The sequence below is a fragment of the Flavobacterium erciyesense genome (assembly GCF_018069925.1).
Lineage (GTDB): Bacteria > Bacteroidota > Bacteroidia > Flavobacteriales > Flavobacteriaceae > Flavobacterium > Flavobacterium erciyesense.
On sequence record NZ_JAGPXB010000003.1, the window covers coordinates 115,343 to 173,013 of the forward strand.

Consider the following 57,671-nt stretch of genomic DNA (forward strand, 5'->3'; position numbering starts at 1 on the left):
TTGAGTCGGCTAAGATTCGTTTAGACCGAGTAACAAGTGATTTTAATCGCTATGAAAATCTATATAAAAGTCATTCGATTACCAAACAACAATACGAACAAGCGCTTGCTGCTAAATTAGAAGCTGAAAATCAAATCAAAATTCTGAAACAACAAGAACGAGCTACTGCGTTTCAAAAATCAGTAATCATTGCCAAATCAAAAGTTTCAAGCAAGCAAACCGAAGTAGCGGCCGCTAACATTAAAAAAGCGCAAGCTCAACTAGATGCTGCAAAATTAAACTTAACCTACACGGCAGTAACTGCTGCAATTGACGGGCAAGTATCTAAAATTGATATTCAACCAGGGCAATTGGTACAACCGGGACAATCATTATTTTACATCATCAATAACCAAGAAGCTTGGGTAATTGCCAATTTTAAAGAAACGCAATTGAACAAAATGGTAAAAGGTCAAAAGGTAACCGTAAAAGTAGATGCGTATCCTGGCTATTTATTTCAAGGTACCATCACTTCATTTTCACCTGCAACAGGATCTCGCTTTTCATTACTACCACCAGATAACGCAACAGGGAATTTTGTAAAAACCATTCAACGTTTGCCAGTAAAAATAAGTCTGGACGCATCAAACGATCCTGAAAAAATAAAATTGCTTCGACCAGGAATGAATGTGGATGTAGATGTACATTTGAAATAAAAGCAAACTTATCAGTAAAAATACTTTCAACTAAAGCAATCTGGATTTCCAATTATAGACAAAATGGTGCAAACAGGAGAAGACGACTTAGTAGAATATGGCTTTAGACGAGTCATAATTACCATCACTGCAGTATTATGTGCAATGCTTGAAATTGTGGACACTACAATTGTCAACGTAGCATTAAACAATATGCGTGGAAGTTTAGGCGCCTCTTTAACTGATGTGGCTTGGGTCATAACAGCCTATGCCATTGCTAACGTTATCGTAATCCCGATGACAAGTTGGTTGTCACAACAATTTGGACGTCGCAACTATTTTGCTGTTTCTATTGTCATTTTTACAGCTGCTTCATTTCTTTGCGGAAATGCTACTAATATTTGGGAACTAGTAGCTTTTCGTTTCATTCAAGGATTAGGTGGAGGTGCTTTATTAGTAACTGCCCAAACTATTATTACCGAAAGTTATCCGGTCGCTAAACGAGGTATGGCGCAAGCTATCTATGGCATGGGCGTAATTGTAGGACCTACATTAGGGCCACCCTTGGGAGGTTATATTGTAGATCATTTTTCATGGCCTTACATTTTTTACATCAATATTCCAATTGGAATTATTGCTACTTTACTTACCTTATCATTTGTAAAAAGTCCAAAATACGGTACAAAACTTAAAGCCAGCCAAGTAGATTGGTGGGGAATTGTTTTATTATCAGCTTTTATTGGTTCGTTGCAATACGTTTTAGAACACGGACAGCAGGACGATTGGTTTAATAACTTAACCATTGTAATATTAACTGTTGTGACTGTTTTTGGTTTCATTTTATTTATTTGGAGAGAGCTTACTTATGAGCATCCAATAGTAAACCTACGCGTTTTAAAAGACACCAACTTGCGAGTTGGAACAATTATGTGTTTTATACTCGGTTTTGGCTTGTATGGTTCTACTTTTATTATTCCGATCTACACACAATCGGTTTTGGGTTGGAGTGCATTAGATGCTGGTTTACTCCTTATTCCTAGTTCAATAACTACCGGAATCATGATGCCATTTATTGGTAAAATGATACAGCGCGGAATTCCGCAAGCCTACATGGTTGCTGCTGGATTTTTTATATTTTTCTTATTTACTTTTTGGATGCAGCAAGTAATAACCCCCGACAGTTCCGAAGCACACTTGTACTGGCCTTTAATTTTGAGAGGAGTTGGATTAGGATTACTTTTTGTACCAATTACGACTTTATCATTATCTACTTTAAAAGGAAAAAGTATTGGCGAGGGAGCAGCTTTTACAGGAATGATGCGCCAGTTAGGTGGGTCGTTCGGAATTGCAATTATTACTACTTTCTTGGCAAGATTCAATCAAGAACACCGCGTAAACTTAGTATCACACCTCAATAAATCATCTTTTGAAGTACAACAAACGGTAAAAGAATTACAAATGGGATTCATGTCTAAAGGTTTCTCTGCCAATGAATCTCTAGCAAAAGCTTACAAAGCATTAGAATTCAAAGTAATGCTTCAAAGCAGCGTACTTTCTTATATGGATGTCTTTTTATATCTAGGTGGACTATTTTTACTTTGCATCCCTTTTATTTTATTGATTAAAAAAGGAAAAAACAAAATAAATCCTGCTGATGCAATGCACTAGCAGGATCTTTTACTTTTTATTTGCTTTTAAATTATCTGGTAAAAATTAGATTGTTTCCTTTAGACAAGTTGGCATCAAATTGATAGCCATCATAATTGAATCCTTTTAAATCTTCTAAAGTTTCGGCATTAGTATCAATGATGTAGCGCACCATCATACCTCTCGCTTTTTTGGCAAAAAAACTAATGATTTTTAGTTTCCCATTTTTATAATCTTTAAACTCAGGTGTAATTACCGGGACTTTTAGCGCTTTTACATCTACTGCCGAAAAATATTCTGTGCTTGCCAAATTAACAAAAAGCTCATCATCAGCTAACTCTTTGTTCAAAGCTTTAGTTATAGTTGGTTTCCAAAACTCATATAAATTTTTACTTTCGCCAACCGCCATTTTAGTACCCATTTCTAAACGATAGGCCTGAATCAAATCTAAAGGTTTAAGCAAACCATACAAACCCGACAAAATGCGTAAACGTTCTTGTAACAAATCAATTTTTTCGGGCGCAAGTTCGTAGGCATTCAATCCCGCATAAACATCACCGTCAAAAGTATAAACCGCAGGACGTGCATTTTCAGCGTTAAAAGGAGTTTTCCATTGTTGGTTACGCTGCCAATTCAAATCTGCTAATTTTTCAGAAATACTCATCAAACTAGACAAACCTGTTGGATTAATTTGTTTTAAAACTTGCTGCACTTTTTTTGATTCTTTCAAAAATAAAGCTTCAGAAAATTGAGTGGTTGGCAAAGCTTTTTCGAATTCTAATGATTTGGCTGGAGAGATGACAATTTTCATATGCTAGTAGGTACTACTTTTTTATATTTTGATTCAAAAGTAATGATTGCAAAATAAAATCCAATGCTAAGTAGATTGATTTGTCGAATACCGTTATAGAAATTGAAAATTACCATTTCTTTACCTTATTTTTGAAAATCAAACATCACATTTATGGATTTGCTTATCATTGAAACTGCTACACTAGATCATCTCGAACAATTACAAAAATTGAGTATTACTACTTTTACCGAAACCTTTGCAGAAGTAAATACAGCTAAAAATTTGCAAAAATACTTGGATAAAAGTTTTAATAAAGAGCAACTCACTGCAGAACTAAACGATAAAAACTCACATTTTTTTATTGCCTTTTTAAATGAAATTCCAGTAGGTTACGCCAAAATAAATGTAAACACAGCACAAACAGAACAACATAACTTAGCCGCCATGGAATTGCATCGAATTTATGTGCTACAAGAATTTCACGGCAAAAAAGTAGCTCAAAAATTATTTGAAAAAGTATTACAAATTGCACAAGAAAAAGAGGTTCAGCAATTGTGGTTAGGTGTTTGGGAAGAAAATAAGCGAGCCTTACAATTTTATAAAAACAGTGGCTTTACAGTTTTCGACCGACATGATTTTTGGATGGGCGATGACAAACAAACTGATTTACTATTACATCGTAAACCTTAAAAAAGTTAAAAATCAATTTTATTACACCTACTTCCACTAGCAACAAAACACTTATTTACGCTATTTTTGTAGTGAGCAAGACATATAAAAAATGAAACAAGATATTATAATAGTTGGCGCAGGTTTGGCCGGATTAGCCGCGGCTGTACACTTGCACCGTCAAGGACGAAAAGTACTTTTATTAGAAGCTTCAGACAGACCAGGTGGACGATTAAAAACAGACCTACACGAAGGATTTTTATTAGACAGAGGATTTCAAGTTCTACTTACTGCCTATCCAGAATCAAAAACTTTACTGGATTACAAAGCTTTACGATTAAAAAAAATGTTACCCGGCGCAACCGTACTTTATGAAAAAGGACAATTCGAAATAGCTGACCCTATGCGACGCCCTTCTGCTGCTTGGGCAACTCTCATAGCTCCTGTTGGTACCATAAAAGATAAATTAAATACCCTGTGGCTAAAGAATCACTTGCAGAAATTAACTATTGACCAAATATTTAGTCAACCTGAAAATACAACCGCTGCACAATTAAAAGAATATGGCTTTAGCGACAAAATGATTGAACGTTTTTACCGTCCATTTATGTCTGGTATTTTTTTAGAAAATCAGTTAACTACTTCACGACGCATGTTCGATTTTGTAATGAAAATGTTTTCAGATGGTGATGTTGCCGTACCTGAATTAGGAATGGAAGAAATCCCGAAACAATTGGTTACCCTGTTACCACAAGGCAGTATTCAATGCAATACAGAAGTCGTAAGTCTTGATCAAAACAAAATTACAACCGCAGATGGCACTGTTTATGAAGCCAATCAAATTCTTTTAGCTACAAATGCCAATAAGTTCTTATCAGGAATCGTTCCTGAAACAAAAACTACTGCGCACCAAGTAACTTGTGTATATTTCGAAACACGTCTGCCACCATCACAAAAAGCGGTAGTGATTTTGAACGCGGCTCAAAATAAAAAATGGGTTAATAATTTAACAGTAATGAGTGCCGTTTCGGCTGCTTATGCCCCTAAAGGTAAAGCACTAATATCCGTTTCGTATAACGGAATTCCAGATGTTGACGATGCAACACTAGCTGAAAATATGAAAGAAGAAATATCTCATTGGTATGGTGCTGATGCAGCATCTTGGAAAATGCTAAAAGCCTACCGAATTAGCTATGCTTTACCTACGCAAGAGCAGGTAACCAATGAGAAAGATTTGGCCTCTTTTAAAATTTCAGATTCGTTATTTATTTGCGGCGATCATCTTTTAAACGGCTCCATAAATGCAGCGCTACAATCTGGCCGATTTGCAGCTGAAGCAATGCAACGATAAATAAAAAACCATCAAAACAATTGTTACTTACAATTGTCTTGATGGTTTTATTTTAACTTCTACTAAATTATTCGAGAACCTGATATAGAGGATCTTCAAGAATATTTACATCAATAACTGCGGCTGCATTTTCTAATAATCGCACACAATCAGGGCTTAGATGTTGCAAACGGACTGTTTTATTTTGGGCAGCGTATAGCATTGTCACTTTATGTACGGCATCAATCGCACTCATATCGCTAATTTTACTGTCTTTAAAATTAATGATTACTTCTACAGGATCATTTAACACGTCGAATTTTTCAATAAAAGCAACAGTCGATCCAAAAAATAAAGGCCCATAAAGTTCGTAATGCTTCACTCCTTTTACATCTGTATATTTTTTAGCACGAATTCTTTTTGCGCTTTCCCATGCAAAAACTAAAGCTGAAATAATAACACCTATCAAAACAGCCAAAGCTAAATTGTGTAACACAATAGTAATTACTGCCACTACAATACCAACAAAAATATCTTGTTTCGGCATTTTATTAATAATCTTGAAACTCGACCATTCAAAAGTTCCTATGGCTACCATTATCATCACACCCACAAGTGCTGCCATAGGTAAAAGTTCAATTACTGGTGCACCAACCAACACAAATAATAAGATGGTTAAAGATGCAATGATTCCTGACAACCGCGTCCTAGAACCCGCATTTAAATTAACCAATGTTTGAGCAATCATAGGACAACCTCCCATTCCAAAGAAAAAACCGTTTAAGATATTAGCACTTCCTTGCGCAATACTCTCTCTATTTCCATCACCCTTGGTTTGAGTGATTTCATCAACTAAATTTAGAGTAAGTAAACCTTCTGTTAAACCAACAGCTGCCATAATTAAAGCATAAGGGAATACGATTTGCAAGGTATCAAAGGTAAAAGGGATATTCGGAATATGAAAAGGTGGCAAACCTCCGCTTACTGCAGCAATATCGCCCACCGTCTTGGTATCAATTTCACCAAAATAAACAATCACAAAAACTATCGAAATGGCAACTAAAGAAGATGGAATGGCTTTCGATATTTTAGGAAAAAGTAAAACTATAGCAATAGTAAGTCCTACTAATCCGAGCATTATCCATAAAGGTGATCCTTGTAACCATTGCGTAGCTGGTGCTAAACCAGTTTTGAACTGATTAAGTTGCGACATAAAAATTATAACTGCAAGTCCGTTTACAAAACCAAACATAACTGGCTGAGGCACTAATCGGATAAATTTACCCCATTTAAAAATACCCACTGCAATTTGCATAACACCAGCAAGTGCTACTGCCGCAAATACATATTCTATTCCATGCGATTGCATCAAAGCAATAAGAACAATTACTGTTGCTCCTGCTCCACCAGAAACCATTCCGGGTCTACCTCCAAAAATTGCGGTAACTAACCCCATAATAAAAGCAGCATAAAGTCCTGACAAAGGCGAAAAACCTGCCAAAATAGCAAAAGATAACGATTCAGGAATCATGGTCATGGCAACTGTAAAACCGGCAAGCAGTTCAGTTTTATAATTTACTTTTTGTGAAAAATCAAAAAGATTAAATTGTTGTTTCATAAAAATTGTGCAATAAATAAATGTTTGGGGGAAATTGTCACTGACTTTTTAAACCTCGTGAAGTTCGTATTCTGAAATCAGTAAATTGATAAATTAGGTCCAAATTGACATTAATTGGTAAAAGTGCAAAGGTGAAACTTTTTAAAGGAATACCAAAACTACCGCAGAAATTGTTTAACTTTGCGCCAGTTTACCATTTTTTTACTGCTAGTACTGCAAAAAATTAAGTTTCGAGTCTAAAAAAACGAAAACAAAAAATGCTTTCAACAGCGTGCGAGCAATTTCTTTGGTAAAACTACTTGACACTATTACCATCACCTATGAGAATATTACCAACACTATTGTTGTTCTTAACTGTAACAGCCGGCTACTCGCAATCCGTAAGTGAGTATTTTGAAAAAATAAGAGACAACGAAGCAGAACTGACTGCTTTTTTCTCTCAAATGCCAAAAGGTGGCGACTTACACCATCATTTTTCAGGTTCTATTTACGCAGAACCTTTACTGCAGCATGCAATCCAAACAGACTTTTACCTAAATACCGAAAGCATGGACGTACGCAAGGAAAAAGAATCTATGGGAAGTTGGAAATTATTTTCCGAACTCAAAGCCAACGGTACTTTAGAGTTTTACAAGCAAAAAATCATGCAGAAATGGTCTATCAAAGACTATAATTATGTTGATTATCCTTCTGATAAGTTATTTTTCGAATCCTTCATGAAATTTGAACCAGCCATTAAAGGTAATTTCGGACAGGGATTATTGGAGTTGAAAAAAAGAGCAATTTCTGAAAACGTGAGCTACATTGAAACGCAACTCTCAACCATTCCAAACACTATGAATACCGATGATTTAGTTACTTTTAACGCTAAACTTCGTGAGTATGCTCTAGCTAAAAATGAGAAAGAAGTATTGAAAACTTTAGACGTGATGTATAAAAGCATACTTCAAAAAAATGCTAACAATTATGCTAAAGAATTCAACAATAATTTTGTTACCAAGTTACACAACGATCTAAAAATTGATGATGCCCAATTTACAATGCGTTATCAAAATTTTGTGCTGCGTTTTATGGAACCTGTTGATTTGTTTAAAAATTTGGTCATCGCATTCATCTCTGCCAATGATAGTGATTTGATGGCCGGTGTCAATATTGTATCACCAGAAGACGGCGAAACTTCGATGAAAGATTATTGGTTGCACATGATGATGTTTAAATTTTGTAACTCGAAATACCCGAATGTAAAATATACCATGCACGCTGGTGAACTTACTTTAGGACTGGTTCAACCTGAAGAACTTACTTGGCATATTGGCGCAGCAGTACATACCGCTGGCGCACATAGAATTGGCCACGGTGTAGGCATGCCTTACGAGAAAGATTCATACGAGTTGCTACGCTACATGGTACAAAAAAATATTCCTATTGAGATTAATTTAGTGAGTAATGAATTTATTTTGAAGGTCAAAGAAAATCGTCATCCACTTTCCTTGTATAAAAAATTTGGAGTTCCAATTGTAATTAGCACCGATGATGCAGGAATTTTACGAACTAATATGACCGAACAATATGTACTTTTAGCAAAAAGATATAAAGATATTTCGTATCAAGACATTAAACAATTTGTGTACAATAGCATCAAATTTAGCTTTATAAAATCAGCTTCAGTTAGAGCACAATTACTGGCAGATTTAGAAATGCGATTTACTACTTTTGAAAAAGAATTCACGAAGCAATAAAACAAAAAAAAATCTGCTCGAAAGCAGATTTTTTTTGTGCCGTTTAAAGCTATGAAGGATTTAAAATAAGATCAATTCTCTTTATTGCATCAGCATAATGATATTTTGTTTCCGTATTTACAGCTGCAGCTTTGGCAATATTAAGTGTTGCTTTTAAAGCAACCAACTCACCACGTACTAAAGCACGAACATCTGATTGCGCTACATTATAATATTCTGAAGGACGACCGCCTTTTATTTCTTCTTTCATCAAGAAAGCCATACGCTCAATATAGGCTCTTTGTAAATTTCTTCTGTAAATAGTTACATTAGTTAATGCTGAAGCTTCTTTCCAGATTCCTTTGCGCATATCACTTAATAAATCTAACGCTTTGTAATTATTATTCCCTTGAATTTCGGCATCTAATAAACGCCCTAAACGATCAAAACTCATCACATTGTTTAAGTGGCGTACCTGTAAACTTCTGAAACGCTCTGTATAACCAGCGTAATCAATATTGCGCAAAGTACTCACATTAACTAACCAAGTTGGCGATGCAAAAGCATTTGCTTGCAACCATTGCATGGCCTCTTGCTGCTGCGCTTTTGAAACCACTTCATAAATCATCCCTTTCTGGTTTGGTTTTTTCGTCGCTTCAAAAACACCTCCTACATTTGTCACTACGTGTCCTACATAACGTCCCCAAACATCGAGCATTTCTTTATACAATTCGTCTAAATCATCGTAGTTATTGGTTTTATCGCTTGTCCACTCGTGTAAATGTGCAGCAACGTATTGCAAATTTTTCAGTCCGTATGTACTTGCTTTCATAGAACTGTTTCCAATATCTTCGGTTTGCGAAGTAGGATCAAAACTACTGCTTTGTTTTCCGAACTTATAAATAGGATTGTCCGCTTTTTCCATAATCCACTTGTCTAAAGTTGGTACTTCAGCTTCTGGCGAAGATGCATTTGGAATATAACGGTAACCCCAGTTGGTTGCATAATGATCATAAGGTCCCATTTGACGGATGAATCGAACATTTTTATCACCTGGTTGTGCGATGTAGTTAAAACGCGCATAATCCATCAAACTCGCTGCAATTCCGTTTTTTTGTGTGAATTCACCATTACGGTATGATTCTGTATCGTAAGCACAACTCGCTCCCATATTGTGCGGAAATCCTAGTGCATGTCCTACTTCATGTGCGATTACCATGCGCATCATATCGCCCATTTCCTCATCACTTGTTTGCAAAGTTCGCGCGGTTGGATTAGCCGCTCCGGTTTCTAATAAATAACGGTTTCTGTATGAACGCAAATGGTTGTGGTACCAAATAACATCACTTTCGATAATTTCGCCTGTTCTTGGGTCAGATACACTTGGTCCTACTGCATTTCGAGTAGTACTTGCTACATAACGAATTACAGAGTAGCGTATGTCCTCTGGACTAAAATCAGGGTCTTCTTCTTTTGTAGGTGGATCTTTAGCAATAATTGCATTTTTAAATCCGGCTGTTTCAAAAGGCTTTTGCCAATCTTCAATACCTTGCTTGATGTATTTGCGCAATTTTTCTGGAGTTGCAGGATCAAGATAATACACAATTGGTTTTACTGGTTCAACCAGTTCTCCTTTTGCGTAAGCGACAGGATCTTTTGGCTCTAAACGCCATCTGCGAATATAAGTTTTCACATCCGACTTCAATTCGTTACTTCCATAATCAATTTGATCTATTGTAAACCAACCCACGCGAGGATCTGCCAAACGAGGCTGCATAGGCTTTTCTGGTAACAAAATCATCGATTGATTCATTTGAATACTGATAGTTTCCGCATCACCTTGTACTGGTGGTTTGGCTGCATTGTAACTAAAGTCCTGAATGACTTCAATATTCATCGGGAAACTTTTCATGGTATTGATAAAACTACGTGATTCATCCAATCCACGTACTTTATAAGTCTCACGCATATCGGCCGATAATCCGCTGATTGCTTTAACATCAGTACCATAAAACTTGCTTACGTCAATTACTGTATTAGCCGAATCCTTACTAAAAGCCACAATATCAAATGCGAATAAAGTTGGCTCATAATTGTTTGCTTTTACTGAAATGCTAATAGGCAAACTGTCATTCGCCACGGCATTAAATGATTTAATTTTGATGACAATTTTATCTTGAAAACGTTGCCAAACAATCAATTGCTCATTGGTTTCTGAACCTGCATTGACATAACCACCTCCCAAATTAGCAGGTAGTTTTGATAATCTACTTACCAAAAGCATGTCTTTGTTCAAGAGGGTATTCGGGATTTCAAAAAAATATTTTTTATCTACTTTGTGCACAGTAAACAAACCAGCATCGCTAATCGCATCTTTGGTGATCACTTTACTGTAATCCTTAATAGCCGATTCTGGTTTTTTCTCTGGCATTGGAGCTACAGCAACAGCATTTTTGTCTTTTTTCTTTTTTGACTGCGCATATGCAGCAGGTGGCGCAAGGGCAAGCGCAGCAATCGCTGATAAAATGAAAACTTTCTTCATTTATTGGTTATTTTTTGGTTAATCAATATCAAAAATAACGGGAAGCATCCTAAAAATGAATAGTATTCAGTGGTTTAACTTTTAATTAACAACGGTTGATTTATTGGATTTTGTACCCGATTAGAATCAGTTAATTTGAAGTAATTACTTTTCCAAAAAAGCATAAAAAAACCCAAAGCTAATGTTGCTTTGGGTTTTGTATGAGTTTCAATTGAATTATGCTTCACTTTCATCATCAGTTTGGTGCGACTTTGAGTAGCCTCGCCATTTTTCGATACAATTTACAAAATCTTCAGGCAATTCAGTATCAAAACGCATCATTTCTCCTGTTGTAGGATGAATAAAACCGAGCGTTTTGGCATGCAATGCTTGCCTAGGCAATGCCTTAAAACAGTTTTCAATAAATTGCTTGTACTTTGTAAAAGTGGTTCCTTTTAAAATTAAATGGCCACCGTAACGCTCGTCATTAAACAAAGGATGTCCAATATGTTTCATATGCGCTCTAATTTGGTGCGTACGTCCTGTTTCTAACTGACAAGAAACAAGCGTTACATAACCAAATCGTTCTAAAACTTTGTAATGTGTAATCGCAGGTTTACCAATTTCTGGATCAGCAAATACTGCCATTTGCATACGGTCTTTCAAGTGTCTGGCTAAGTTTCCTTCTATCGTTCCCGCATCATCAGCAACGTTACCCCAAACTAGGGCAATATACTCGCGCTCAGATGTTTTTGCTTCAAATTGTTTAGCCAAGTGTGTCATAGCCGCCTCAGTTTTGGCAACCACTAATAAACCCGAAGTATCCTTGTCAATACGATGTACCAAACCAGGACGTTCGCTACTATTCATTGGTAAATTATCAAAATGATAAGCCAAGGCATGAACCAAAGTTCCTGTGTAATTACCATGACCAGGATGCACCACCATTCCCGGCAATTTATTGATTAACAATAAAGTATCATCTTCATAAACAATATCAAGCGGAATGTTTTCCGGAATGATATGGTTTTCATACGGCGGGTGCGAAAGCATCACACGCACCACATCAAAAGGCTTAACTTTATAATTGGATTTTACGATAGCATCATTCACAAAAATATTTCCCTCTGCTGCTGCCGTTTGTATTTTGTTGCGAGTCGCATTTTGAATAAGGCTCATCAAGTATTTATCAATTCGCAAAGTGGCTTGGCCTTTAGGAACTTCAAACCTGAAATGTTCAAATAACTCGTCTTCTAAATCTAGTGTTTCTATATTATTGTTCATCAACTGGTATTTCTTCTTCTAGTGGTACGGCCAAAGTATCAGCAGCACTCTCTTCTTCTTCATAGCTCATTTTCCCATCACCAAGTACTAAATCAATCTTACTGGATTTTAAAACACGATCTCCTGCCTTTAAATTACGTCCTTTGTAACGCATTTCTAGCACCATATCTTTACCTAAATTGGGTACATAGGTAATATTTCCTTCTTCAAGACCAAGCGCTTTTAGGGTTGGCACAGCCTCACGATAGGTTTTGTTTACCAAATCAGGAATACGAACTGATGAGTATCCGGCAGTATTTATTTTAATATAAATCTTACGCCCCACTTTTACCTTAGTTCCTGGCAAAGGATCTTGTTCTACCACACTAAACTGCGGAAAATCACTTCTAAAATCCACACTATCCAATAAAACATAGTCTAAATCTAGCTCGTCTAATTTTTCTTCTACCTGCTCCTCTGTCAATTTACTCAAATTAGGAACCGAAATTTCATTGCCATGATCGGTTGTAAACGTGAGCCAATGCATGAAAAAATAACCCAAAGCAGCAATAATAGCTAATGCAACAAAGACTTGTCCAAAGAAAACGCGACTAGTAAGATACTTCCGTAAACTCATAAATTTATTTTTATATGCCACAAAGATAAACCTATTTCGTTTCAAAAAAAATGATAATTTTGTTTAATCGTTTTTAGCACAAACTACTCCTTTTTTTAGGAGCTTTTTCCCGCTATTCGCTTGTATCTTTGCTTTTTTTTAGCAAAAAAACCAAAGGATACCGCTGCTATCGGGGCTAATTCAAAACAGTAGTAAATAGGCTATTTGGTGCTTAAAAGAACTCAATTAAAACAGTAAAAAATGAAAAACATTGCCATCATCATGGGCGGGTATTCCAGCGAATACAAAATATCTTTAATCAGCGGCAATGTCGTGTACCAATACTTAGACAAAACCAAATACAACGGCTTTCGTATTCACATCTTTAAAGAAAAATGGGTTTATGTTGATGCACAAGATCAAGAATTTCCAATCGATAAAAATGATTTTTCGGTTACTGTTGCTGGACAAAAAATCAGTTTCGATTGTGTATTTAACGCTATTCACGGCACACCAGGCGAAGATGGTTTAATGCAAGCTTACTTCGAATTATTGCAAATTCCGCAAACGGCCTGCGATTATTACCAAGCAGCGCTCACCTTCAATAAAAGAGACTTACTTTCAGTTTTAAAACCCTACGGGATCAAAACAGCGACTTCTTATTACTTAAACAAAGGCGATATAGTTGATACAACCGCCATTGTAAACAAAGTAGGATTGCCTTGTTTTGTAAAACCAAATAAAGCAGGTTCAAGTTTCGGAATCTCAAAAGTAAAAACAGAAGCCGAGTTGCCAACTGCAATTGAAACGGCTTACAAAGAAGATAACGAAATTATAATTGAGAGTTTTCTTGACGGAACAGAAGTTTCTGTTGGAGTAATCAATTACCAAGGCGCCATTACAGTTTTACCAATTACTGAAATTGTTTCCGAAAATGATTTCTTTGATTATGAAGCAAAATACTTAGGCAAATCGCAAGAAATTACTCCTGCACGAATCTCTGACGAAATGACTCAAAAAGTGGGAGCTATTGCCAAACGAGCCTACGAAGTACTTAAAATGAAAGGTTTCTCCCGTAGCGAATTTATTATTGTTGATGGCGAGCCACACATGCTCGAAATGAACACTATTCCGGGTTTAACCACCGAAAGTTTAATTCCGCAACAGGCCAAAGCGGCAGGAATTGAGCTAAAAGACTTGTTTACCAACGCCATCGAATTGGCATTAGCCTAACCCTCTACCATGAGAAAAGCCATATTTCCGGGTTCGTTTGACCCAATTACACTTGGTCATGAAGACATCATTAAACGCAGCTTGCCTCTTTTTGATGAAATCGTGATCGCCATTGGCGTTAATGCCGAAAAAAAATACATGTTCTCCTTAGAAGATAGAAAACGATTTATCGAAGAAACTTTTCAACACGAACCTAAAATTTCAGTGATCACCTATGAAGGATTGACTACTGACTTGTGCCGAAAACTCAATGCTGATTTTATTCTGAGAGGTCTGCGTAACCCAGCGGATTTCGAATTTGAAAAAGCAATCGCACACACCAATAGACGCCTCGCCAAGATTGAAACCGTATTTTTATTAACAGCTGCCAAAACATCTTACATTAGCTCAAGCATTGTTCGCGATGTCATTCGCAACAACGGACAGTACGAAATGCTAGTTCCTGATGCGGTTCGAGTAACCAAATAATTTTATTTTAAAAAGCGAATTTTCGCAACAAAAACAACAACAAAAACAATGAGCATCGAAAGAGAATTAATGAAACGAAGTGGCGGAAAGTGTGAACTATCAGGCGTTACCGAAGACCTACAAGTATACACCCTCACTCCTACACGCCGTGGCGGACTCGATGAAAACGTACTAATCTCGAAAAACTTAATTGCACAAATCGAGCAAGCAGAAACTATGGATCCTAATTCATGGCGATGCTTAAACGATAGTATGTGGAGCGAACACGAAGCAGTTCAAGTACTATCATGGCGTATGTTAAGCCGTTTGGGAAATCAAGAATTGCTAGAGCAAATGTACCTTGACGAAGATACGTTGGCTTGGGCACAAGCAACAGGCGAAGGTCAAGAGGATGAAAATAAAATAGTGCATCGCGATAGCAATGGTGTAGTTTTACAAACAGGCGATTCAGTAGTGTTGATCAAAGACCTAAAAGTAAAAGGTTCTAGTATGGTTGCCAAGCAAGGTACAGCAGTGCGTAACATCAGATTAGATCATGAAAACGCAGAATATATCGAAGGACGCGTTGATGGACAAACCATAGTTATCATTACACAATACGTGAAGAAAACATAATTGGTAGTTTGCAGTCGCGGTCTTAGAGTGCAGTAGTTAACGTGGAGAAATCAGTTTGCAGTCGCAGTCTCAGAGTGGAGTAATTAACGTAGATAAATCAGTTTGCAGTTCCAGTCTTAGAGAAGAGTTAGCAGTCAGTTACCCTAAAAAAAAGAAATGAAGAAAATATTAGCAATTTTATTATTTACAATTTCAGTTTGTAGCGCACAGAAAACTGAAAAAACTATTGTTACAATTCCCAATGCTCCAGGAATAGTTTATGAAATTGGAAATGGAGAAATATTTGAAAGTGCTGTTAAAATTAAAAATGCTAAAAATAAAGAAGAAGGAATTGACGCCGAAAATAAATATTTGGAATATAAATATGGATTAATGAATGTAGGTTGGAAACCATTTGGAAGCGAATTTTACGAAGTCAAAAGAAAAACCTACAACTTAATTCATATTGAAATATTGAAAAAGGACGCAAATGCAGAAAGTGAAATGACGACCGTTTATTTCGAAATAACAGAATGCTTAAAAGAAAAATAACCGAACTGCTAACACTTGCTACAAGCGATTTGGGTATTTGGTATAATTTGAAAATGGTCTTGTATTTGGGATGTTTTGGTAAATCCTAAGAATGAACTTAATTTAGTCCCAAACTGCGTGTAGAGAGATAACATTTACACCAAATAGTCTCCATTTGCTAAATTTTCAAACCACAAAGACATACTTAAAAAACTACCGTAAAGCTAAAAACCGTTGCTAATAAATTAAACTTACTAGCAACGGTTTTTCTATGAAAGCTAATATTGCAACTGCAAACAGAAACTGCTGACTGTAACTGCAAACTGCGACTGAATACTGCGACTAAGTACTAAAAACTTACTCCTCCTCTTTCTTAATCACTTTTCGGGCTACTTCAATTTTAAACTTTTTACCCTTCATTTTTTCGTCTTTGATAGCATGCAACAAATCTTTTACTTTGTTGAATTTTACAGCTGCAAACGAGATAAAATCTTTTACTTCGATAAGTCCTAAATCACCTTTTTCGAGTTTTCCTTTTTGCGAAAAGAAACCAACAATATCAATTTTATTCAACTTGTTTTTCTTTCCACCACTAATATAAATGGTTTGAAACTGCGGTGGTTTTGGTAAAGCTTTGGCTTGATTTACTACCAAAACTTCCATCGAATAATCAAGATAATCCAATTTTTTTTCACTTTCGTGCGCTACAATATAGGCAGTACCCGAGGCTTGCATACGTGCTGTACGCCCGTTTCTGTGTGTAAACTCGTCTTCCTTAGCAGGCAAATGATAATGAATAACGTGTTTCATTTCAGGAATATCAAGTCCGCGTGCGGCTAAATCAGTCGCAATTAAATAACTCATACTACCATTTCTAAACTGTATCAAGGCGCGCTCCCGCTCCTCTTGATCCATTCCGCCATGATAGTACGTAGCGTAAATTCCCTTTTCATTTAAAGTATCGCTAATTCGTTCTGCTGCATCGCGATGGTTGCAAAATACAATTGCAGCTTCTGACTTCAAAAAGCAAATCAGTTGAAACAAGGTATTGATTTTATCTTTTTCTTTAGATAAAACCAATTTCATTGACAAGTTAGAAACCGCCTCTTCTTCGGGAATAAAATCTAAAACCACAGGATTAACAACGCGAGTGTATTTTGGAATCTCAATATCTGAAGTAGCCGAAACAAGAACTCTTTTGTTAACCTTGGTCAGTTGCCCAATGATATAGGACATTTGCTCATGAAAACCCAATTGAAGCGATTTATCAAATTCATCCAGAACAATAGTTTGAATTTTATCCAAACGAAAAGTACCACGATCAATATGATCAGCGATTCTGCCCGGAGTTCCAATTAAAACTGCAGGTGGATTGCTTAAATTTTTTATTTCGGTTTCAATAGAGTGCCCGCCATAACAAGTATTAACTTTGTATGAGGTACCCATTTTTTTCCAAACTTGCTCAATTTGAAGACCTAATTCGCGAGAAGGAACCAAAATCAAACATTGAACCGATAAAATTTCAGCTTGCAAAAGTTCAAAAACAGGAAGTAAAAATGCGAGTGTTTTACCCGAACCTGTTGGCGAAAGCAGCAAAGTATTGTTTTCGTTCAAAATGGTATCGTGTGCAACTTCTTGCATTTCATTCCAACTTGTAATGCCTAAATTAGAAAGTATCGTGGTAGCGGATTGCTTTGTATTCATATTTTAAATTTGTGCAAAGATAATTTTAAAAAACGACTAAACTCATGAGCTGCTATTTGTTTTTACAAAACCACTTGACAACAATTATACATTATCATTTCTTCGTTAGAGCAAACGGTAGCTACTTTTTTAAAGAACTTTGCTGAGAATTCTGTAAAAAAAGTTACTTTTGATAGACTATTTTTAAACTAAAATCATGAAAAACCTTCCTATTTATCTCTTATTTCTAATAGTATTCAGTTGGGGTCAAGCCCAAAATAAATACGCAACAGTTTTTGAAAAAGGAAACGGAAACCAGTCTGCAACCTACGCCGAAACTATTGCTTATTACCAATTATTGGCACAAGATTTTCCTACCATTGAAATACAAGAAATGGGTTTAACGGATAGCGGATTACCTTTGCACATCGTCATTTTTAATCCTGAAAAAAACTTCAATTTTGAAGAAATCAAAAAAAGTAAAGCTGTTATCTTAATCAATAATGGCATACATGCAGGAGAGCCAGACGGAATTGATGCCAGCATGCAATTGTACCGCGACTTAGCAACAGGTAAAGTAAAAGCACCAAAAAATACGGTATTAGTTTGTATACCCGTGTACAACATTGGCGGCGCATTAAACAGAAACTCCAGCACAAGAGCCAACCAGGATGGTCCCGAAGAATATGGCTTTCGCGGAAACGCCAGAAATTATGATTTGAATCGGGATTTCATGAAGTCGGACACTCGAAATACCAAAAGTTTTGTGAATATTTTTCATAAGATAAACGCCGATGTGTTCATTGACAATCACGTGAGTAACGGTGCTGATTACCAATACAAACTGACCTACATAATGACACAACACAACAAACTAGGAAACGTTTTAGGAGGATTTTTAAACACCGAAATGATGCCTGCCGTTGTACAAGATTTACAAAAGAAAAAAATTGAATCAACTCCTTATGTAAACGCTTTTCAAGACACACCAGATAAAGGATTTGCACAGTTTTTTGAGAGTCCGAGATTTGCTACAGGCTATACCTCATTATACAACACGCTCGGGTTTGTGGTTGAAACACACATGCTGAAAAAATATGCTGAACGTGTAAAAGTTACTTATGAATACATGCGCTCTACAATCGACTTTACCGATGCCAATTACGCCAAGATAAAAGAGCTCCGTTTACAAAACGAAAAACAATACCAAGCAGGTAAAAAATATGCGATTAAATGGGAAATTGACACCACAAAAACCACCAATTTTTCTTTCCTAGGATATGAAGCTGGTTATAAAAACAGCGATGCTACCACAGGTAAACGTTTGTTTTACGACCGAAACAAACCCTTTAAAAAAGACGTTCCTTACCAAAAAGAATACAAAGCTACTAAGGAGGTAATAATTCCTGAAGCGTACATTATTCCGAGAAGTTTTTGGCATGTAATTGACGTATTGAAAAGCAATAATATCGAATTCAAAGTTTTACCAAAAGACACTGTAATTTCAGTAGAAAGCTACCGCATTGCCGATTATAAAACAGGATCATCTGCATACGAAGGACATTACTTGCATAGAAATACTTCTGTAACAAGTAGTACACAACAAAAGGCTTTCGCCAAAGGAGATTTCTATGTACCTACCAATCAAAAAGGGATAAAATATTTGCTCGAAGCGTTGGAGCCTGAAGCGATGGATTCATTTTTCAATTGGAATTTCTTCGATACTATGTTACAACAAAAAGAAGGTTACTCTGACTACGTATTTGAAGATACTGCGGCACAATTGCTACAAAAAAATCCAGATTTAAAGTCGAAGCTAGAAAGCAAAAAACAAAGTGATCCTAAATTTGCTGGCAGTCCAGAGGCACAACTCGATTGGATATATAAAAATTCGATCTACTACGAAAAAGCGCATTTACAATATCCAATATATCGCGTTTTGAAGTAAAAAAATCTGCAGTTGAACTATTTAAAAAACACGAATTTCACGAATTTGCACTTATCAATTAGTGTAAATCATGAAATTCGTATTTAAGTTTGATATGTAAGGATAAGACTTTTAATCTTCTTACGATAATTCTAAAAATATTAGGCTAACTAAGTAGTTTCTCCTCTTCAAAAAGTAATTTGATATTTTCATAGGAGTTTGTCAGTGCATCCTTAATTTGTTCTGGTTTCAACCACGCAACTTTTTCAATTCCTTCCTCTAATTGACCTTGTGGTGTTCCTTCAAAATCAGATTGCATTTCGAACCAATGCGTAATCTTCAATTTGTATTTTCCATTTCGCCTGAAAACGTGGTAGGTTTTTTGTAATTTTTGGCCAATGGTTAGCTTATTGACACCGGTCTCTTCCTCTACTTCGCGCATAGCAGTATCTTCAATATCCTCTCCTTTTTCGATTCCGCCCTTCGGTAAATCCCATTTTCCATTTCGAAAAATAAATAAAACCTCACCTTTTTTATTGTAAACCAAACCACCGCCCGCTTTACAAACAGGAATCTTAGCTTTTAAGGTCTTCAAAATCAAGCTTTCGTCCGGATGGTACAAATAGGCCTTATTAATTTTATTTTGAAATATTTTCACAATAAGTTGCTCAATATCAATACTCTCCAATAGAAATAATTGAAAATCAGTCTCCTTAGAGATCTCATTTGTCAAAAAAAGTGGTTTGTCGTTAACAAAAACTTTATACATTTGTACTATGATTTTTAATAAAGATACAGCCGAAAAAACAGCCGAATTTCTATTGCAAATAAATGCAATTAAATTGAATCCAAGAAATCCTTTTACATGGGCTTCAGGATGGAAATCGCCTATTTATTGTGACAACCGCTTAATACTCTCATTCCCAGCGGTACGAAATTATGTTCGCGATGAATTTTCAAAGAACATTGAAAAACAATTTGGAAAACCAGATGTTATTGCTGGTGTAGCCACAGGCGCCATTGGTATTGGAATGCTTGTAGCCGAAAGCATGGGTTTACCATTCGTTTACGTGCGCCCTGAGCCAAAAAAACATGGTAGGCAAAATCAAGTAGAAGGTTTTTTACAAAAAGGTCAAAACGTAGTAGTTGTTGAAGATTTAATAAGTACCGGAAACAGCAGTTTACAGGCTGTGGAAGCCCTACGTGAAGCAGGAGCCAATATCAAAGGAATGGCAGCCATATTTACTTATGGATTTCCCGTAGCTGATGCTAACTTTAAAACTGCAAACTTAGATTTGTACACTTTAAGTAACTATCAAAACTTACTTAATTTGGCTGTGGCGAAGCGTTACATCACCGAGGAAGAAGAGCAAACATTAAGAGAATGGAACCAAAGTCCATCTACATGGAATGTTGAAGTTTAAAACCCAAATCTAATAAATACACCAATGAATTTAGAAAGTCCAAAAGTTACCGTAGAAAAATCAGCTCAAGAACTGTTTACTGCTTTGAGCGATGTAAAGAATTTTGAAAAACTAATGCCTGAAAATATTGCAAAATTTGAAGTACTAGGCGATGATGCTTTTATATTTGGACTTAAAGGCATGCCAGAAATCAAATTAAAAATGAAAGAAAAAGTAGCACCAAGTAAAATTGTTCTAGGAGCTGCTAGTGATAAATTGCCTTTCACTTTAGTAGCTACGATTGAAGCACTAACGGAACAAAGTAGTGCTGTAAAATTAGATTTCGAAGGAGACTTTAACCCAATGATGGCCATGATGATTAAAGGACCAATTGGTAAATTCATTGAAACTTTGGCTACGAACATGCCAAAACTATAAATTCAAAAATTATCAAAATACAAAAAGTCTTCACGCAATAGCTAGAAGACTTTTTTATTAATACAACATTTGAACTTCTTTAATATCGAACTCTTCAACTGTATCATCCTCTAGCATTATCTGTACTTTTCCAATTACTGAAACTCCCGTAATTATACCCATAAAACGACCTTTTAACGGTGCTTCAAACGCCATAGGAATACCTTTTTTGAACAAAACTCCATCGTATTGATTCCAATAAAAAACTGAGTTGCTCTTCATATCTGAGGTTATTTTAAAAATGGCTTCACCAATTTTGACAGCTAAACTATCCACTTCAAAATTACGATTGGTCACCACTGCTAAAGATGACGCTTTGGGCAACATTTCAAAATTAGTTTGATTCACATTTAGACCAAAACCAACGATAGAGCTAAAAGTTGCGTCACTTTTAATGCTGTTTTCAATTAAAATGCCACCAATTTTTTTATTGTATGACATTATGTCGTTCGGCCATTTTATACTCAATCCAGGAATACCCATTTCATTTAAAACCGAATGAACCGCTACTGCAACAGCGATATTTAAATCAAACAAACGATTAATATCCGATAAGAAATCTTTAACCAAAATACTCATTATTAGATTTTTACCTGATTCTGTATTCCAAACGGAACCCATCTGCCCTTTGCCTTTTGTTTGATTTTTAGCCGTAACAATTGTATAATTATCAACCTCTTGTTTGTTTGCCAAGCCTTTTAAGAACTCATTTGTAGAATCTATGGCATCGAGTTTGATTACTTTCATAAACATTATTTTGTGAAACAGAATTTAAACTTGTGTTAAGGTTCAAAAATAACCACAAAAAATGGTAACTTTACAAACTTATATAAAAATAATTCATGGCGAAAAAGACTATAAATAATGACTTGCTTTTGGCAAATATCATTAAAGGAATTGAAGAAGTAAAAGGAAATGACATTACCATCTTGGACTTAAGAGAGATCGATACATCAGTGTGCGATTATTTTGTTATTTCTAACGGTGGATCTAACACACAAGTAAACGCCATTGTAAACTCTATCCAGAAAACAGTTTCAAAAGAAATGAAAGACAAGCCTTGGCATGTTGAAGGAACTGATAATGCCGAATGGGTTTTGATGGATTACGTAAATATCGTAGTACATGTATTTCAAAAACGCATCAGAGAGTATTACAACATCGAAAGTTTATGGGGCGATGCTAAAATAACAACCATAGAAAATAAATACTAAAGACACACATTCATAGTAATGGCCAAAGAAAACAATCCAAACCCAAATAAGTTTAAAGTAAGCCCTTGGCTGCTTTATACTGCTGTAATTTTAATATTGCTGTTCATTAGTTTCATGACTGGTGGTTCAAGCTTAAGCGAACCGGGACAATTAACCTCTTCTAAATTCAATGAATATTTGGAGAAAGGTCAAATTGAGCGCGTAATTGTTTACAATAAAGCAGAAGCGGAAGTTTTTTTAACCCCTGCTGCTATTAAAGACCTAACTCACAAGAAAGTAGCAAAAGATGTTTTTAACGAGCCTAACAAAGGCCCGCACTACACTTTTGAAATTGGAAATGATCAAATCTTTCAAACTAAACTTGAAAAAGCAGTTAAAGAAGGAAAATTAAAAGACTTTAACTTCAAAGTACAAAATAATTGGTCGGACATCTTTTTTAGCTTACTACCAATAATTGTTATCATTGCTGTTTGGCTTTTTATCATGCGCAGAATGTCAGGCGGAGGTGCAGGTGGCGGAGGTCAAATATTCAACATTGGTAAATCGAAAGCGAAACTTTTTGACGAAAAAACAGATATTAAAACCACATTTAAAGATGTAGCTGGTTTAGAAGGAGCTAAAGAAGAGATTCAAGAAATTGTAGAGTTCCTTAAAAATCCTGAAAAATACACGAATTTGGGAGGTAAAATTCCAAAAGGAGCGCTTTTAGTAGGGCCTCCCGGAACTGGAAAAACATTATTAGCCAAAGCCGTAGCTGGCGAAGCTCAAGTACCTTTCTTTTCTATGTCAGGATCTGACTTTGTAGAGATGTTCGTAGGTGTGGGTGCTTCTAGAGTACGTGATTTATTTAAACAAGCTAAAGAAAAATCTCCAGCTATCATTTTTATTGATGAGATTGACGCCGTAGGTAGAGCAAGAGGAAAAAGTAACATGTCTGGCGGAAACGACGAGCGTGAAAACACTTTGAATCAATTATTAACTGAAATGGATGGTTTTGGAACCAACTCAAACGTAATTGTTTTGGCAGCTACTAACCGTGCTGATGTATTGGATAAAGCCCTAATGCGTGCTGGACGTTTTGACAGACAAATCTTCGTTGACTTACCAGACATTAGAGAACGTGCTGAAATTTTTCAAGTACACTTGGCTGCTTTGAAAAAAGCAGAAGGATTAGATACTGACTTTTTAGCAAAACAAACTCCAGGATTCTCAGGAGCTGACATTGCAAATGTTTGTAACGAAGCGGCTTTAATTGCTGCTCGTAACAACAAGTCTGCAGTTGAAAAACAAGATTTCTTAGATGCGGTAGACCGTATTGTTGGAGGTTTAGAAAAGAAAAACAAGATTGTTACTCCAGAAGAGAAAAAAGCTATTGCAATACACGAAGCTGGGCACGCTACAGTGAGTTGGATGTTAGAGCACGCAGCGCCACTAATAAAAGTAACTATTGTACCAAGAGGACAAAGTTTAGGAGCAGCATGGTACTTACCAGAAGAACGTTTAATTGTACGACCAGACCAAATGCTAGACGAAATGTGTGCTACCATGGGAGGAAGAGCTGCTGAAAAGGTAACTTTTAACAGAATTTCGACTGGAGCATTGAGCGATCTTGAAAAAGTAACCAAACAAGCGAGAGCGATGGTAACTGTTTATGGATTGAATGATAAAATTGGAAATGTTACTTACTACGACTCAACAGGTCAAAGTGAATACAACTTCTCAAAACCATATTCAGAAGAAACTGCAAAAGTTATTGATACTGAAATTTCATTATTAATTGAGGGCCAATACCAAAGGGCCATTCAAATTTTAGAAGAAAACAAAGACAAACTGAATCAGCTGGCCGATATTTTAATTGAAAAGGAAGTTATTTTTAAGGACGACCTTGAAGCAATCTTCGGAAAACGTACTTTTGACAAAAATCTAAGTGAAGTGGTTTCCTAAAAATTAGAGCCTTTTTTCAAATATTCTTAAAATCTTAATTCAAAATCTACTTTTGAATTAAGATTTTTTTATCTTTGGACGTTTTCAAATACAAATTATAGCTGTTAAAAAAATATGAGTCTTTTTAGAAAATTATTTAGTTCACATCAACCTACTTCTGAAGAAGAGAAAGAAAGCGAATTTAACCTTTCTGCTTCTGAAAAAGCTATATCTATTGACGAACACTTTATTTTCAACTTCAAAAAAAATGGCGGCAAGTTCTTATACTGTGAAAATTCGCAAGAAGTAAAAGAACAATTTGAAAATATTTTAGAGGAGAATGACTGGTTTGAAAACGAAGTTTTGTGCTTCAATCCAACTTTATTCCCATTACTAGAAGACAATAAATTACCCTATACGATTATTAGTAATCCGAAATTTCTTTTTGCTACATGTGAAAGTTTAATTGCTGAAGAAGGTTCTATCCTATTTTCATCAAAACAGATCAAGCAACATAAGCCAAATGATTTACCTGCCAATATCATTGTAATTGCTAAAACAAGCGAAATTGTTGCTACAAAAAGTGATGGTCTAAGTGCTATAAAAAAGAAATACGAGCGCGATTTACCGACCAATATTACGACTATAAAATATTTCGAAAAAGCAAAAGAAGAAGATTTTACACAATACGGAAGTTCTGCAAAAAACTTGTATTTGTTGCTACTTGAAGATTTATAAAATGAATGAAACTCTAAAACGAGGGATATCAGGAGTTGTTTATATAGTTTTATTAATCAGTTCTATTTTATATTCGACCGAAACTTTTTTTATTCTTTTTGGATTATTCCTACTGATTGCCGTTTACGAATTTTGCAATTTAGTTCAAATACAAAAGATATTCCCGCTGGTATTTGCAACTGTATCGTACACTAGTATCACACTATTAAGTCATTACAATGATGTAACAGAAAACTTCATCAATGAACAATTTGATGCAAAGCTATCTCTAAAGATAAATATTGAACAGCTCAACATTGTTCTTTTAGTTACAACACTTGTCGTTTCTGTAAAATGTATCTTATTTCTATTTTACGATAAAATTCAAACGATTAGCACATCTTCAAAATACCTGTATCTGTTAGGATATATTATTTTACCATTTATTTTTATCACAAAGATTTCATTTGGAATCAATGATTACAATCCAAAAATCATCATTGGCCTGTTCATATTAATTTGGACTAATGACACTTTTGCATACATAGTCGGAAAATCAATAGGACGAACTAAATTACTAGAAAAAATTTCTCCCAAAAAAACCATAGAAGGCTTTGCTGGCGGCATTGTGTTTGCAATATTTGCAGGTTTTTTAATCTCAAAATATTACATTAAAGCCAAACCTGAATTTAGCGAAAGATCTATTTTAATTTGGACTTCAATAGCCTTAATCGTTGGGGTTGCCGGCACTATTGGCGACTTAATTGAATCTAAATTCAAACGAATTGCTGCTGTAAAAGACAGTGGAAACATCATGCCAGGACACGGAGGCATTCTAGATCGACTAGATAGTGTTATATTTGTAGCACCTTTAATATTTTTATTTTATCAAATTTTAAATTATGTTTCATAAAGAAGGAACCCCGTCAATTTTATTAGGTACAATTTTTACCTCAGTTGTGCTGTTGTTAGCTGACAATTTCATTACAAGCAGTTGGCTAAAAATGGCGATACAAATAGCTGCATTACTACTATTAATAATCATATTACAATTTTTTAGAAACCCTAAAAGAAGTGTAATCTTGAATGAAAATCAAATTATTGCACCCGTAGACGGTAAAGTGGTAGTTATTGAAGAGGTTTACGAGGGAGAATATTTTAAAGAAAACAGATTACAAGTTTCGATATTTATGTCACCAATCAACGTACACGTAACGCGTTACGCTATGAGTGGAGTTATTAAATTTAGTAAATATCATCCGGGTAAATTTTTAGTAGCTTGGCATCCAAAAGCTAGCGAGGAAAACGAAAGAACTACTGTGGTGATCGAAAATAAAAATTTTGGCGAAATATTATACCGTCAAATAGCTGGTGCACTTGCCCGAAGAATTGTTAATTATGCAGAACAAGGAATGCAAGTTGTACAAGGTACCGATGCCGGTTTCATCAAATTTGGTTCTCGTGTAGATTTGTTTTTACCTCTAGGAACACCAATAAATGTGGTTTTAAATCAAAAAGCGATTGGTGGAAAAACAATTATTGCAACTACAAAATAATGACTGACGCCACGTTAGAAAATCGATTTTTAGAAGCTGTACAAAAAGCTTCAGAAATGACGCAAGCCTCGTTGCCACAAGACGTGCAATTGCGTTTATACGCATTTTACAAACAAGCAACCTTTGGCTATCTTGATTTAAAGCAAAATCCATCCTATCATTTAAGAGATGCTTTTAAAACCAACGCATGGATGCAAATTAGCCATCTTAGTGCCGACGAAGCCAAAGAAAATTACATTGAAATCATAAATTCATTATCACAAAAATAATTCACGATGAGAAAATTACAAGTAATCCTTCCTATCTTGTTTTGTTGCGTATCCTTGCAAGGATGTAAGGACGATAAATTAATTGAAGTGGTTGAAGTACCACTACCTGAGGAGACGGAACAAAAAACCGTAGTAGGTAATCCTGATGATGTTGTGGCTGATCCAGGTTCATTTCAGATAGAAAAACTCCCTTATGGTTATGATGCCCTAACACCAAGTATCAGTATTAAAACGTTAGAAACACATTACTCCAAACATTACCTTACATACACCAATAACCTAAACAAAGCGCTTGTTGGTACTGCTTTAGAAAACCTTACCATTGAGGAAATTCTTGCCAAACTAGACCCCAACGATGCAGCGCTACGAAACAACGCTGGCGGTTATTACAATCATTCATTATATTGGAAATGTATGGCGCCAAAATCCGGAGGTCAACCAACTGGTACACTTTTAGAAGCCATTAATAAAGACTTTGGATCGTATGATTTATTTGTTTCACAATTTAAAAACGAAGCAACCAAACACTTTGGATCAGGTTGGGTTTGGCTTCTTGTAGATCGAAGCGGGAAATTAGTTGTCACAACAACTGCAAACCAAGACAATCCATTAATGCGAAATGCATTGGTACCAGGAAAACCAATTTTGGCTCTTGATGTTTGGGAACATGCTTATTATATGGATTATCAATACCGAAGAACCAATTATATTGATGGCTTTTTTAATGTTATCAATTGGAAAAAAATTCAAGAAAATTTTGAAAATACCCAACTATAAAAAAAGCTGCAGCCTATTGAGACTGCAGCTTTTTTTTTGGAACTATATTGTGTCTGCTACAATACTTTCATTATTTTATAATTGAAAAATAAACGATTCTGATGGAGCAATTGTCACTTTCATTTTTCCTTCACCGTTTTGAACTTTTAGTGTTGCAGTTTGTTTTTGGTACATCTGGTCAGTAAGTGTGTACGAACCGTCTCTTAAATTCCATTTTGAGATTACATCCGAAGGGACTATTAATTCAAAAGAACTTGTAGTTAACCAAGAAAAATTAGTTACAACTAGCAACTTTTGTTGATCAGACCAACGTACGAAAGAGTATATTCCTGGATCATAGCCAGCGGTACGCTCTCTATTTACCGTTTGAATCTCCTGAAATTGCCCCATCAATGCCGAACTATTTCTAGAAAAATTCAAAAGCCTTTTATAAAAATCGCGTAAATCTTTCTCTTCTTGCGTTGATTGACCTCCGTCAAATTTACCATTATTCATCCATCTTTGGTGATTGGGTACTCCTATATAATCAAAAATTGAAGTTCTAGAATGGGTACCAAAACCAGCATTTTCATTACCTGCCTCGCCTACCTCTTGACCAAAGTATATCATTGTTGGTGACGAACTAATTGTAGTTGAAACCACCATTAGCGGCTTACCTTTTTGTGGCGTTCCAGCAAATTCAGGACTAGCCAATCGCTGTTCATCATGATTATCCAAAAAATGAAGCATGTGATGTTCAATATCGGCCATACGATTTTGAATGTTTGATAAATCATCGGGCAGAGCTCTACCTTGAATGATATCTTTTAACTTGTCATAGGTCTCCACTTTGTCATACAAATAATCCATTTTACCTAAACGAATGTAATTGCGGTATTCAGCTGGATTGTATACTTCAGCTAACAAAAAAGCTTCTGGATTTCTCACCTTAATAGCCGAGTTCATGTAACTCCAAAATTCATACGGAACCATTTCGGCCATGTCAAACCTGAAACCATCTACACCTTTATCAGTCCAATAAAGCGCAATATCCCTGAATTTTTTCCAAGAATCTGGAACGTCTTTATCTTTCCAAAAATCAAAATGTTCTTGATAATTTTTCGCATCATAACCCCATGGCAACTCTGGAAAATCTTTTGTCCCATCTGGGCGGATACCGTAATTTACTTTAACCGTTTCATACCAATCATTGCGATCTGGTTTTGCCATTCGGGAGCCGTTACCTGTCCATTTTGCAGGAAACTCCGAAAATTTCCCATCAATTGCAGGATTAGATTCGCCGTTTAATGGCTTATCCGTATCTGGAATTTCGAAGGCAGTGTTTGGAATATAATAAAAGTTATTATCACGTTTGTATTCTACAGAAACATCATCATTGGCTCCAAAATCAACAACACCTTTGGGATTATTTTTACCCTCATACTTACGAGCAATGTGATTGGGAACAATATCTATCAAAACTTTCAAACCTGCTTTGTGCGTTCTGGCAATTAATTCTTCAAATTCTTGCAAGCGGTTGGCAGGATTCATTGCCAAATCTGGATTAACATTATAATAATCTTTCACGGCATAAGGAGAACCTGCACGACCTTTTACAACTTCAGGATCATCATTTGAAATACCTATATTAGTATAATCCCTTATCACAGCATGATGTGGAACACCGGTATACCAAATATAGGTAGCTCCCAAATCTTTTATCTCAAAAAGAGCTTTGTCAGTGAAGTCATTAAATTTCCCTACTCCATTTTCTTCAATGGTTCCCCATGGTTTGTTGGTAGTATTTTTATTCCCAAACAAGCGTGTAAAAACCTGATAAACAACCTCTTTTTGACGCACATTGTTTTCTTGATTTGTTTTATCCATGGTATTCATTTTAGTTTTACAAGCTGTTGCACAGAGCACGGCACTCAGTCCTGCAACGATGGTTATTTTTTTCATGATATAAATTTATCTAAACTGCTTTAAGATGTATTGCACCTTAAAAAGAAATTAAAGTTGAAATTTAATATATTTTTTCTGCAACTTTGGTTTTGCATAAAAATTTTATTTCCCATGACTTGCTTTCAAATTTACTACATCGAAAGAGTTTGACAAACTGTTGATAACTTTGACTTAAACAGCATAACCATCCTACTAAGACCGCTTATAAATAATTCTTAATATCGATTAGAGTTGCTTGCTTTTTCATAAATTTGTGAAAAATTTAATCCTTTGAAAAAATTGCTGCTTTTTGCTCGCTTTGCTTTCCTATTTTTAGTTAGCAGTACCGTTTTGGCACAAGCTCCCAAAAAAATAATTATCGAAAATGCTGATTTTTCAGATGTGAACCAAGTTGAAGTTCCTGATGCTGTTTTGTTGATAGGGAATGTTCGTGTGAATCACGACGGCATTGTACTCACCTGCAATAAAGCCTACTATTTCGAAAAAGAAAAGTACATCAAAGCCTTTGGAAATGTACAAATGGTTCAAGGTGACACTTTATTCTTGAACAGTAAATACGCTGAATACAATGGCTTGGTTAAAAAAGCATACGCTTCTGGAGAGGCTGTCATGAGTTCGCCTGACGCCACTTTAATGACGGAAGTTCTTAATTTTGACCGAAATATTCAGGAGGTGTATTACGACACGCCCGGCACTATCATCAATAAAGACAATACGTTAAAGAGTAATTCTGGGCGGTATTACGTCGAGGAAAAAAAGTTTCAATTTTTAACGGCTGTTAGCATCACCAATCCTACCTATGTTATCAAGTCGAATCACTTGGATTATTTTAGTAATTCTGGTCACTCCTATTTGTTAGGTCCATCAACAATTACTAGTAAAGCCAACTATATTTATACTGAAAAAGGTTTTTATGATACTAAAAAAAACCTAGCGCATTTTTTAAACAAATCCTATATCAGGTATGACGATCGATTAATAAAAGGAGACAGTTTGTACTACGATAGAAATCGGGAATTTGCATCGGCAAGTAGAAACGTAAAAATAACCGACTCCATAAATCGCGGAATAGTTAAAGGACATTACGCCGAAGTTTACAAAAAACTAGACTCCATGTTTGTTACTAAAAGAGCAGTTGCAGTAAATTTTGTAGAAAATGACTCAGTTTACATTCACGGAAAAAAATTAATGGTAACTGGGAAAGAGGGAAATCGAATTATTAGAGCATTTAACAATGTACGGTTTTTCAAAAAAGACATGAGTGGTAAATGTGATTCTATTCATTCTAGCTCAAAGACTGCTTTAACAAAACTCATTGGAAATCCGATTTTGTGGAACGCTGAAAACCAAATCACAGGCGATGTCATGCATTTGATAGGTAACAACACAACAGAAAAGTTGGATTCGCTAAAAGTTCTCGAAAATACATTTATTGTCTCAAAAGATACACTCGGAACAGGTTATAATCAAGTCAAAGGTCAAAACTTGTATGGGAAATTTGAGGAAGGTAAATTACACGATGTAGATGTTGTAAAAAACACTGAAGTGATTTATTACATGCGCAATGACGATCAAGAATTGATTGGTATTAATAAAAATAAAAGTAGTAAAATCAATTTGATTTTGGAAAACAATGAGGTGGAAACCATAACTTTTTTCCAACAAGTAGATGGCGATATTTTTCCTGAAGAGGAGTTACCTGAAAACGCTCGAATTCTACGCGGTTTTGTTTGGCGTGGCGATGAACGCATCAAATCAAAAGATGATATTTTTCCGCCCGAGGAAAATAGCGACAATGATAAAATTGAAAAGACTTTAAAAACTGCAGTAGCTAAGAAAAACGTTCCGTTGAAAACTAGGAAAGAAACGCTGAATTATGACAAAAAGAAGGCTAAGAAATAGTCGCAGTTGGCAGTAAACAGTCGCAATGAGCAGTCGCAGTTAGCAGTGGCAGTAAGCAGTTCAAGTAAATAAAATAGTTGGCAATGGCAGTCTGCAGTTAGCTAGAACAAAAAAGCATCAAATAAACGAATAAACAATAATTTGTGAAGACAGATTTTTTAACATACCAAGCTCAAACATCTCCGTATCCGCTAGGAATGGAAATTTCCCATGCGGTAGGAAGCTATATTTACAATACCAATCAACAAAAATACCTTGACTTTGTAGCAGGCGTTTCAGCTTGTTCACTTGGTCATCAACACCCACGAGTGAACCAAGCTATTAAAGATCAGCTAGACAAATATTCACACGTGATGGTTTATGGCGAATACGCTCAAAGTCCAGCCGTAGAATATTGCAAACTTATGGCATCCCTTCTACCCGATCCCTTAGATACTACCTATTTAGTGAATTCAGGTACTGAGGCAATCGAAGGCGCATTAAAATTAGCCCGAAGAGTTACGGGGCGTAGTCAGCTGATTTCCTGCCACAACGCCTATCATGGTAATACAATGGGATCGTTGAGCGTCATGGGATTTGAAGAACGAAAACAAGTATTCAGACCGTTGATTCCTGATGTAGATTTTATTACTTTTAATAACGAAGCCGATTTAGAAAAAATCACCAACAAAACAGCTGGAATTTTACTAGAAACTATCCAAGGTGGAGCAGGTTTTATACAACCCGAGAACGATTTTTTACAAAAAGTACGTGCTCGTTGCAACGAGGTTGGTGCCTTGCTAATTTTAGATGAGATACAACCTGGATTTGGACGCACCGGAAAATTATTTGGTTTTGAACATTACAATGCAGTACCTGATATTGTTGTCATGGGCAAAGGAATGGGCGGTGGCATGCCGGTGGGTGCTTTTACTGCATCTGCCGATATGATGAAACTTTTGAGTCACAACCCTAAACTAGGTCATATAACCACTTTTGGAGGACATCCTGTCATTGCGGCAGCTTGTTTGGCTACTTTGAAAGAAATTACAGAGACAAATTTAATGGCCGAAGCGCTTGAGAAGGAAAAGCTGTTTCGCTCGCTTTTGGTACATCCTTTGATACAAGAAGTTAGAGGAAAAGGATTGATGCTGGCCGCAATGACCGCAGATCCTGAAATAACAAACGAAGTAATTTTAACCTGTCAAGACAGAGGATTGATCTTGTTTTGGTTGCTTTTTGAAGGATGTGCTATCAGAATCACGCCTCCTTTAACTATTTCTGAAGATGAAATACGTGAAGGTTGCGCCATCATTTTAGAAGTTATGGATGAAATTTACGCTAGAAACAACTTATAAAAACGTAAAAGCTTCATACTTCAAAAAGCTTTCTCTGAAGATACAAAACTACAAAGGCGTGTTAATTAAATTGTTCACAACAATTTGACAGAGCATCCGCAATACAAAACCGAATACCTAATTTTAGGTAAGTCAATTAAAAACACAAAGTATGCAATTAAGCAACGAAGAAGAAGACTATAACTTATCTCTTTCCAAATTTGAATCGATGTTGAAAACCAACAAGGTTTTCTTTTTTGACTCGGAAGAATTTGAAGAAATAATCCTGCATTATCTTGATATGGGCAAGGCTTCTTTGGCAAAAAAAGCACTCAAACTAGCCTTGGAACAACACCCTAGATCTACAGGTTTAAAGTTGGTTCAAGTGGAAATGTTGGTCTACGATGACAAACTAGAATTGGCTGAAAAATTGCTGAACGAATTGTATGCTATTGAACCCAATAACGAAGAGATTTACATCCAAAAAGCCAATATTTGTTCTAAAAGAGACCAGCACGAAAAAGCAGTTGAATTGCTTAAAATTGCTTTACAATACACCGATGATTTGGCTGATGTGTACAACTTAATTGGAATGGAATACCTTTTTATGGATAATTTTGAATTGGCAAAAACCAATTTCATCAATTGTTTAGAGGAAGACCTTGAAGATCAATCGGCGTTGTATAACGTAGTGTATTGTTTTGAGTTTTTGGACCAAAATCAAGATGCAATCGCGTTTTTAAAAAGCTATATCGACAAAAAACCATACAGCGAAATTGCTTGGCACCAATTAGGGCGCTTGCATTACAGCGAAAAAGAATACCAAGATGCCATTCGTGCCTTTGAATATGCTACGCTAATTGATGACGAATTTTTAGGTGCTTTTATGGAAAAAGCCAAAGCCTACGAACGACTCAAAAAATATGAAGAAGCCATTGAAAGTTATTCGCGTACCATCGAATTGGATGATGCTACTTCTTATGCTTTGTTGCGTTTAGGAAAATGCCACGAAAAATTAGGCAATAGTGCCTTGGCTATCAAGTTTTACAACCAAACCGTACACGAAGACCCTTTGTTAGATAAAGGTTGGATTGCCATTACTGATTTTTATGTTCGATTAAAAAATTATCAAAAAGCATTGTTTTTTGTCAATAAAGCTTTAGCAATAGATAATCAAAATCGCTTGTATTGGAAACGTTACGCGAGTATCAACAAGCAAATGAACTTTTTTGAAGAAGCGGAATTTGGCTATCGCAAAGCAGTTGAATTTGGAGAAACCGGCTTAGAAACCTGGCTTTTTTGGGTTGATATTTTGCAATTTTTAGGCGAATTCGAGAGTGCAGTGCAAACTTTATTACAAGCCTCTGAATACTTCCCAGAAGAAAACGAAATAGAGTACCGCTTGGCTGGAATTTATTACATGATTTCGGATGCGACTAAAGCTAAGTTTCATTTAAGCAATGGATTGCGATTGAATTTTGAAAACCATACCCTTCTTGAGGAATTATTCCCAGTGGTTTGGGCCAAAAAATCAGTGCAAAACTATATTACCAAAAACAGAAAATAAAGATGAGTGAACTGCTTCGTAAACGTTTTGGGTTATTAGGACGCAACATTAGCTATTCTTTTTCGAAAGGATATTTTACAGAAAAATTTGCCAACCAAAATTTTGAAGGTCACAGTTACGAGAATTTTGACATAGCTTCGATTGACGAATTTCCAGAAGTTATAAGCAAAAACAAAGATTTAAAAGGTTTGAATGTGACCATTCCGTACAAAGAGGCGATCATTCCTTACTTGCAAAAACTATCTAAAAAAGCAGCTCAAATTGGTGCTGTAAACACCATTAAAATTACAAAAAAAGGAAATTTAAAAGGCTACAACACAGATTATTTTGGTTTCAAAAAATCACTAGAACCCTTGTTGCAATCGCACCATAAAAGAGCATTAATTTTAGGTACAGGCGGCGCTTCAAAAGGAGTCGCATTTGCGCTAGAAGAACTCGATATTCCGTACACTTTTGTTTCTCGTGAAAGCAAGGAAAATACTATTGGTTATGAGTTGATCAATGCAACTACTTTTGACAACTACCAAATCATCATCAATGCAACTCCTGTAGGTACAAGCCCCAACACCGATGCTTGCCCTGATTTGCCTTATAATTTTTTCACGGCAAAACACATCGCCTACGATTTAATATACAATCCAGCCGAAACGCTTTTCTTAAAAAAAGCAGCGGCGCAAGGCGCACAAACCAAAAACGGTTTAGACATGCTGATTTTTCAGGCTGAAAAAGCATGGAAGATTTGGAATAGGTAAAACATAACTCTTAGCTTTAAAACTCCCATTAACGATTTTGTTAATGGGAGTTTTTTACTTTTGAAAAGTATGAAAACAAAACCCCTAGCCCAAATGAAAGCGACATCTCGCGATTTTAAAAACAAAGCCCTTTCAGCCGTAGTTTTAAAATTGAGATTATAAAAGACAGCTTACCATCAAAGATTCAGCGGAGCTAAATTGCTCCTAATGAAAATTCTCTTTTGCACTCTGATTAAGAAAGTACGTTGTATATTTTGTATTTTCGAACGGCTTTACTACCTTTCGACTTGATTATAAACCACAACTTATACATTGAACCAATGTTAGAAGAACAGAACGATAACCTGTTGCGTACGGAAAACGACACAGATGGAAACACCGCACAGCACGAAGCAACTGAACCAACTGTTGCTACTACTGAACAGCAAACTGATACGCACGCACAAGCCGTAGAAGCTATTGCGGCTACTAATGCCGCAGAAAGTGAAGAGGCTACGCCTACTGAGGAATTGCAAATTCCGATGCAAGATTATGAAGCTTTACCACTAGAAGATTTGGTTGCCGCACTCAAAGATTTTGTGAGTAAAGACCAACCTTTGGCCTACAAAGAACACATTGAGGAGATTAAAAAAGCATTTTTGGCTAAATACAATCACTTGATTGAAGAAAAAAGAACTGCTTTTTTGGCTGAAAATCAAGACCCGACTGAGGATTTTGAATACCACTCGCCACTGAAAGCACAGTTTGACAGCTATTTTTCAAAATACAGAGAACTAAAAAACAATCACTTTAAAAGTGTACAAAATAATTTAAAAGCGAATTTAGAAGAACGTTTGGCTATTGTTGAAGCGCTAAAAGAGCTTATTGATCCACAGGCGAACATTAAGGATATCCTGAAACCCTTTAATGAATTGCGTGAGCGTTGGAAAAATGCGGGTCCGATTCCTAAAGACAAATACAACCACGTTTGGAACAACTACCATTTTCATGTTGAGAATTTTTACGATTATTTGCACCTAGACAGAGAAGCGCGCGACCTTGATTTTAAACATAATTTAGAGCAAAAACAAAAAATTGTAGCGCGCGTTGAAGCCTTGGTTCATGAAGAAGATGTTGCTAAAGCTTTTAGAGAATTACAAGATTTGCACCGCATTTGGAAAGAAGATATTGGTCCTGTTTCACGCGAGCACAGAGAAAGTATTTGGAATCGTTTTAGTGAACTCACTAAGCAAATGCACGATAAAAGAGAACTTTTATTTGAAAACCAACGTGCAGTTGAAAATGATAATTTGAAACGCAAAGAGGAAATTATTGCGCAAATTGAAGTTTTGGCTACTGAAAAAGTAGAGGCTCACACGCAATGGTTGGCGCAAATTGCAAAAGTAGAAGCTTTGAGAAACGCCTTTTTTGAGGCTGGAAAAGTTCCTGCTGAAGTAAACGAAGCTACTTGGAACCGTTTTAAAACAGCCGTTCGTAACTTCAATACTTTTAAAAACTCGTTTTACAAAGACATCAAAAAAGACCAAAACGACAATTTGAATAAAAAGTTGGCATTGGTTGCCAAAGCACAAGAGCTTCAAGAGAGTACTGACTTTGCTGCTACAACACCTATCATGAAGCAAATTCAAGAAGAATGGAAAACTATTGGTCATGTACCTAGAAAACATTCTGAGAAAATTTGGAAAGATTTTAGAGCGGCTTGCAACCACTATTTTGATCAATTGAAAGCACACCAAAACGACGAAAATAACGAAGAAGTTGTTGCTTTTGAAAATAAGAAAAATTATTTAGAGGGATTGCGCACTTTTGAATTATCAGGAGAGCACAAATCCGATTTAGATGCCATTAAATTGCATATTGAAACTTGGAAAAACTTTGGTAAAGTACCGTTCCCAAGAAGACATATTGAAGGTAAATTCAATAAAATTTTAGATGCTCTTTTTGAAAAATTAAGTTTGAGTAAAAAAGATACTGATATGATGCGTTTTGCTAACAGAATGGATCAATTATCAGAAAGTAATGATAGCCGTAAACTGGATAGTGAGAAGATTTTTATCATGCGTAAAATAGAAGAAGTTCAAAATGAAATTTTTCAATTGGAAAACAACATTCAGTTTTTTACCAATACTAAAAATGCCAAAAAAGAAAATTCTATTGTATTAGAGGTTCGTAAAAACATCGCTATACACAAAGAAGGTCTTGAAGTTTGGAAAGAAAAACTAAAACAATTAAAAAGTATTACCATAGAGTAAGTTCTATTTGAAGAATTATTTAAAAAGGTTGTCTGTACTAGACAGCCTTTTTTTTATAGCTAGTAAAAACAGCTTACATGACAATTATCATTTTAATAATTGTGGAGTCACTATACTTTTGAGATCAATAAAACGATTTCAAAATGCAAAATTCCTTACTTCAAAAATATAATGTTCCCGGCCCTAGATATACGAGCTACCCTACTGTTCCGTATTGGGATGAGTCTCTTTTTAATGAGCAAATTTGGACCCAAACAGTAAAGCAATCCTTTGCAGAGAGCAATGACACCGAAGGGATTAGTCTATACGTTCACTTGCCCTTTTGCGAAAGTTTATGTACTTTTTGTGGCTGTAACAAACGCATTACTAAAAATCATGATGTAGAACATCCATACATTGAAGCTTTGTTGCGTGAGTGGCGCTTGTATTGTAAAATTCTTGGCAAAAAACCGACTGTCAAAGAGATACACTTAGGAGGTGGTACGCCTACTTTTTTTTCTACCAAAAATTTAGAAGATTTAATTAATGGTATTTTTTCGCAAGCCAATAAAGCAATCGACTATGAATTTAGTTTTGAAGGACATCCAAACAATACCAGCTACGCCCATTTGCAAAAGCTATATGATTTGGGTTTTCGAAGAGTGAGTTTTGGAGTTCAGGATTACTCTCCAAAAGTTCAAAAGGCAATACATCGTATACAGCCATTTCATCATGTAGCCAAAGTGACGCTTTGGGCTCGTGAAATTGGGTACACATCCATAGGTCATGACATTATTTTTGGTTTGCCGTTTCAAGAGTTAGAAGATGTGATTGATACGATTGAAAAAACAAATTCATTACAGCCCGACCGATTGGCTTTTTACAGTTATGCGCACGTTCCTTGGATAAAAGGCAATGGACAACGCGGTTTTAAAGACGAAGATATTCCGAAAGACCATAAAAAGAGAATGCTTTATGAAACTGGTAAAAAATTGTTGCACAAAAATGGTTATCATGAAATTGGCATGGATCATTTTGCATTAAAAACAGATGCCCTACACCAAGCTTTCCAAAATGGTAGCTTACATCGCAATTTCATGGGATATAGCGCTTCAAAAACACGATTGATGATTGGTTTAGGCGTTTCGTCAATAAGTGATAGTTGGTACGGTTTTGCACAAAATGTAAAAAACTTAGAGGATTACTACCAGCTTTTAGAATGGAATAAATTGCCTATTTTGAGAGGTCATGCGTTAACAAAAGAAGACCTCATCATCCGTCAACACATCTTAAATTTGATGTGTCAATTTGAAACATCTTGGAGCGAAACCAACCTATATTTTGATGAATTACCTGAAATACTCTTTCAATTACAAGAAATGGAACAAGACGGATTGTTGCAAATAAAAAATAATGGTATCACAGTTACAGAAAAAGGGAAGCCTTATGTTCGTAATGTTTGTATGGCATTTGATTTGCGATTAAAACGAAAAGCTCCTGAAACCGAATTGTTTTCGATGACAATATAAGGTTGCCGTTTTTACTAAATACAAGAAAGCACGCTGTAGTAAGCGTGCTTTTTTATGAAAAATAAAACTCAACTAATGACAATTGGGGCTAGCTTGTATAAATAAACTTGTAGTTGACGGAGAAAGATAGGGAATACCCAAGCCAAGACCTCGCAAAACAAATAAGCAAGCAATAGCGACCACCACATAAGGAACAGCTTTTTGAATTCGGTTTCGAATAGCAGTTGTTAAAAACACATTTACATACAGCACGCAACTCATGAGTGGCATCGTTCCGAGGCCGAATAGTAGCATATACAGCACTCCCAAACTGGCACTCTGCATGGCAATGGCTCCAAATAAAGCAACATAAACCATTCCGCAAGGCAAAAAACCATTAAGCAAACCAATGGTAAAAAATGAACGGTAACTTTTGTTTTTGAATTGGCTCCCAAGAGCGGTCTTAATTTTAGCAATTATTTTAAAAACCGGTTTTGAAAAATTGTACTTCGCCAACAATTTTTCTGGAATGAGTACTAGCGCTATCATTGACAAACCAATGAATAAGGACAAATTTTGCTGAAAACCAGCCATGAAAAATCCTTTGCCAAGTAGGCCAAAAACAAGTCCGATTGAAGCATAGGCTGTCAACCTTCCCAAATTATAGATTAGAATCTGAATTGTTTTTTTAGCAGAATTGCTTCGATCAACAGGCAACATTAATGCTATTGGTCCACACATCCCTATACAATGAAAACTACTGATTATACCAAAAAGAAAGGCAGTGTAAAGCATTTTGAGAGTATAATATCATGAAGTCAAAAGTCTAAAAGCCATTTAATAACTTCCTACTTTTGACTTTAGGACTAATTGAAATAAATTGTTTCTTTTGACAAATAAGATTTTCCTTTGTATTGCCATTCCATATTAATGTCCCACCGACCGCCTGCCAAACTTTTTTTAGGTATGAGCAAAGTAGTGGCATTAGATAGTGAAATTGGAACTTCAAAATCTAATTTTTTGTTAGACGGTCTGTACAGGGACACTTTTCCAGTTACATCTTTGGCAATAAAATCTTCAGGAAAAACAATTTCTATTCCGCTTGAAACCGTGTTAATAATCGGTTTTTGAGCCAAGTTGGTTGCGTTTTCTATGCGAGTCATTTCTTCGCCAAAATGTGCATCATGTTTATAATACTCTTCAACAACTAATTCATTGTCATACTTTGACTCAGATTGTACTGTAAAAACAAAATACAAAATAAATGTCATAAATAACCCAAAAGCAATTACGACTCCCGTTCCCCAACCAATACCCTTGAACTTTAACGAAGAAACCTGCGCTGCGCCATTGCTTTCCTTTCCTATTTGATTTTCCATATTGCTTTTATTTTTAGTCTTTTTTAAAAATTTTTGCATCAAAATCGAATCAATCAAAACTACGTGGACTTAAAAAATTAGTGTTCGTAGTTTGAATTTTTTCATTTCCGTTATAAACCTCAATTTTTAATTTGGTTTTATCGCTTTCTAATAGATATTGATTGATTTCAATAAACAAAGTACCGCTACTTATGCCTTGTTTAGGCACTTGTAACTCTTGATTACCAACCACTTTTAAGGTACCTTTAATATCTTTTAATTGAAAACGAATAGCCTTAAAATCAGAATTGGTTTTATTGATAATTTTAAAAGTGTAAACATTACTAATACGATCTCCTTTATGCTGAAATAATTGGCCTGGTAGCCTAAAAATTGTTGCCTCAACATCAGAACGTAAAAATAATAATCCTACTAAAACACCAATTAACAGCAACAGAACGGCTGAATACGCTTTCATTCTAGGGGAAAACTGAAAGGCTACTTTTTTCTCGATTTCATCTTCTGATGCGTATCTAATTAACCCTTTCGGCAAGCCTACTTGCTCCATCATGGTATCGCACTCATCAATACAAGCAGTACAATTAATACACTCTAATTGTGTTCCGTTACGAATGTCGATTCCTGTTGGGCAAACATTGACACATTGCTTACAATCAATACAATCGCCCTTTCCTGTTGCAGCTCTGTTCTCTAGTTTATTGAATTTGGCTCGACCAGACTCTTTTTCACCCCGAACAAAATCATAGGCTACATTTATCGATTTGTTATCCAATAAAACACCTTGTAATCTTCCGTAAGGACAAGCAATAATGCAGACTTGCTCTCGGAACCAGGTAAAAACAAAATAAAAAACTCCTGTAAAAATCAGCAGCGAAACCAAGGTGCTCAAATGACTTTTGGGTCCTTCTTTCATCATCAAAAATAAACTATCGCTACTAATGAGATAGGCTAAAAAAACATTAGCAATAAAGAATGAGATTATCAAAAACAAGAACCATTTGACTCCTTTTTTTCTAACTTTCTCAGCGTTCCATGCTTGTTTATTGAGCTTGATTTGCGCCCCACGATCACCCTCAATCCAATATTCAATTCTGCGAAAAACCATTTCTAAAAAAATGGTTTGCGGACAAACCCAACCGCAAAATAGACGACCAAAAATTACTGTGAATAAGATGACGAAAACTACTCCAATAATCATAAAAAGAACAAAGAGGTAAAAATCCTGAGGCCAAAATGGAAACCCAAAAATATTAAATCGTCGTTCTAAAATATTGAACATCATGAATTGATTGCCATTGACTTTTACAAACGGATTAACTACAAGAACGAGGAGCAAAAAATAACTCACCCATTTTCGATAAGTATACAACTTGCCAGAGGGCTTTTTGGGAAAAATAAATTTCCTTTTACCCTCTGAATCAATGGTCCCAATGGAATCTCTAAAAGTTTCGTCTTGTATTTTTGACATTTTTCACTAGATAACAACACATTATGGTACAATTTTTAAAGCTATAAACTTATTGCCATCATGTGCAGATTGCATTTATTTTGTTGTTGTTTCGGCTTTTTCATCTACCCAAACTTCACCCTCCGCCGCTTTGGCATCAGGAGGATTAGATCCTTGCAATGACAGTATGTAACTGGCTACTTTCTGCATTTCTTTTGGCTTCAAAGTACCTTTCCAAGAAATCATGCCTTTTCCGTCACGACCACCGTTGACCAAAGTGTGAAAAATATTTTTTATACCACCACCTAAAATCCAACGATCATCTGTTAAATTGGGACCTATTTGCCCGCCGGCATCCGCTCTATGACATGCGGCGCAATTGGTACTAAAAATTTCTTTTCCGATGGCTAAATCTGCTGGATCGGTTAGTAAAGTCACTGATTTTTCGTCCATTAAATCTGGAGCTGTTTTCATGTATTCGGCAATTTCTATTTTAGCTTGAGCAACTTCTTTTTTGAGCTCCATCTCCTGATTATCTGCCCCAAAAACCTCGTATCTAAGCATATAAACTACTCCAAAAACAATACACAAATAAAACAAGTACACCCACCACGGCGGCAAATTATTATCTAACTCTTTGATCCCATCGTAATCATGATCCAATAACAATTGCTCTTGACTGGCCTTGTCATGGTTGTTGGTTAGTTTAGCGACAAGGTTTTTGTACCATTGCTTTTCTGTCAAACTGCTATTTTGAGCTTGATTTACCTTTATTTTTTCTTCTTCAGAAAGTATTTGGTATGTAATGTTATCTACTGCCTGAAACATTAATTCTACCGCCACTAAAAGGAATAGAAAAATGACCAAAAAAAGTGAAAGCATCGGGAATTTGACAAAAGCTGGTCGGTCTCCGGAATCTATCAAATATTCCATTGCTATCATTACAGCAAAGAAAACAACAGGTATTCTAACGTATACAGGAATTATTTTTTTCATGTTTTACATTTTAAAAAATCACATTTATTATTTGTTTTTCAAAGGAATCTGACTCAATTCTGCTATTTTTTCTTTTTTATAAGAGAAAACCCAAAACCCAAGGACAACAAAAAAGATGAAAAAAATTAATAATGATAATATTGGATAAATAGCGACTCCGTCTATTGTTTCCATGTTGTGTTTTATTTGTTCAAACATAATGTATCTTATTTAGTACCGTCTTTAACTTTGATATCTGTTCCTAACCTTTGCATGTAAGCAATTAAAGCAATGATTTCTCTTTGGTTCATAGGAACAAATTTTTCTCCTCTTGCTTTAGCTTTCTTTTGGCTCTCTTCGTAACTTTTTACAAAATCAGGATCATTTTTTAAATTCTCCTCAATGGCAATAGCTTGTTTTCGTAAATCGTCAAGGCCGCTGGCAATTTGGGCTTGAGTGTATGGCACTCCCAAAGTTTGCATGACTTGCATTTTCTTTTGCGTTAAAGAAATATCCATTGGTTTATTATCAAATAACCATTTGTATCCTGGCATAATAGAACCTGCTGAAATACTTTGTGGATTCCAGAAATGATTAAAATGCCAATTGTCATTGTACTTCTCGCCTACTCGTAATAAATCAGGTCCTGTACGTTTTGATCCCCATAAAAATGGATGGTCGTATACAAATTCGCCTGCTTTAGATTGTGGCCCGTAGCGCTCTACTTCGCTACGAAAAGGTCGAACAGACTGTGAGTGACAACCCACGCAACCTTCACGTATATACAAATCGCGTCCCTCTAACTCCAATGGTGTGTAAGGTTTGACACTAGCAATAGTAGGAATATTAGAATCAACCATTATGGTAGGAACAATTTGAATAACTCCTCCAATTAAAATGGCTATCGTTGCTAAAATGGTCAACTGTATTGGTTTGCGCTCTAACCAAGGATGAAATTTTTCACCTTTAACTCTACCCGCACTGATTTTGATTAATTCAGGTGCTTCGGCCAATTCATCTTCAATTTTAGCACTGCAACGCACGGTTTGAATGATGTTGTATACCAAAATTACCATTCCCGCTAAATACATGGTACCACCAATAGCTCTCATCCAATACATTGGAATAATTTGAGTAACCGTTTCAAGGAAATTACCGTAGGTTAAAGTACCGTCAGGATTAAACTGTTTCCACATCGACGCTTGCAAAAAGCCGGCAACATACATCGGAATTGAATATAAAATAATACCAAGTGTACCTATCCAGAAATGAATGTTAGCCAATTTAACTGAGTACAACTTTGATTTTGTCATTCGAGGAATCAACCAATAAATCATACCAAAAGCCATAAACCCGTTCCAAGCTAACGCTCCTACGTGTACGTGAGCAATAATCCAATCGGTGTAGTGCGCAATAGCATTCACGTTTTTTAAAGACAACATCGGACCTTCAAAAGTTGCCATTCCGTAACCTGTAATCGCTACCACAAAAAACTTCAAAACTGGCTCCACACGCACCTTATCCCAAACACCACGCAGGGTTAAAAGTCCGTTGATCATTCCGCCCCAAGATGGCGCAATTAACATGATAGAAAAAGCTACTCCTAGATTTTGCGCCCAGTTTGGCAAAGCCGAATACAATAAATGGTGTGGTCCTGCCCAGATATAAATAAAAATCAATGACCAAAAATGCACAATAGACAACCTGTATGAGTAAACCGGTCTGTTAGCCGCTTTAGGAATAAAATAATACATCAAACCTAAAAATGGAGTAGTCAAGAAAAAAGCAACCGCATTATGACCGTACCACCATTGCACCAATGCATCTTGAACACCTGCATAGACAGAATAACTTTTTAGCCCAGAAACTGGCAATGATAAACTATTAAAAATGTGCAAAACGGCAACTGTTACAAATGTTGCTAGATAAAACCAAATGGCAACATACAAATGGCGCTCTCTACGTTTTAAAATAGTTCCAATCATGTTGATTCCAAATACAACCCAAATTAATGCAATTGCAATGTCAATTGGCCACTCTAACTCCGCGTACTCTTTTGACGAACTATAGCCTAATGGTAGCGAAATTGCAGCAGCTACAATAATCAATTGCCAACCCCAAAAATTAAGGTTACTCAAAAAATCGCTGAACATTCGCGCCTTCAACAATCGCTGCAAAGAATAATAAATTCCGGCAAACATGGCATTTCCTATAAAGGCAAAAATGACCGCATTGGTATGTAAAGGTCTCAATCTACCAAAACTCAGCCACGGTATTCCATCTGTTATATTTGGAAAGAGGAACATAAAAGCCAGTGCAAGCCCGACTACCATTCCCACTACTCCAAACACAATGGTAGCGTAAATGAATTTTTTTACAATTTTGTTATCATAATAAAACTGCTGCATTTCCATATAAATAGTTAATTTTAAGGTTGTTTATTGTTTTAATTTTTTGCAAAAGCATTAAAGAATCATTTTTTTGATTTGTTCTTTTTAGCTCCTGAATTGATAAGCTCATCATCAAAAAGCATTCTGACTGATGGCGTATAATCATCATCATATTGTCCGGTTTTTACCGCACATACAAATGCAATAAAAAAACCAATGGCAACGATGATGCTTATTGTGATTAATAAATAGATGACGCTCATACCTTATATTTGTGTTAACAAAGTTACTTTTAGGGTTCGTAGTAAAGTATGACATTTGTCATGCTAACTACTTTTTATTGTGTTATCAAAACCGTTTTTCAAACCCGTTTTCAATTGTTTTTTTTACCTGCGTAATAATTACTCATAATGGTGACAAAACTTACAATAGTTATAGTACTTAAAGGCATTATTATAGCTGCTACAAGTGGCAATAAATTACCCGTTATTGCAAACAACAAGCCCACAACATTGTATAATAGCGAAAGCACGAAACTCATTTTAATGGTTCTCATTGCATTATGAGATAAGGTCAAGAAATAGCTTAATTTATCGAATTCACTTGCGTCTAAAATTGCGTCACATGCTGGTGAAAAAACATTGACATTTTCAGAAATTGAGATTCCAACATTACTTTGTGCCAGTGCGCCTGCATCATTTAAACCATCGCCTACCATCATGACGTTTTTGCCTTGCTCTTGTAATGTTTTAATATATTCTAATTTTTCCTCTGGTTTTTGATTGAAAAATAATTCCGTGCCTTTCGGCAAAAGTTGCTCAAGATTCGCTCGTTCGCCATCATTATCACCAGATAAAACTTGAAGCTGATACTGCTTACTCAAATTTTTAAAAAGTACCGCAAGTCCGTCCCGATATTGCGTATGAAAAAGAAATTTACCCAGATAAACATCATTAATCTTAACATGAACCGAGGTTTGTTGCTTGCTTTCCTCGGGGGCTTTATCTACAAAAGAAGCAGAACCAATTTCGATTTTATTACCAAAAACAATAGCTCGAATACCTTTTCCTGTAATTTCTTCAAAAGCATCTATTCCTACCTCATTTGTAAAATCTGCTCCTGTATTTTTTATAACAGTGAGAGATAGATTATCATACAACATGCGGCTTAGCGGATGATTAGAGGCTCGAAGCACCATTTTTATTAGAACTAAATTTTCATCTGTAAGCGAAGTTCCTTCAAAAGAAATAGAAGATTTTTTATTGGTGGTAATCGTTCCCGTTTTATCAAACACGATGGTATCTACCTTGGCTAATTGCTCAATTACCAAAGCATTTTTTAGATAAAATTTTTGTTTGCCCAATATGCGCAAAATGTTTCCAAAAGTAAACGGCGCTGTCAATGCTAAGGCACATGGGCATGCCACAATCAATACAGCCGTAAAAACATTAAAAGCGGTAGTTGTATCAATAAAAATCCAATAACCAAAGCCTGCAAAAGCAATCAACAACAAAATTGGTGTAAAATAGCGACTGATGCTATCTGTAATTGTCTTGTGATTTTGTGTTACCTCTTTTTGAAAGATAGCGTTACTCCAAAGCTGGGTTAAATAACTTTGTGAAACAGATTTTAAAACTTCCATTTCAATAGGCTTTCCTAATTGCTTACCACCTGCAAATAGTTTATCGCCAGATTGTTTGCTGATAGGAACTGCCTCGCCTGTTACAAAACTATAATCAATTTCGGCTTTACCTGAAATTAAAACGCCATCAACCGGAATAAGTTCTTGGTTCCTAATAAGCACTCGATCTCCTTTTTGCAACTCATAAATAGCAATACTTTCTTCAGAGGAATCAGGATTAATTTTAGTAATTGCAATTGGAAAATACGACTTAAAATCTCTTTCAAAACTTAAAAAACTATAGGTTTTAATTTGGAACATTTTCCCCAATAACATAAAAAAAATCAAACCAGTAAGACTATCAAAAAAGCCCGAACCATAATCCATAATGATATCAACAGCGCTTCGAATAAACATAACCACAATTCCCAAAGCAATTGGAATATCAATATTGAGCATTTTGGATGTAATGCTTTTGTAAGCAGACACGTAATATCCGCTTGCCGAATAGAAAAAACTAGGGAGCGATAAAGCAAATATCAACCATCTAAAAAAACCTCGGTATTGGTCTAGCCAATATTCTTTCACCTCAAAATATTCAGGAAAAGAAAGTAACATGACGTTCCCGAAACAAAAGAAAGCGACACCTAATTTATAAGTTAAACTCCGATCTATTGTTGTTTTTCCTGTTTCATAATTTTCTAGACTGATGTGCGGCTCATAACCAATTGAACTTAATAAGTTAACAATCGATTTGATAGAAACTACCTCTGGATTAAAGGTAATTCGAACTTTTTTCTCAGGAAAATTAACCTGCGAAGTACTTATTCCTTTTTCAAGACGCTGTAGATTTTCCAGAATCCAAATACACGAACTACAATGAATATGAGGAATGTTAAGTGAAATAATTGCAGTTGAACTCTCTTGGAATTCCAATAGTTTAGAAGCAATACTTTCATTGTCTAAAAAATCATATTTATCAATATTATTTTGGGGTGTTGCTCCAGGGGATTTTTCAAAATCATAATAGAAAGTCAAATCATTTGTACTAAAAATTTCGTACACAGTTTTGCAACCTGCACAGCAGAAACTTTTAGAATCGAAAACAATTTCATCAGCCTTTACAATATCTAAACCACAATGGAAACAGTTTTGTGTGTCCATAACTTTGCTCTTTTACCTGTGGCAAAGAACTTAAACAATTGTTAACCAAAATATGATATTTATCATGCGAAAGCACTAAATTTGCGATAGAATTGTAATTAAAAAACAACCGTTATGAGCAAATGTGAGCAATGTATTGTACGAGAATTCAGTTCTTTAAAAGCACTTACAAAAGACGAATTACTAAAACTTTCAGACTGCAAAACATCCTACACTTTAAAAAAAGGAGCCGTTATATTTGAAGAAGGCGAAAATGTAAATGGTATTTATTGTATTAAGGATGGTGTTTGTAAACTCACAAAACTAAGTGCAAATGGTAAGGATCATATTGTCAAATTAGTTACAAAAGGAGAATTATTGGGTCAACGCTCTATGATTAGCGATGAGCCTGTAAACCTTAGCGCCGTAGCTTTAAATGACATGCAGGTTTGCTTTATTCCTAAAGCAGAAGTTATGGGGTATTTTGACAAAAATAATAATTTCTCTATGAATGTCATGAAAACCATGTGCGGAGACTTGAAAGAAGCTGATGTACAGACGGTAAATTTGGCACAAAAAACAGTAAAAGAACGATTAGCCGCCACCTTACTTTATTTGTATCAATCTTTTGGTGAAAACGACGACAAATCCTTGAAAATTCAACTTTCAAGAGAAGAATTGGCAAGTATGATTGGTACGGCCACCGAAAGTTGTATTCGTTTACTATCTGATTTTAACAAACAAGAATTAATTGCCCTTGATGGAAAAAAAATAATTTTAAAGGATATTTCTTCACTCAAAAAAATAGCTAACTAATTTTTGAAACGTTAGCAAAAACTAGAATTTAATGGCATTTGCAAAAGCAATTACGATTATTTTCGCAGTAAATCCAATTGCCTAACCAAACATTTTTTTTTGTAAGGTGCCAATAATTGATTACTTGAGTTGTAGCACTCAGCTGTACTTAATCCTTCTCAGTCAAGTAAAACACTATTGTTCTTTTTTATTCATCACTAAATAGTACACCGGAATCCCTAAAGCCACGATGCACAAGCCCAAACCAGTATTGAAGGTATCGTAAATCAATAAAGTGATACAAATTGCAACCGTTACTACAATATAAAGTGCAGGAACTATAGGATAGCCAAATGCTTTGTAAGGTCTATCGGCATTAGGTTCCTTTTTGCGTAGAATAAAAACTCCCAAAATAGTAAGAATATAAAACAACAAGGACGCAAAAGTGGCATAGGTCAATAAATCACCAAACTTACCCGAGATACATAAAACGCATGCCCAAATACATTGTACCCACAAGGCTTTTGCAGGAACTTGATTTTTATTTAACTCCGTAGCTTGTTTAAAAAACAAACCATCTTTGGCCATAGCAAAAAACAAACGACCACCCGAAAGAATCAAGCCACTATTACAACCAAAAGTAGATACCATAATCAAAGCTGCCATTACAAAAACACTCACATCACCCATGATCATACTTGCAGCTGCCGCTCCCACTCTATCGTTGCTGGCAAACATAATTCCGCTAGCAGCAATATCAGTAGCTGCAGGCGTTCCTTGCAAAGGTAATAATGCCAAATAAGCCACATTGGCTAAAACGTAAACCACGGTAACGATTAAAGTTCCCAAAAACAAACTACGTGGAATATTCTTTTTAGGATCTTTGATTTCAGCGGCAATAAAAGTCACATTATTCCAAGCATCACTAGAAAACAAAGAGTTGATTATTGTTGCACCAGCTGCTCCCAAAAGCGCCATCCCGGCAAGTTTTGTTACAGTGACCGAACCGTCAGGCTGTACCACAGTTTTACTTGCATCCCACATGTTTTGGAAATTATCCGCCAAAACGTTGGTTTGCAAACCGACGTATAACCCTAAAATAATCAATGCAAAAAGCGCAATCAATTTAGCCGATGTAAAAATGAGTTGCACGGTTTTTCCGCTTTCAACTCCTTTGGTGTTGATGTATGTTAGTAAAACAATACTAAAAATGGCCAATAATTTTTGGTACGAAAAAACAAAAGTTTCGCCAACTGTAAATAAAGTTTGATCTAAAACTGGAAAAAAAATAGCAGCATAGTTTGCAAAAGTTACTGCTATCGCTGCAATAACTCCAGTTTGAATTACCGTAAAAACGGTCCATCCGTAAAGAAAAGAAACCAATCTACCGTAAGCGCGCTGTATGTACACAAATTGCCCACCGGCTTTTGGCATCATACCTGCCAGTTCCCCGTAGCTCAATGCGGCAGCCACAGTAATGATTCCGGTTATGATCCAAATGACTAACAACCAAGCGGCTGAACCAATATCTCTGGCCATCGCTGATGTTACAATAAAAATTCCAGAACCAATCATGGAACCTGCAACTAAACTCGTGGCATCAATTAATCCTAATGATCTTTTTAACTCGGTTTTATCTTCTGACATTGGTAATTTTTTTATAAATCTAAAACTAAACTTTAATCCTAAATACTGATTACTGAATTCTGTTCACTGAAAATTACAACTTTTTCGCTTCTTCCCAAAAAACATCCATTTCTGCTAATGTCATATCCATGAGAGGTTTTCCCATTTCACCAGCTTTACTCTCCAAGTACTGAAAACGTTTGATGAATTTTTTATTGGTTCTTTCTAATGCATCCTCGGGATTTACTTTCAAGAAACGAGCGTAATTGATCATAGAAAACAAGACATCGCCAAACTCCGCTTCTATTTTATCTTGATCGCCAGCAGCAACCTCAACTTGTAATTCTTGTAATTCCTCTTGTACTTTGTCCCAAACTTGTTGTGGTTCTTCCCAATCAAATCCAACGCCTTTCACTTTGTCTTGAATTCGGCTTGCTTTCACTAAGGCTGGTAAACTTTTTGGGACTCCTTCTAAAACTGATTTCTTGCCCTCTTTAAGTTTCAGTTTCTCCCAATTTTGTTTTACTTCTTCTTCATCTGCAACAACCACATCGCTGTAAATATGTGGATGACGGTGAATTAATTTCTCTGAAATTTCATTACACACATCAGCAATGTCAAAATCATTAGTCTCACTTCCTATTTTGGCGTAAAAAACCAAATGCAACAACAAGTCGCCCAACTCCTTTTTCACCTCGATCAAATCATTATCTAAAATGGCGTCGCCCAACTCATAAGTTTCCTCAATGGTAAGGTGACGTAAGCTTTGCATGGTTTGTTTTTTATCCCAAGGACATTTTTCACGCAAATCGTCCATGATGTCCAATAATCGTTCGAAAGCTTTAAGTTGGTTTGCTCTAGAGTTCATCTGCATTGTTTTTTAGTAAAAATAAAAAAATCCTGTTCAGAAAAAACTGAAACAGGATTAATTTGTTATTTAGTTATGCGCTATTCTTTTTTAGCTTTTGCTTTTTTAGCAGGTGCTTTTTCTTCGGTTCCTTCCGTTACTTCAGCTTCTGGAGTCGCTTCTACTGTAGCAGGACTTACCAATAAATCTTTTGCTTGTAAAATACCGTACCAGTTTAAAATTTTCTTGATATCTGATGGGTACACGCGCTCTTCATCGTAATTTGGCAAAATTTCTTTAAAGTAAGCTGCTAATTTAGCGTTGTCTTCTTTGTGTGATAATGCTGGACCGTAATTTTCTTTATCAGCAATAGTTTGCATGATTTCGGCCAACGGTTTTTCACCTTCGTACGTATAAATTGAAATTTCAGAAAGCAAACTTACATTGCTTTTTAAATTTACTGTAATTTTTTTTCCATCAGCCAATGATTCAGCTACGAATCCAGTTCTGGTTTGTACTCTCAAAATGTATAAACCTGGTTTCCCAGAAATAGCTAATATTTTTTCTAAATTCATGTTGGTGTAATTAATATTAAGAATTTGATTTATTTATTGCTGCGTGTGGACCAAAAATCATTCCACTTGTCGCGTTTGGAATTTATCTTCCTTTTTTACCAAAAAATTTCATTCGGTATTCTTGGAAAGTCTTTCCTTCAAGGATATTTTTTAATTTCTTTTGAATCAATCTTTTTTTCAACGAAGATATTTTATCGGTAAATAAAATTCCTTCAATATGGTCGTATTCGTGTTGAATTACGCGAGCGATGAGTCCGTCAAAAACTTCTGTTTTCACCACAAAATCCTCTTCACAATATTCTAAAGTGATAGTAGGATTACGATATACATCTTCACGAACGTCAGGAATACTCAAACAACCTTCGTTAAAAACCCACTCTTCGCCCTCTTCTTTAATCATTTTGGCGTTGATGAACGTTCTTTTGAAACCATTCAATTTTTGTTGTTCGGTAGCCGCTAAATCGTCGTCATCACTAAAAGGAGTAGTATCGATTACGAATAATCGCAAAGCCAAACCTACCTGAGGAGCCGCCAAGCCCACACCATGCGCATTATACATGGTCTCGTACATGTTCGCGATAGTTTCTTTTAAATTAGGATGCTCAGGTGTAATTACCTCGCCTACTTTTCTTAAAACGGGATCACCGTATCCTATAATTGGTAAAATCATGGTGTTGAATTATTAATGAAAAACCGAAGCGAAGGCAGCATTGCCTCTTGAATCGGAGTGCAAAAATAGTAAAAAATTAGACATTGAATAATACGTCCTGCATTATTCGTTACAATTGGATCAATTAAATAAAAGGAACCCGCATTTTTTTGTATCCCAACTCGAAAACGTATCTTTGTAACAAGACCATTTTATGCTACAATCCATTTCAAAAGTTACCAATACTACCTATTTTACCAGCGCCGTAAAAGTGACCTTGGCTGCGGTATTCCCGGTACTTATTTTGTCCTACTTTGATCATTTTCAATGGGGATTTACGATGGCTTTGGGAGCAATTTTTGTTTATCCAACTGATATTCCATCCAGTACGGCACACAAGATAAAGGGAATGCTTTTTACAGCATTATTAGTTAGTACTTTGACGGCATTTGTGCATTTATTGATGCCTTATCCGTTTGTGTTTTACCCCTTGATGATCGTATTGCTGTTTTTCATTTCCATGCTTTCAGTATATGGACAGCGAGCCAGTATGGTATCGTTTACAGCACTTATCGCTATTTCTTTGGCTTTCGCTAATTTAAGTACGGGAATTGAAATAGTAATTCACGCGGCATTTGTTTTAGCTGGAGGATTACTTTATTTGATGCTTTCGCTACTATTTCACTATATCAAACCCAATCGATATGTAGCGTTAGAAATAGCAGCTTGTATTAAACTTACTGCCAAATACTTGAAATTAAGAGGTGATTTATGGAGTATTAATGCAGACAGAAAATCAATTATCGAGCAACAATTGCAATTGCAAATGGAACTCAACGTAACGCAACAAAATTTAAGAGAAGTTTTAATTGGAAGTCAAACTGCCTCTGGCTCCTCTGAACAAAACAGAAAAATGTTGCTAGTGTTCATTTCTTTGGTCGAAATTCAAGAGTTGGCTCTTTCTACAGCATTTGATCATGATACCTTGCATAAAAAATTTGACGATCATCCGTACGTATTGCGAACGTACCAAAATTTAGCCTACAACTTGGCTTCGAGTCTCAAAAAAGTATCCAAAAACATCAAAAAAAGTAGCTCTAAGGACAACTCCAATACTTTATTAAATGATTTGAATGCGTTACAAACGGCTATCACCAAATATCAAAATGAGTTAGGAGGTTCGGCTTCCGCCGAAGGTGTTTTAATGCTAACAACAATGTTGCATTATGCTGAAAAACAAGTTGAAAAAATCAAAATTGTAACTCGCGCTTTTTCTAACTCCTTCAACAATACCGATTGGAAAGGAATTGATAAAGATTTAGAAATATTTTTAACTCCTGAATATTATCCTTGGCGGACATTAGCTCAAAATTTCAGTTTTTCTTCCACTATCTTCCGACATTCGTTACGGCTTACCATAACACTCGCTATTGGATTCGCGCTAGGGCAAAGCTATGATTTTCAAAATGCTTATTGGATTTTACTCACCATTATCGTTATTATGCGACCAGGTTATGGCCTCACCAAAGAGCGTTCTTTTCAGCGTACAGTGGGAACTATTTTTGGCGGACTGATCGCTTTCGGGCTTTTATTTGTGATAAATAACACCTCAATACTAGCAGTACTATCAATTATTTGTATGCTGCTCGGCTTTACTTTCACGCAAGTGAATTACAAAATCAGTGCTACTTTTGTCACGATGTACGTTGTTTTTATCTACGGAATTTTAACCCCAAACAGTAATGACTTAGTTCAGTTTCGAATATTAGATACCGCTATTGGTGCCGGATTGGCATTTTTAGCCAACTACTTTTTGTGGCCTTCGTGGGAGTTTTTACATGTTCCAAAACATCTTGAAAAAGCCATCAAAGCCAATCAAGATTATTTAAAAGAAATTGCTTCTTTTTATCAAAATAAAGGCACCATCAGCACATCCTACCGATTGGCTCGAAAAAATGCATTTGTAGAAACAGGAAATCTCATGGCCTCCTTTCAAAGAATGGTGCAAGAGCCTAAGTCCAAGCAAGTGCATTTGGCGCAAACCTATAAATTGGCGGTCCTTAACCATTCATTACTCTCTTCACTTGCTTCGGTGGGAACTTATATACAATCACATAAAACAACGAAAGCTTCTGAAGCATTTCAAATTGTTGTGCAAGCCGCAATTCAAAATTTAGAACAAGCTATTTTGATTTTACAAACAAACGCAACTAACGAAATAGTAGAAGCCGATACCGAAGCAGTAAAAATTCGATTTTCCGAACTTCAGCAGTTAAAAGAAAAAGAAATTAAAGCCAACAGCGGTTTGAATGCAGAGGATTATCAGGTTAAAATGCAAGAAGCCCAATTAATTATTGAGCAACTACTTTGGCTCACCAGTTTATCAAGAAACATTGTAAAAGTGACACAAAGTATGCAATAAAAAAAGGTACTAGTTAGAAATTTTTCTACTTAGTACCTTTTTAATCAAAATGACAAAGTTTTAGTTCGTCAATTTCAGAACTTTAGATGTTTCTTCACGAACTTGCGCTAACAAAGCTGGATTTTCATTCAACTTTTGACCGTAAGAAGGAATCATTTTCTTTAATTTATCTTGCCATTCGGCTGTTTTCATTTCTTCTTTGTAACAACGACTTAACAAATCAATCATGATTGAAACTGCTGTTGAAGCTCCAGGTGATGCGCCTAATAAAACAGAAAGCGTTCCATCAGCAGTAGCGATAACCTCGGTACCAAATTCTAATACACCGCCTTCTTTTTCATCTTTTTTAATAACCTGAACACGTTGACCGGCACGTTCTAGAACCCAATCCTTAGATCTTGCTCCTGGCACATATTCACGCAAAGCATTAATCCTGTCTTTAGGAGATTGGCGTACTTGTTCAATCAAATATTTGGTCAACGGAATATTTTTGATACCCGCAGCGATCATCGGAATGATATTATCTGGTTTAATCGAAAGAGGCAAATCAGAATACGAACCATTTTTTAAGAAACGAGTTGAAAAACCTGCAAATGGACCAAAAAGCAATTGTTTTTCACCATTAATCATTCTAGAATCAATGTGAGGAACCGACATTGGTGGGGCACCCACACTTGCTTTTCCGTAAACTTTCGCTTCGTGTTTGGCAATTACGTCCGGATTGGTACATTTTAGCCATTGTCCGCTTACTGGGAAACCTCCGTAACCTTTTCCTTCCGGAACATCAGCTTTTTCTAGCAAAGGTAATGAACCTCCACCAGCACCAATAAATACGAATTTCGTGTATGCTTTTCGTTTTTGTCCCGTAGCTAAATCGGTAATTTTAATTCGCCACGATTTATCATCACGCTGTTTTAATTTTTGAACTTCGTGATTAAAATGCATCGTAACGCCATCCATTTTGGTAAGATATTTAAAAATACTGCGTGTTAATTCTCCAAAATTCACATCAGTACCTAATGCCATCGATGTAGCTGCTACTTTTTCACCTTCTTTTCTACCTTCCATCACAAGCGGCATCCAATTTTTAAGTTCGGCAACATCTTCGCTGTATACCATTTCTTTAAACAAAGGACTAGTTTGCAAAGCTGCAAATCTTGTTTTTAAGTATTGTACATTTTTTTCACCCCAAACAAAGCTCAGGTGTGGTATGCTTTTGATAAAATTTTCTGGAGAAGGCACCTTATTTTCTTGCACTAAATAAGCCCAAAATTGTCTAGAAACCTCAAATGATTCAGCAATACTGATGGCTTTATTGGGATTAATGCTACCATCTTCTGCTTCAGGAGTATAATTTAATTCACAAAAAGCAGAATGCCCAGTCCCTGCATTGTTCCATGCATCTGAACTTTCGGCAGCCGCCATATCTAATCGTTCGTAAATTTCTATTTTAATATCCGGTTGTAATTCTTTCAGAATTAAACCTAGAGTAGCACTCATTATTCCAGCTCCAATAAGCACTACTTCACTATTTGTACGTATGGTTGTATCAGACATAACTCGGTTTTAGACTGCAAAGATAAATCATATAATTGCAAAAAAAAGCATAAAATAAGGCCGAAAATCTACATTTTTCAAAACATTTTGGTTCGAAAACGTTATTTTTTCTTGAAAACGCTATTTTTTACGAGCTAAATAATCTTGCAACATAATTGTTGCTGAAATTTCATCAATCAAACCTTTATCCTGACGCTTCTTTTTACTCATTCCGCTATCAATCATCGTTTGAAATGCCATTTTTGAGGTAAAGCGTTCGTCCATTCTAATTACAGGCATATCTGGAAAGTGATTGCTAAAATGAGTTACAAAACCTTTGATGATGGAAGCGCTTTCAGAAGGCTGTCCGTTCATTTGTTTGGGTTCTCCTATCAAAACCGCCTCAACTTTTTCTTTACTAAAATATTCTTTCAAAAAAGGAATAGCGGTGGCTGAAGGAATCGTTGTTAATCCTGATGCTATAATTTGCATTTCATCGGTAACTGCAATTCCAGTGCGTTTTTGACCGTAATCAATAGATAGAATTCTTGGCATTGTTTTTTTTTTGACAAAGATAAGTATTTGAATCAACTGAAAAACAATGAAGATAGATACTGATATCAATCTCTAAAAACGCTAGTTTTAATGCCGAAAGCAAAGACCTACAATAAAGTTAGAAATGTAACATTTTGATAGCAATTTGCTATTTTGCTTGTGTCTAAAATTGGTATATTTGCCAAAAATTTATAACATGAATCCATTACAAACAATTATAGAGCAAGCTTGGGAAAACCGAGCTTTATTGCAAGAAACTACAACTACTGATGCCATCAGAGCGGTTATCGAGCTAGTTGACAACGGACAACTTCGCGTTGCTGAACCAGTTGCTGACGGATGGCAAGTAAACGAGTGGGTAAAGAAAGCGGTAGTAATGTACTTCCCTATTCAAAAAATGGAAACATGGGAATCTGGTATTTTTGAGTACCACGATAAAATGTTACTAAAAACAGGTTACGCCGAAAAAGGAATTCGTGTGGTTCCAAATGCTGTTGCACGTTACGGAGCTTACATTTCAAGTGGTGTAATTTTGATGCCAAGTTATGTAAATATTGGCGCTTATGTAGACGAAGGTACAATGGTAGATACGTGGGCAACTGTAGGTAGCTGTGCACAAATTGGTAAACATGTTCACTTGAGCGGTGGTGTTGGTATTGGTGGTGTTTTAGAACCATTACAAGCTGCGCCAGTAATTATTGAGGACGGTGCTTTTATTGGATCTCGTTGTATTGTTGTTGAAGGTGTGCACGTAGGAAAAGAAGCGGTTTTGGGAGCAAATGTTTGCTTAACTGCCTCAACAAAAATCATTGACGTAACCGGAGAAACTCCAGTTGAAATGAAAGGATATGTACCGGCTCGTTCAGTAGT

51 protein-coding genes (2 of these 51 running past the window's edge) are annotated in these 57,671 nt (G+C 35.8%); 28 read left to right on the forward strand and 23 right to left on the reverse strand.

The annotated features are described in order from the left end of the window. Both KBJ98_RS04925 and KBJ98_RS04930 read left to right on the forward strand, forming a co-directional pair. A protein-coding gene (locus KBJ98_RS04925) for an HlyD family secretion protein (RefSeq protein WP_210788532.1) crosses the window boundary here: on the forward strand, positions 1-695 show its 3' portion. 385 nt of this gene lie to the left of the window's left edge; the window shows 695 of its 1,080 coding nt (coding positions 386-1,080); its start codon lies beyond the left edge, outside the window; it ends in the stop codon at positions 693-695. A 63-nt stretch (positions 696-758) separates the two neighbouring features. Then, positions 759-2,342 (forward strand): DHA2 family efflux MFS transporter permease subunit, encoded by a 1,584-nt coding sequence (locus tag KBJ98_RS04930; protein WP_210788533.1) that lies wholly within the window; start codon positions 759-761, stop codon positions 2,340-2,342. Positions 2,343-2,373: 31 nt separating this feature from the next. Here the strand turns inward: KBJ98_RS04930 and yaaA are convergent, their stop codons facing one another. Next, complete coding sequence (gene yaaA / locus KBJ98_RS04935) at positions 2,374-3,132, reverse strand: peroxide stress protein YaaA (protein WP_210788534.1); 759 nt, start codon at positions 3,130-3,132, stop codon at positions 2,374-2,376. Between the two features lie 153 nt (positions 3,133-3,285). Between yaaA and KBJ98_RS04940 the strand changes: the two genes are divergently transcribed. Together KBJ98_RS04940 and KBJ98_RS04945 are read left to right on the forward strand one after the other, a co-directional pair. Continuing rightward, positions 3,286-3,804, forward strand: a complete 519-nt coding sequence (locus KBJ98_RS04940; protein ID WP_210788535.1) for a GNAT family N-acetyltransferase — start codon at positions 3,286-3,288, stop codon at positions 3,802-3,804. A 91-nt stretch (positions 3,805-3,895) separates the two neighbouring features. Continuing rightward, on the forward strand, positions 3,896-5,134 hold the full coding sequence (locus KBJ98_RS04945; protein ID WP_210788536.1) for an NAD(P)/FAD-dependent oxidoreductase: 1,239 nt from the start codon (positions 3,896-3,898) through the stop codon (positions 5,132-5,134). A gap of 67 nt (positions 5,135-5,201) precedes the next feature. Here the strand turns inward: KBJ98_RS04945 and KBJ98_RS04950 are convergent, their stop codons facing one another. After that, the gene (locus tag KBJ98_RS04950) at positions 5,202-6,731 is read right to left on the reverse strand and encodes a SulP family inorganic anion transporter (protein WP_210788537.1); all 1,530 of its coding nucleotides are present in this window, start codon (positions 6,729-6,731) and stop codon (positions 5,202-5,204) included. A 320-nt stretch (positions 6,732-7,051) separates the two neighbouring features. Between KBJ98_RS04950 and KBJ98_RS04955 the strand changes: the two genes are divergently transcribed. Continuing rightward, positions 7,052-8,470: an amidohydrolase family protein gene (locus KBJ98_RS04955; protein ID WP_210788538.1), complete on the forward strand. Its 1,419-nt coding sequence runs from the start codon at positions 7,052-7,054 to the stop codon at positions 8,468-8,470. A 49-nt stretch (positions 8,471-8,519) separates the two neighbouring features. Here KBJ98_RS04955 and KBJ98_RS04960 read toward each other — a convergent pair whose 3' ends face one another. The 3 genes from KBJ98_RS04960 to KBJ98_RS04970 all read right to left on the reverse strand — a co-directional run bounded on the left by KBJ98_RS04960 (position 8,520) and on the right by KBJ98_RS04970 (position 12,870). Beyond that, entirely contained in the window at positions 8,520-10,991 is a 2,472-nt protein-coding gene (locus KBJ98_RS04960; RefSeq protein WP_210788539.1) for a zinc-dependent metalloprotease, read from the reverse strand. Positions 10,992-11,207: 216 nt separating this feature from the next. Continuing rightward, on the reverse strand, positions 11,208-12,254 hold the full coding sequence (locus KBJ98_RS04965) for an RluA family pseudouridine synthase (RefSeq protein ID WP_210788540.1): 1,047 nt from the start codon (positions 12,252-12,254) through the stop codon (positions 11,208-11,210). Beyond that, entirely contained in the window at positions 12,244-12,870 is a 627-nt protein-coding gene (locus KBJ98_RS04970; protein ID WP_166135218.1) for a PASTA domain-containing protein, read from the reverse strand. Before KBJ98_RS04970 ends, KBJ98_RS04965 begins: the two co-directional genes overlap by 11 nt. 240 nt (positions 12,871-13,110) lie before the next feature. Between KBJ98_RS04970 and KBJ98_RS04975 the strand changes: the two genes are divergently transcribed. The 4 genes from KBJ98_RS04975 (at position 13,111) to KBJ98_RS04990 (ending at position 15,696) form a co-directional block, all read left to right on the forward strand. Further along, on the forward strand, positions 13,111-14,082 hold the full coding sequence (locus KBJ98_RS04975) for a D-alanine--D-alanine ligase (protein WP_210788541.1): 972 nt from the start codon (positions 13,111-13,113) through the stop codon (positions 14,080-14,082). Between the two features lie 9 nt (positions 14,083-14,091). Continuing rightward, a complete protein-coding gene (coaD, locus tag KBJ98_RS04980) occupies positions 14,092-14,550 on the forward strand; it encodes a pantetheine-phosphate adenylyltransferase (protein WP_210788542.1) in 459 nt (152 codons plus the stop codon). Between the two features lie 48 nt (positions 14,551-14,598). After that, positions 14,599-15,165: a PhnA domain-containing protein gene (locus KBJ98_RS04985; protein WP_210788543.1), complete on the forward strand. Its 567-nt coding sequence runs from the start codon at positions 14,599-14,601 to the stop codon at positions 15,163-15,165. Between the two features lie 156 nt (positions 15,166-15,321). After that, on the forward strand, positions 15,322-15,696 hold the full coding sequence (locus tag KBJ98_RS04990; protein WP_210788544.1) for a hypothetical protein: 375 nt from the start codon (positions 15,322-15,324) through the stop codon (positions 15,694-15,696). 336 nt (positions 15,697-16,032) lie between these two features. Here the strand turns inward: KBJ98_RS04990 and KBJ98_RS04995 are convergent, their stop codons facing one another. Next, on the reverse strand, positions 16,033-17,379 hold the full coding sequence (locus KBJ98_RS04995) for a DEAD/DEAH box helicase (RefSeq protein ID WP_225899066.1): 1,347 nt from the start codon (positions 17,377-17,379) through the stop codon (positions 16,033-16,035). Positions 17,380-17,575: 196 nt separating this feature from the next. Here KBJ98_RS04995 and KBJ98_RS05000 point away from each other — a divergent pair, with 196 nt between their 5' ends. Then, positions 17,576-19,306 (forward strand): M14 family metallopeptidase, encoded by a 1,731-nt coding sequence (locus KBJ98_RS05000; RefSeq protein ID WP_210788545.1) that lies wholly within the window; start codon positions 17,576-17,578, stop codon positions 19,304-19,306. Between the two features lie 145 nt (positions 19,307-19,451). On the opposite strand, the gene KBJ98_RS05005 is transcribed toward KBJ98_RS05000, so the two are convergent. Next, the gene (locus KBJ98_RS05005; protein WP_210788546.1) at positions 19,452-20,054 is read right to left on the reverse strand and encodes an NUDIX hydrolase; all 603 of its coding nucleotides are present in this window, start codon (positions 20,052-20,054) and stop codon (positions 19,452-19,454) included. 7 nt (positions 20,055-20,061) lie between these two features. Here KBJ98_RS05005 and pyrE point away from each other — a divergent pair, with 7 nt between their 5' ends. Together pyrE and KBJ98_RS05015 are read left to right on the forward strand one after the other, a co-directional pair. Continuing rightward, positions 20,062-20,709: an orotate phosphoribosyltransferase gene (gene pyrE / locus KBJ98_RS05010; RefSeq protein ID WP_210788547.1), complete on the forward strand. Its 648-nt coding sequence runs from the start codon at positions 20,062-20,064 to the stop codon at positions 20,707-20,709. Positions 20,710-20,733: 24 nt separating this feature from the next. After that, complete coding sequence (locus tag KBJ98_RS05015) at positions 20,734-21,126, forward strand: SRPBCC family protein (RefSeq protein ID WP_166135188.1); 393 nt, start codon at positions 20,734-20,736, stop codon at positions 21,124-21,126. A gap of 57 nt (positions 21,127-21,183) precedes the next feature. Here the strand turns inward: KBJ98_RS05015 and KBJ98_RS05020 are convergent, their stop codons facing one another. Continuing rightward, a complete protein-coding gene (locus tag KBJ98_RS05020; RefSeq protein WP_210788548.1) occupies positions 21,184-21,912 on the reverse strand; it encodes a biotin--[acetyl-CoA-carboxylase] ligase in 729 nt (242 codons plus the stop codon). A gap of 95 nt (positions 21,913-22,007) precedes the next feature. Between KBJ98_RS05020 and rsfS the strand changes: the two genes are divergently transcribed. The 7 genes from rsfS to KBJ98_RS05055 all read left to right on the forward strand — a co-directional run bounded on the left by rsfS (position 22,008) and on the right by KBJ98_RS05055 (position 27,621). Continuing rightward, complete coding sequence (gene rsfS, locus KBJ98_RS05025; protein ID WP_210788549.1) at positions 22,008-22,379, forward strand: ribosome silencing factor; 372 nt, start codon at positions 22,008-22,010, stop codon at positions 22,377-22,379. An 18-nt stretch (positions 22,380-22,397) separates the two neighbouring features. Beyond that, a complete protein-coding gene (ftsH, locus tag KBJ98_RS05030) occupies positions 22,398-24,323 on the forward strand; it encodes an ATP-dependent zinc metalloprotease FtsH (RefSeq protein WP_210788550.1) in 1,926 nt (641 codons plus the stop codon). A gap of 114 nt (positions 24,324-24,437) precedes the next feature. Continuing rightward, entirely contained in the window at positions 24,438-25,040 is a 603-nt protein-coding gene (locus KBJ98_RS05035; RefSeq protein ID WP_210788551.1) for an LUD domain-containing protein, read from the forward strand. A gap of 1 nt (position 25,041) precedes the next feature. Beyond that, positions 25,042-25,932, forward strand: a complete 891-nt coding sequence (locus KBJ98_RS05040) for a phosphatidate cytidylyltransferase (protein ID WP_210788552.1) — start codon at positions 25,042-25,044, stop codon at positions 25,930-25,932. Continuing rightward, complete coding sequence (locus KBJ98_RS05045; protein WP_210788553.1) at positions 25,922-26,575, forward strand: phosphatidylserine decarboxylase family protein; 654 nt, start codon at positions 25,922-25,924, stop codon at positions 26,573-26,575. Before KBJ98_RS05040 ends, KBJ98_RS05045 begins: the two co-directional genes overlap by 11 nt. Next, positions 26,575-26,844, forward strand: coding sequence for an acyl-CoA-binding protein (locus KBJ98_RS05050; RefSeq protein WP_210788554.1), 270 nt, complete (start codon positions 26,575-26,577; stop codon positions 26,842-26,844). The genes KBJ98_RS05045 and KBJ98_RS05050 overlap by 1 nt, the downstream gene beginning before the upstream one ends. Positions 26,845-26,850: 6 nt before the next feature. Beyond that, a complete protein-coding gene (locus tag KBJ98_RS05055) occupies positions 26,851-27,621 on the forward strand; it encodes a superoxide dismutase (protein WP_210788555.1) in 771 nt (256 codons plus the stop codon). A 75-nt stretch (positions 27,622-27,696) separates the two neighbouring features. On the opposite strand, the gene KBJ98_RS05060 is transcribed toward KBJ98_RS05055, so the two are convergent. Then, positions 27,697-29,562, reverse strand: a complete 1,866-nt coding sequence (locus KBJ98_RS05060) for an alpha-amylase family protein (RefSeq protein ID WP_210788556.1) — start codon at positions 29,560-29,562, stop codon at positions 27,697-27,699. Between the two features lie 282 nt (positions 29,563-29,844). Between KBJ98_RS05060 and KBJ98_RS05065 the strand changes: the two genes are divergently transcribed. The 6 genes from KBJ98_RS05065 to hemN all read left to right on the forward strand — a co-directional run bounded on the left by KBJ98_RS05065 (position 29,845) and on the right by hemN (position 38,862). Continuing rightward, on the forward strand, positions 29,845-31,467 hold the full coding sequence (locus KBJ98_RS05065) for an OstA-like protein (protein ID WP_225899069.1): 1,623 nt from the start codon (positions 29,845-29,847) through the stop codon (positions 31,465-31,467). Positions 31,468-31,664: 197 nt separating this feature from the next. Continuing rightward, a complete protein-coding gene (locus tag KBJ98_RS05070) occupies positions 31,665-32,804 on the forward strand; it encodes an aspartate aminotransferase family protein (RefSeq protein ID WP_225899070.1) in 1,140 nt (379 codons plus the stop codon). A 151-nt stretch (positions 32,805-32,955) separates the two neighbouring features. After that, positions 32,956-34,350, forward strand: a complete 1,395-nt coding sequence (locus tag KBJ98_RS05075; RefSeq protein WP_210788559.1) for a tetratricopeptide repeat protein — start codon at positions 32,956-32,958, stop codon at positions 34,348-34,350. A gap of 2 nt (positions 34,351-34,352) precedes the next feature. Then, on the forward strand, positions 34,353-35,102 hold the full coding sequence (locus tag KBJ98_RS05080) for a shikimate dehydrogenase family protein (protein ID WP_210788560.1): 750 nt from the start codon (positions 34,353-34,355) through the stop codon (positions 35,100-35,102). Between the two features lie 320 nt (positions 35,103-35,422). Then, positions 35,423-37,354 carry a DUF349 domain-containing protein gene (locus KBJ98_RS05085; RefSeq protein ID WP_210788561.1) on the forward strand — a complete coding sequence of 644 codons (1,932 nt, stop codon included), beginning with the start codon at positions 35,423-35,425 and terminating at the stop codon, positions 37,352-37,354. 143 nt (positions 37,355-37,497) lie between these two features. After that, positions 37,498-38,862, forward strand: coding sequence for an oxygen-independent coproporphyrinogen III oxidase (hemN, locus tag KBJ98_RS05090; RefSeq protein WP_210788562.1), 1,365 nt, complete (start codon positions 37,498-37,500; stop codon positions 38,860-38,862). A gap of 72 nt (positions 38,863-38,934) precedes the next feature. On the opposite strand, the gene KBJ98_RS05095 is transcribed toward hemN, so the two are convergent. From KBJ98_RS05095 to KBJ98_RS05130, 8 genes are all read right to left on the reverse strand, one after another. After that, on the reverse strand, positions 38,935-39,636 hold the full coding sequence (locus tag KBJ98_RS05095) for a sulfite exporter TauE/SafE family protein (RefSeq protein WP_210788563.1): 702 nt from the start codon (positions 39,634-39,636) through the stop codon (positions 38,935-38,937). Positions 39,637-39,707: 71 nt separating this feature from the next. Then, the gene (locus KBJ98_RS05100; protein ID WP_394369365.1) at positions 39,708-40,112 is read right to left on the reverse strand and encodes a FixH family protein; all 405 of its coding nucleotides are present in this window, start codon (positions 40,110-40,112) and stop codon (positions 39,708-39,710) included. A gap of 157 nt (positions 40,113-40,269) precedes the next feature. Next, on the reverse strand, positions 40,270-41,688 hold the full coding sequence (gene ccoG / locus KBJ98_RS05105; RefSeq protein ID WP_210788565.1) for a cytochrome c oxidase accessory protein CcoG: 1,419 nt from the start codon (positions 41,686-41,688) through the stop codon (positions 40,270-40,272). A gap of 75 nt (positions 41,689-41,763) precedes the next feature. After that, positions 41,764-42,663, reverse strand: coding sequence for a cbb3-type cytochrome c oxidase N-terminal domain-containing protein (locus KBJ98_RS05110; protein WP_210788566.1), 900 nt, complete (start codon positions 42,661-42,663; stop codon positions 41,764-41,766). Positions 42,664-42,690: 27 nt separating this feature from the next. After that, positions 42,691-42,837 carry a CcoQ/FixQ family Cbb3-type cytochrome c oxidase assembly chaperone gene (locus KBJ98_RS05115; protein WP_394369363.1) on the reverse strand — a complete coding sequence of 49 codons (147 nt, stop codon included), beginning with the start codon at positions 42,835-42,837 and terminating at the stop codon, positions 42,691-42,693. A gap of 32 nt (positions 42,838-42,869) precedes the next feature. Continuing rightward, positions 42,870-45,056, reverse strand: a complete 2,187-nt coding sequence (gene ccoN / locus KBJ98_RS05120; protein WP_210788568.1) for a cytochrome-c oxidase, cbb3-type subunit I — start codon at positions 45,054-45,056, stop codon at positions 42,870-42,872. A 59-nt stretch (positions 45,057-45,115) separates the two neighbouring features. Next, a complete protein-coding gene (ccoS, locus tag KBJ98_RS05125; RefSeq protein ID WP_210788569.1) occupies positions 45,116-45,295 on the reverse strand; it encodes a cbb3-type cytochrome oxidase assembly protein CcoS in 180 nt (59 codons plus the stop codon). A gap of 110 nt (positions 45,296-45,405) precedes the next feature. Then, entirely contained in the window at positions 45,406-47,817 is a 2,412-nt protein-coding gene (locus KBJ98_RS05130) for a heavy metal translocating P-type ATPase (protein ID WP_210788570.1), read from the reverse strand. 114 nt (positions 47,818-47,931) lie between these two features. Here KBJ98_RS05130 and KBJ98_RS05135 point away from each other — a divergent pair, with 114 nt between their 5' ends. Further along, entirely contained in the window at positions 47,932-48,612 is a 681-nt protein-coding gene (locus KBJ98_RS05135; RefSeq protein ID WP_210788571.1) for a Crp/Fnr family transcriptional regulator, read from the forward strand. 174 nt (positions 48,613-48,786) lie between these two features. On the opposite strand, the gene KBJ98_RS05140 is transcribed toward KBJ98_RS05135, so the two are convergent. The 4 genes from KBJ98_RS05140 to def all read right to left on the reverse strand — a co-directional run bounded on the left by KBJ98_RS05140 (position 48,787) and on the right by def (position 52,309). Further along, positions 48,787-50,238 carry an APC family permease gene (locus KBJ98_RS05140; protein WP_210788572.1) on the reverse strand — a complete coding sequence of 484 codons (1,452 nt, stop codon included), beginning with the start codon at positions 50,236-50,238 and terminating at the stop codon, positions 48,787-48,789. A gap of 73 nt (positions 50,239-50,311) precedes the next feature. Next, positions 50,312-51,085 (reverse strand): nucleoside triphosphate pyrophosphohydrolase, encoded by a 774-nt coding sequence (gene mazG, locus KBJ98_RS05145; protein ID WP_210788573.1) that lies wholly within the window; start codon positions 51,083-51,085, stop codon positions 50,312-50,314. 80 nt (positions 51,086-51,165) lie between these two features. Then, positions 51,166-51,639: a DUF5606 family protein gene (locus KBJ98_RS05150; RefSeq protein WP_210788574.1), complete on the reverse strand. Its 474-nt coding sequence runs from the start codon at positions 51,637-51,639 to the stop codon at positions 51,166-51,168. A gap of 82 nt (positions 51,640-51,721) precedes the next feature. Beyond that, positions 51,722-52,309: a peptide deformylase gene (gene def / locus KBJ98_RS05155; RefSeq protein ID WP_210788575.1), complete on the reverse strand. Its 588-nt coding sequence runs from the start codon at positions 52,307-52,309 to the stop codon at positions 51,722-51,724. A gap of 193 nt (positions 52,310-52,502) precedes the next feature. Between def and KBJ98_RS05160 the strand changes: the two genes are divergently transcribed. Next, entirely contained in the window at positions 52,503-54,710 is a 2,208-nt protein-coding gene (locus KBJ98_RS05160) for an FUSC family protein (protein ID WP_210788576.1), read from the forward strand. Between the two features lie 60 nt (positions 54,711-54,770). Here the strand turns inward: KBJ98_RS05160 and KBJ98_RS05165 are convergent, their stop codons facing one another. Together KBJ98_RS05165 and ruvX are read right to left on the reverse strand one after the other, a co-directional pair. Continuing rightward, a complete protein-coding gene (locus KBJ98_RS05165; RefSeq protein ID WP_210788577.1) occupies positions 54,771-56,267 on the reverse strand; it encodes a malate:quinone oxidoreductase in 1,497 nt (498 codons plus the stop codon). Between the two features lie 120 nt (positions 56,268-56,387). Further along, positions 56,388-56,801 (reverse strand): Holliday junction resolvase RuvX, encoded by a 414-nt coding sequence (ruvX, locus tag KBJ98_RS05170; protein WP_166135126.1) that lies wholly within the window; start codon positions 56,799-56,801, stop codon positions 56,388-56,390. A gap of 196 nt (positions 56,802-56,997) precedes the next feature. On the opposite strand from ruvX, the gene KBJ98_RS05175 reads away from it, so the two are divergent. After that, positions 56,998-57,671 carry the 5' portion of a 2,3,4,5-tetrahydropyridine-2,6-dicarboxylate N-succinyltransferase gene (locus KBJ98_RS05175; protein ID WP_166135123.1) on the forward strand. It continues 142 nt past the right edge of the window, so the window shows 674 of its 816 coding nt (coding positions 1-674); the start codon lies at positions 56,998-57,000; its stop codon lies beyond the right edge, outside the window.

Excerpts from the sequence above, each read along its gene's own strand:
- KBJ98_RS05160 (WP_210788576.1), top strand. The coding sequence starts at position 52,503 with ATGCTACAATCCATTTCAAAAGTTACCAATACTACCTATTTTACCAGC.
- KBJ98_RS05115 (WP_394369363.1), bottom strand. The coding sequence starts at position 42,837 with ATGGAAACAATAGACGGAGTCGCTATTTATCCAATATTATCATTATTA.
- pyrE (WP_210788547.1), top strand. The coding sequence starts at position 20,062 with ATGATTTTTAATAAAGATACAGCCGAAAAAACAGCCGAATTTCTATTG.
- KBJ98_RS05055 (WP_210788555.1), top strand. The coding sequence starts at position 26,851 with ATGAGAAAATTACAAGTAATCCTTCCTATCTTGTTTTGTTGCGTATCC.
- KBJ98_RS04955 (WP_210788538.1), top strand. The coding sequence starts at position 7,052 with ATGAGAATATTACCAACACTATTGTTGTTCTTAACTGTAACAGCCGGC.
- ruvX (WP_166135126.1), bottom strand. The coding sequence starts at position 56,801 with ATGCCAAGAATTCTATCTATTGATTACGGTCAAAAACGCACTGGAATT.
- ccoS (WP_210788569.1), bottom strand. The coding sequence starts at position 45,295 with ATGAGCGTCATCTATTTATTAATCACAATAAGCATCATCGTTGCCATT.
- KBJ98_RS05075 (WP_210788559.1), top strand. The coding sequence starts at position 32,956 with ATGCAATTAAGCAACGAAGAAGAAGACTATAACTTATCTCTTTCCAAA.
- mazG (WP_210788573.1), bottom strand. The coding sequence starts at position 51,085 with ATGAACTCTAGAGCAAACCAACTTAAAGCTTTCGAACGATTATTGGAC.
- KBJ98_RS05135 (WP_210788571.1), top strand. The coding sequence starts at position 47,932 with ATGAGCAAATGTGAGCAATGTATTGTACGAGAATTCAGTTCTTTAAAA.
- KBJ98_RS04930 (WP_210788533.1), top strand. The coding sequence starts at position 759 with ATGGTGCAAACAGGAGAAGACGACTTAGTAGAATATGGCTTTAGACGA.
- KBJ98_RS05130 (WP_210788570.1), bottom strand. The coding sequence starts at position 47,817 with ATGGACACACAAAACTGTTTCCATTGTGGTTTAGATATTGTAAAGGCT.
- def (WP_210788575.1), bottom strand. The coding sequence starts at position 52,309 with ATGATTTTACCAATTATAGGATACGGTGATCCCGTTTTAAGAAAAGTA.
- KBJ98_RS05060 (WP_210788556.1), bottom strand. The coding sequence starts at position 29,562 with ATGAAAAAAATAACCATCGTTGCAGGACTGAGTGCCGTGCTCTGTGCA.
- KBJ98_RS05110 (WP_210788566.1), bottom strand. The coding sequence starts at position 42,663 with ATGAAAAAAATAATTCCTGTATACGTTAGAATACCTGTTGTTTTCTTT.
- KBJ98_RS04985 (WP_210788543.1), top strand. The coding sequence starts at position 14,599 with ATGAGCATCGAAAGAGAATTAATGAAACGAAGTGGCGGAAAGTGTGAA.
- KBJ98_RS04960 (WP_210788539.1), bottom strand. The coding sequence starts at position 10,991 with ATGAAGAAAGTTTTCATTTTATCAGCGATTGCTGCGCTTGCCCTTGCG.
- KBJ98_RS05035 (WP_210788551.1), top strand. The coding sequence starts at position 24,438 with ATGAGTCTTTTTAGAAAATTATTTAGTTCACATCAACCTACTTCTGAA.
- coaD (WP_210788542.1), top strand. The coding sequence starts at position 14,092 with ATGAGAAAAGCCATATTTCCGGGTTCGTTTGACCCAATTACACTTGGT.
- KBJ98_RS05015 (WP_166135188.1), top strand. The coding sequence starts at position 20,734 with ATGAATTTAGAAAGTCCAAAAGTTACCGTAGAAAAATCAGCTCAAGAA.
- ccoG (WP_210788565.1), bottom strand. The coding sequence starts at position 41,688 with ATGTCAAAAATACAAGACGAAACTTTTAGAGATTCCATTGGGACCATT.
- KBJ98_RS05005 (WP_210788546.1), bottom strand. The coding sequence starts at position 20,054 with ATGTATAAAGTTTTTGTTAACGACAAACCACTTTTTTTGACAAATGAG.
- KBJ98_RS05150 (WP_210788574.1), bottom strand. The coding sequence starts at position 51,639 with ATGAATTTAGAAAAAATATTAGCTATTTCTGGGAAACCAGGTTTATAC.
- KBJ98_RS04945 (WP_210788536.1), top strand. The coding sequence starts at position 3,896 with ATGAAACAAGATATTATAATAGTTGGCGCAGGTTTGGCCGGATTAGCC.
- KBJ98_RS04970 (WP_166135218.1), bottom strand. The coding sequence starts at position 12,870 with ATGAGTTTACGGAAGTATCTTACTAGTCGCGTTTTCTTTGGACAAGTC.
- KBJ98_RS05040 (WP_210788552.1), top strand. The coding sequence starts at position 25,042 with ATGAATGAAACTCTAAAACGAGGGATATCAGGAGTTGTTTATATAGTT.
- KBJ98_RS04965 (WP_210788540.1), bottom strand. The coding sequence starts at position 12,254 with ATGAACAATAATATAGAAACACTAGATTTAGAAGACGAGTTATTTGAA.
- KBJ98_RS05085 (WP_210788561.1), top strand. The coding sequence starts at position 35,423 with ATGTTAGAAGAACAGAACGATAACCTGTTGCGTACGGAAAACGACACA.
- KBJ98_RS04940 (WP_210788535.1), top strand. The coding sequence starts at position 3,286 with ATGGATTTGCTTATCATTGAAACTGCTACACTAGATCATCTCGAACAA.
- KBJ98_RS05140 (WP_210788572.1), bottom strand. The coding sequence starts at position 50,238 with ATGTCAGAAGATAAAACCGAGTTAAAAAGATCATTAGGATTAATTGAT.
- KBJ98_RS05050 (WP_210788554.1), top strand. The coding sequence starts at position 26,575 with ATGACTGACGCCACGTTAGAAAATCGATTTTTAGAAGCTGTACAAAAA.
- KBJ98_RS05070 (WP_225899070.1), top strand. The coding sequence starts at position 31,665 with ATGGAAATTTCCCATGCGGTAGGAAGCTATATTTACAATACCAATCAA.
- ccoN (WP_210788568.1), bottom strand. The coding sequence starts at position 45,056 with ATGGAAATGCAGCAGTTTTATTATGATAACAAAATTGTAAAAAAATTC.
- KBJ98_RS05000 (WP_210788545.1), top strand. The coding sequence starts at position 17,576 with ATGAAAAACCTTCCTATTTATCTCTTATTTCTAATAGTATTCAGTTGG.
- KBJ98_RS04975 (WP_210788541.1), top strand. The coding sequence starts at position 13,111 with ATGAAAAACATTGCCATCATCATGGGCGGGTATTCCAGCGAATACAAA.
- KBJ98_RS05095 (WP_210788563.1), bottom strand. The coding sequence starts at position 39,636 with ATGCTTTACACTGCCTTTCTTTTTGGTATAATCAGTAGTTTTCATTGT.
- KBJ98_RS05080 (WP_210788560.1), top strand. The coding sequence starts at position 34,353 with ATGAGTGAACTGCTTCGTAAACGTTTTGGGTTATTAGGACGCAACATT.
- KBJ98_RS05100 (WP_394369365.1), bottom strand. The coding sequence starts at position 40,112 with ATGACATTTATTTTGTATTTTGTTTTTACAGTACAATCTGAGTCAAAG.
- ftsH (WP_210788550.1), top strand. The coding sequence starts at position 22,398 with ATGGCCAAAGAAAACAATCCAAACCCAAATAAGTTTAAAGTAAGCCCT.
- yaaA (WP_210788534.1), bottom strand. The coding sequence starts at position 3,132 with ATGAAAATTGTCATCTCTCCAGCCAAATCATTAGAATTCGAAAAAGCT.
- KBJ98_RS05020 (WP_210788548.1), bottom strand. The coding sequence starts at position 21,912 with ATGAAAGTAATCAAACTCGATGCCATAGATTCTACAAATGAGTTCTTA.
- KBJ98_RS05165 (WP_210788577.1), bottom strand. The coding sequence starts at position 56,267 with ATGTCTGATACAACCATACGTACAAATAGTGAAGTAGTGCTTATTGGA.
- hemN (WP_210788562.1), top strand. The coding sequence starts at position 37,498 with ATGCAAAATTCCTTACTTCAAAAATATAATGTTCCCGGCCCTAGATAT.
- rsfS (WP_210788549.1), top strand. The coding sequence starts at position 22,008 with ATGGCGAAAAAGACTATAAATAATGACTTGCTTTTGGCAAATATCATT.
- KBJ98_RS04950 (WP_210788537.1), bottom strand. The coding sequence starts at position 6,731 with ATGAAACAACAATTTAATCTTTTTGATTTTTCACAAAAAGTAAATTAT.
- KBJ98_RS04995 (WP_225899066.1), bottom strand. The coding sequence starts at position 17,379 with ATGAATACAAAGCAATCCGCTACCACGATACTTTCTAATTTAGGCATT.
- KBJ98_RS05045 (WP_210788553.1), top strand. The coding sequence starts at position 25,922 with ATGTTTCATAAAGAAGGAACCCCGTCAATTTTATTAGGTACAATTTTT.
- KBJ98_RS04990 (WP_210788544.1), top strand. The coding sequence starts at position 15,322 with ATGAAGAAAATATTAGCAATTTTATTATTTACAATTTCAGTTTGTAGC.